Here is a 57671-nt window from a genome sequence, read left to right as displayed (position 1 = left end):
TATCATCAGTCAATACCCACAGTGAAAACATGGCATAGAAGATGCATAGTGACGGCGCGATAGCGCGTATGCGCCAATTGATTAACTGGAGCAAGACCGATGAAAAAAGTCGTCACGGTTTGCCCGTATTGCGCATCAGGTTGCAAAATCAACCTGGTGGTCGATAACGGCAAAATCGTTCGGGCGGAGGCGGCACAGGGGAAAACCAACCAGGGAACCCTGTGTCTGAAAGGCTATTATGGCTGGGACTTCATTAACGATACCCAGATCCTTACCCCGCGCCTGAAAACCCCGATGATCCGTCGCCAGCGCGGCGGCAAACTGGAATCCGTCTCCTGGGATGAGGCGCTCGATTACGTCGCCACTCGCCTCAGCGCCATTAAAGAGAAGTATGGCCCGGACGCGATTCAGACTACCGGTTCGTCCCGCGGGACGGGTAACGAAACCAACTATGTGATGCAAAAATTCGCGCGCGCCGTTATTGGTACCAATAACGTCGACTGCTGCGCTCGCGTCTGACACGGCCCATCGGTTGCAGGTCTGCACCAATCGGTCGGTAACGGCGCTATGAGTAATGCCATCACCGAGATCGACAACACCGATCTCGTGTTTATCTTCGGGTATAACCCGGCAGATTCACACCCTATTGTGGCGAATCATGTGATTAACGCCAAACGTAATGGGGCGAAAATCATCGTCTGCGATCCGCGTAAAATCGAAACCGCGCGCATCGCCGATATGCACATTGCGCTGAAGAACGGCTCGAATATCGCGCTGCTCAACGCTATCGGGCACGTGATCATCGAAGAGGATCTCTACGATAAATCCTTCGTCGCCAGCCGTTCCGAAGGCTTCGAAGAGTATCGCAAAATCGTCGAAGGCTATACGCCGGAGTCGGTGGAAGAGATTACCGGCGTGAGTGCCCAGGAGATCCGCGCCTGCGCCCGCATGTACGCCAGCGCGAAATCCGCCGCCATCCTGTGGGGCATGGGCGTCACCCAGTTCTACCAGGGCGTGGAGACCGTACGTTCGCTGACCAGCCTGGCGATCCTCACCGGCAACCTCGGCAAGCCGAGCGTCGGCGTCAACCCGGTGCGCGGCCAGAACAACGTTCAGGGCGCCTGCGACATGGGCGCGCTGCCGGATACCTATCCGGGCTATCAGTACGTTAAATTCCCGGAAAACCGCGAGAAGTTCGCCAAAGCCTGGGGCGTCGACAGCCTGCCGGCGCACACCGGCTACCGCATCAGCGAGCTGCCGCACCGCGCGGCGCATGGCGAAGTGCGGGCGGCATACATCATGGGGGAAGATCCGCTCCAGACCGACGCCGAGCTGTCCGCCGTGCGTAAGGCTTTCGACGATCTGGAACTGGTTATCGTCCAGGATATTTTCATGACCAAAACCGCCTCAGCGGCCGACGTTATCCTGCCCTCCACCTCGTGGGGCGAGCACGAAGGCGTTTATACCGCAGCGGACCGCGGCTTCCAGCGCTTCTTTAAAGCGGTAGAGCCGAAGTGGGACCTGAAAACCGACTGGCAGATCATCAGCGAAATCGCCACCCGGATGGGCTACAAGATGCACTACAACAACACTCAGGAAATCTGGGACGAGTTGCGTCATCTGTGCCCGGATTTCTACGGCGCCACCTACGAGAAAATGGGCGAGCTGGGCTACGTCATGTGGCCGTGCCGCGATGAGTCCGACGCCGACCAGGGGACCTCTTATCTGTTTAAAGAGAAGTTCGATACCCCGAACGGTCTGGCGCAGTTCTTCACCTGCGACTGGGTCGCGCCGATTGACAAACTCACCGACGAATACCCGATGGTGCTGTCGACGGTGCGCGAAGTCGGCCACTACTCGTGCCGTTCGATGACCGGCAACTGTGCGGCGCTGGCCGCGCTGGCGGATGAACCGGGCTATGCGCAGATCAATACCGCCGATGCCGAACGTCTGGGCATTGAGGATGAGGCGCTGGTGTGGGTGAACTCGCGTAAGGGCCGTATTATCACCCGCGCGCAGGTCAGCGATCGTCCAAATAAAGGGGCGGTCTATATGACCTACCAGTGGTGGATTGGCGCCTGTAACGAGCTGGTTTCCGAGAACCTGAGCCCGATAACCAAAACGCCGGAGTATAAGTACTGCGCCGTCAACGTTGAGCCGATTGCCGACCAGCGGGCCGCCGAGCAGTACGTGATTGACGAGTACAATAAGCTTAAAACCCGCCTGCGCGAAAGCGCGATGGGCTAATCAGGCCGCCTCCCCGGAGGCGGTGCTTCGCACCTGTCCGGGCTACACAATCCGTAGCCCGGGCAAGGCGCGTCAGCGCCGCCCCCGGGGAAACAGACGGCACGATTATTCGGATAAACCATGAGTATCCCCCACTCGTTCCCGTCGTTTTCTTCTCCTTCACCTGCCTTTATACTGCTCGCTATGTCCTCTACCGATAATAAAAAATGAAATACCTCTATTTACTGCTGGTGATGGCAAGCGTCGCCGCAGGCGCCATGGAACCCGGCAGCCAGTACAAACCGCTGGCCGAAGCGGGCGACCCGCGCGCGCAGTACTACCTGGCCGACACTTACGTCAGCTTCGGCGATTTTCCGCAGGCTGAATACTGGGCGCAGAAAGCGGCAGACAAGGGCGACGGCGATGCGCTGGCGCTGCTGGCTCAGCTCAAAATCCGCAATCCGCAGCAGGCCGACTACCGCCAGGCGAAAGCGCTGGCGGAAAAGTCGGTGCAGACCGGCAGCAGGGCGGGAGAAATTGTCCTCGCCCGGGTGCTGGTGAACCAGCAGGCCGGTACGCCGAACTATCCGCACGCCATCTCCCTGCTACAGCATGCCGCCCAGGATCCGGAAAGCGATTCAGCCGTCGACGCCCAGATGCTGCTGGGGCTGATCTACGCCAGCGGCGTTCATCCCCCGGAAGATGACGTAAAGGCGACGCAGTATTTTAAAGAGAGCTCTGCCCTCTCCCGCACCGGCTACGCTGAATACTGGGCCGGGATGCTTTTCCAGCAGGGGGAAAAAGGCTTTATCGAACCCAACAAGCAGAAAGCGCTGCACTGGCTCAACGTCAGCTGTCAGGAGGGGTTTGATACCGGCTGTGAAGAGTTCGACAGGATCAGTAAAAGATAAGAAAAAGCCCGGTGCGATGTCACCGGGCTTGCTGTTTTATTGCGCCGTTTTATCAAATTTTCCCAGCACTTCACGCTCGTACGCCAGCGCTTTTTTGCGGTCAAACTTGTGTTCCCATTTGGCGATAACCAGCACCGCCAGCGCGTTGCCCACCACGTTCAGCGCGGTACGCGCCATATCGAGGATACGGTCAACGCCGGCGATAAACGCCAGACCTTCCAGCGGAATGCCCACGCTGCCCAGCGTCGCCAGCAGCACCACGAAGGAGACGCCCGGTACGCCGGCAATCCCTTTCGACGTCACCATCAGCGTCAGCACAAGGGTAATTTCCTGCCAGATGGAGAGGTCGATACCGTACAGCTGGGCAATAAAGATCGCCGCAATGCTCTGATACAGCGTTGAGCCATCGAGGTTAAAGGAGTAGCCGGTCGGCACCACGAAGCTGGTGATTGACGCCGGCGCGCCATAGGCTTCCATCTTCTCAATAATCCGCGGCAGCACGCTCTCGGAGCTGGCGGTAGAGTAGGCCAGAATCAGCTCATCCTTCAGAATGCGGATCAGGGTCCAGATGCTCAGTCCGCACACCCGCGCCACGATGCCTAATACCACCAGCGCAAAGAACAGAATGGCGAAATAAACCAGAATCACCAGCTTCGCCAGCGGCCACAGCGAGGCGAAGCCGAAGGTCGCCACGGTCACCGAAATCAGCGCGAACACGCCCACCGGCGCATAGCGCATGACCATGTGCGTCACTTTGAACATGGTTTCAGAGATAGAGCGGAACACCGTTACCAGCGGTTCGCGGTGGGTGGCGGGCAGCGAGGAGAGGCCCAGACCAAACAGCACCGAGAAGAAGATGATCGGCAGCATGTCGCCTTTCGCCATCGAGGCCACGATATTGGTCGGGACCAGCGAGAGGATCGTGCCCATCAGGCCATGCGCGTGGCTCTGCACTTCCGCCGTGGTGTTTTGATATTTCGAAATATCCACCGCCGCCAGCTGCGACATATCGATTCCGCTCCCCGGCTGGAAGACGTTAGCCAGGGTAATCCCCAGCACGATCGCCACCGTGGTGATCACTTCAAAATAGATAATGGTCTTCGCGCCGATACGGCCCAGCTGCTTCGCATCGCCCACGCCCGCAATACCGACCACCAGGGTCGAGATGACGATCGGTACGACGATCATTTTAATCAGATGGATAAAGATATCGCCTGCCGGGGTCAGCAGGTTTGAGATTAACCAGTCACGGCTTTCGGCATGGTAATGCAGGTAACTGCCCAGAAGTATGCCCAGCACCAGAGCCAGCAAAATTTGCCAGGCCAGGCTGACTTTTGTTTTTTTCTTCACTACAGACTTCCTCGATGAAAAGCGCCATTCCGGGAGGTAATGGCACCCACTGAAAGGGGTATGAATTGTGTTGCGTTGCTTTATAGGGTTATTTAACGCGCAATATCAGTATCATTTGCACGGCATGCTGCGCAAGTCTTTAAGAACAGCGGTTTACTCTGGTTTTATGCATAAACCCGCTAATATCCCCACCTTATGTTGCATAAGTATTTGTTATAAAAAATATTTAATATATTCATTTTCTATAAATTCAATTCAGAAATTATTTCATATCAAAGTTTCATTTGATTGCTTTTCATTCAATTTAATTATTGCGTGATCTGCCCCCCAAATAGCAAACAAAGCCGCCAAAGCCCCTACTATTAACGTTTATTTGACATATATTTAACAACCTACAGGAGAAAAAAAGCCATGAGCCAAATACATACACACTCTATTCCCGCTAATATTGCGGAACGTTGCCTGATTAACCCGGAACAGTACCAGGCGCAGTATCAGCAGTCCGTCACCGAACCTGACGCCTTCTGGGGCGAGCAGGGCAAAATCCTTGACTGGATAAAACCCTATACGCGCGTGAAAAACACCTCGTTCGCGCCGGGCAATATTTCCATTAAGTGGTATGAAGACGGTACGCTGAACCTCGCCGCTAACTGCCTCGATCGCCATCTGGCGGAGCGCGGCGACCAGACGGCCATCATCTGGGAAGGCGACGATGCCAGCCAGAGCAAAAACATCACTTATCGCGAGCTTCATCGCGATGTCTGCCGCTTTGCCAACGTTCTGCTCGATCTGGGCATTAAAAAGGGCGATGTCGTGGCTATCTATATGCCGATGGTGCCGGAAGCGGCGGTGGCCATGCTGGCCTGCGCGCGCATCGGCGCTATCCATTCGGTCATTTTCGGCGGCTTCTCGCCGGAGGCGGTCGCCGGCCGTATCATCGATTCCAACTCTCGCCTGGTGATCACCTCGGATGAAGGGCTGCGCGCCGGTCGCGCGATCCCGCTGAAGAAGAACGTCGACGACGCGCTAAAAAATCCGCACGTGAAGAGCATCGAAAACGTGGTGGTGTTCAAACGTACCGGCGGCAAAATCGACTGGCAGGAAGGCCGCGATCTGTGGTGGAGCGATCTGATCGAGAAAGCCAGCGCGGAACACCAGCCCGAAGAGATGAACGCCGAAGATCCGCTGTTTATCCTTTATACCTCCGGTTCGACCGGTAAGCCAAAAGGCGTGCTGCACACCACCGGCGGCTACCTGGTCTATGCGGCGTCAACCTTTAAATACGTGTTCGACTATCATCCGGGCGACATCTACTGGTGCACCGCCGACGTCGGTTGGGTCACCGGCCATAGCTACCTGCTCTACGGCCCGCTGGCCTGCGGCGCGACGACGCTGATGTTCGAAGGGGTACCGAACTGGCCGACCCCGGCGCGTATGTGCCAGGTGGTCGATAAGCATCAGGTCAACATTCTTTATACCGCCCCTACGGCGATCCGCGCGCTGATGGCGGAGGGCGATAAGGCCATCGAAGGCACCGACCGCTCTTCCCTGCGCATTCTCGGCTCCGTCGGCGAACCGATTAACCCGGAAGCCTGGGAGTGGTACTGGAAGAAGATCGGCAACGAGAAGTGCCCGGTGATGGACACCTGGTGGCAGACCGAAACCGGCGGCTTTATGATCACCCCGCTGCCCGGCGCCATCGAGTTGAAGGCCGGTTCCGCCACGCGTCCCTTCTTCGGCGTCCAGCCGGTGCTGGTGGATAACGAAGGCACGCTGCTTGAAGGCGCGACCGAGGGGAACCTGGCGATCGCCGATTCCTGGCCGGGCCAGGCGCGCACGCTGTTTGGCGACCACGAACGCTTCGAACAAACCTACTTCTCCACCTTTAAAAATATGTACTTCAGCGGCGACGGCGCGCGCCGTGACGAAGATGGCTACTACTGGATCACCGGCCGCGTCGATGACGTGCTGAACGTTTCCGGCCACCGTCTGGGTACCGCCGAAATTGAATCGGCGCTGGTGTCGCATCCGAAAATCGCCGAAGCGGCGGTGGTCGGCATTCCGCATAACATTAAAGGCCAGGCCATCTACGCCTACGTGACCCTCAACCATGGCGAAGAGCCGACGCCGGAGCTGTACGCCGAGGTGCGCAACTGGGTACGTAAAGAGATTGGCCCGCTGGCGACGCCGGACGTGCTGCACTGGACCGATTCGTTACCGAAAACCCGTTCGGGCAAAATCATGCGCCGCATTCTGCGCAAAATTGCCGCGGGCGATACCAGTAACCTCGGCGATACCTCAACGCTTGCCGATCCTGGCGTGGTGGAAAAACTGCTCGAAGAGAAGCAGGCCATCGCTATGCCATCGTAAACCAACGATCCCCTACACCCTCTCCCCACCAGGGGAGAGGATATAATTACGACTCCCCAAGGATTTCAGGTAGCAGGAAAGCGGTAAACAGGCTGATTCCCGACAGTTAACTGCCGGGCGGATGAGTGTTGCCGACGACCGGCGCGTGAATGACGAAAGGGAACCTCTGGAGACGCTACGATGAACGAACAGATTTGTCAGCGGATAGAAAATAGTGCGCATTTTAAGGAGCTTGTTGCAGCCCGGCAAAGGTTTGCCGCCATCCTGTCACTGATTATGCTGGTGATTTATGTGGGCTTTATTCTGCTTATCGCCTTCGCCCCCGGCTGGCTGGGCACGCCGCTGCATGCGGGAACCAGCGTCACCCGGGGAATTCCGATTGGTATCGGCGTGATCGTTATCTCTTTCGTCTTAACCGGAATATACGTCTGGCGGGCAAATGGTGAATTTGATCGGATGACGAAAAGCATTCTCAGCGAGGTTAAAGCATCATGAAGAAAGTCCTGACGGCGCTCGCCGCCACGCTCCCGTTGACCGTCAATGCCGCAGATGCTCTCACCGGCGCGGTACAGCGCCAGCCGACCAACTGGCAGGCGATTATCATGTTCCTGATTTTCGTCGCCCTGACGCTCTATATCACCTGGTGGGCCTCAAAACGCGTACGTTCGCGCAGCGATTACTACACCGCGGGCGGCAATATCACCGGTTTCCAGAACGGGTTGGCGATTGCCGGCGATTTTATGTCGGCGGCCTCGTTCCTCGGCATTTCCGCGCTGGTTTACACCTCCGGCTACGATGGGCTGATCTACTCGCTCGGTTTCCTCGTCGGCTGGCCGATTATTCTGTTTCTTATCGCCGAACGCCTGCGTAACCTCGGGCGCTACACGTTTGCCGACGTAGCGTCCTATCGTCTTAAGCAGGGGCCGATCCGCACCCTCTCCGCCTGCGGTTCGCTGGTGGTGGTGGCGCTCTATTTGATAGCCCAGATGGTCGGTGCGGGTAAGCTTATCCAGCTGCTGTTCGGCCTCAACTACCACGTTGCGGTGGTGCTGGTCGGCGTGCTGATGGTGCTTTACGTCCTCTTTGGCGGCATGCTCGCCACCACCTGGGTGCAGATTATCAAAGCGGTCCTGCTGCTGTTCGGCGCCAGCTTTATGGCCTTTATGGTGATGAAGCACGTCGGCTTCAGCTTCAATAATCTGTTCACCGAAGCGATGGCGGTCCACCCGAAAGGCTCGGCGATAATGAGCCCAGGCGGACTGGTGAAAGACCCGATATCGGCGCTGTCGCTCGGCCTCGGGCTGATGTTCGGCACCGCGGGTCTGCCGCATATTCTGATGCGTTTCTTCACCGTGAGCGACGCCAAAGAAGCGCGTAAGAGCGTGTTCTACGCCACCGGCTTTATGGGCTACTTCTATATTCTGACCTTTATCATCGGCTTCGGCGCCATCATGCTGGTGGGGGCGAATCCGGCGTTCAAAGACGCGGCCGGTCAGCTTATCGGCGGTAACAATATGGCGGCGGTGCATCTGGCGGACGCGGTCGGCGGTAATCTGTTCCTCGGCTTTATCTCCGCCGTGGCCTTCGCCACTATTCTGGCGGTGGTCGCAGGATTAACGCTGGCGGGCGCGTCGGCGGTCTCTCACGACCTGTATGCGAACGTGTTCCGTAAAGGAGCGACCGAGCGTCAGGAGCTGAAGGTGTCGAAGATTACCGTGCTGATCCTCGGCGTGGTGGCGATTATGCTGGGCATCCTGTTCGAGAATCAGAACATCGCCTTTATGGTCGGCCTCGCGTTCTCCATCGCCGCCAGCTGTAACTTCCCGATTATCCTGCTGTCGATGTACTGGTCGAAGCTGACCACCCGCGGGGCGATGATTGGCGGCTGGCTGGGTCTGCTGACCGCGGTGATTCTGATGATCCTCGGCCCGACCATCTGGGTGCAGATCCTCGGTCACGAAAAGGCGATATTCCCGTATGAATATCCGGCGCTGTTCTCTATCGCCGTGGCCTTTATCGGTATCTGGTTCTTCTCCGCCACCGATAGCTCCGCGGAAGGCGCGCGCGAACGCGAGCTGTTCCGCGCCCAGTTTATCCGTTCGCAGACCGGTATCGGCATCGAGAAAGGCCAGGCGCATTAATGATTGCCCGTACCCCGGTCAGAAGGCCGGGGAAGCAACCCGCGGCATGTAGGTTAATTGTAGGTAAAGTTCAAGGTTCCGCTGGCATTCGCCTGCCCGGCCTTCACATCGGAACCGGTTTTATAATAGTTAGTCGTAAAGGAAAGTATCTCTGTACCTGAAGCCCCTCCTGGGTTGTCCGGATTGCTGAATACACCGTAACTGGCCTCTGCACCCGAATTCAAAACTGTCGTTCTGCTGGATGAAAACAATGTGAGATCAGCATTCAAGGGTAATGCCTTTCCATTAAGATTCAATTGCACGCCGACACCTGTTGCCGCATCAGGAGCCCATCCCAGGGATATCACGCTATTGTCTGGATTATCTCCCTGGGCTGGAGAGGCAGAGACCTTCATTGTGACATTCGTTCCTGGTTCGCAAGTCAGCGTCAGATTTTGTTGTGCAGAACCGACTTTTGTCGCCTTATTAAATTCAGAGGCGCTGACGTTACCCATCTGAAACACCAGACTGGTCACATCAACATTGCACCCCATCGGCACCAGCTGGATTTGCGTGGTGCCAGTGACGCGCAAACTGGAAGCTGCCATCGTGCCATCACCATCTTTGATGGATACCGTTGAGGTTGGGTTACCCAAGGTCAGAGCACTACCGCTGGCGATAGCGCCGCCAGTGGCGATCAATTGCAATTGATAGGCAGGATTATAGTTAGAGTGGTTATAATAATTAAAGAAGCTCCCCTGCCCCAATAGATAATCTGCATCCCCTATATAATGTTCGCTATAGTCAGGTTTAATTTGAGTACTGTAACCGTCCATTTGCCCCGTGACATTAAGCCACACTTTTATTCTGATACCGATCCCCGGCACTGAAGTCGTATAGATATGATCGCTGGTCTGAGAACCCACCATTGTGGATTCCCATTTAAACTGTGCGTAAATACTACCATTACAATTATTCATCGAAGTTTGTGGCCCGGTTATTTTCCCGGAGTCATAGAGAATGGTTCCGGCCGTATAGTTATCCGCGCTAAGCAATATTCTTGGCGGCAGGTTGGCAATGGTGATATCCCCGCCATTTATATAGTAATTGCAGGCCCAACTACAAACTGGAAACAGCCACAGTAGCAGCAGTAAAAAAACACGTTTCATGCTAACTCCATTTATATGTCTTTATGCGTACTATTATTTATAGGTCACGTCGAAAGTAACGGTATAAGCCACCTTCCCCGCCGTTATTTTTCCGTTAGGCGTATACATTCTGGCGATCATATTAAAAGCATGTTCAGCGCCATCAGTGAGGGCATAGGTATACGTATCGTTTGGCCCAAGGTTTTTCTGATCCACAGCGCTTAGCAGCTGTAACCCCACATTCTTTGCGCCATCAATTAGCTCACTCTCATAAATACTTGTATAGGTACTATTAAATGAATTACCGTTAAATGTTATCGTCACCGAGGTCATACCCGTTGAGCAATGTTCAAAAGCAATGGCAACAGCCGTGGCATCACTACTCGCGCCTGGTTTACCGGTCAGACGTTGAAAGGAAACCGTTCCCAGATCGATCGCGCTGGAGGGCTTTACCGACACTTCACATACGGGCTCTTCAATCTTACCGGTGATATTGAAATTAACAGTACTATTGGCATCATAAGCCCAGGCTGGCCTTACAAAGATCAATGCAAGGCCGATAGTGATAATAAATACCCCGTACGATTTCATTAATCGCCCGCCATTATTTCTCCTCATCAATTCCATTTTTAATGTATGTATCAAGGCAATCATCCTGTTATCCATCATCGGCAATCCGCTGCATAAAAAATGATATCATCGACCGATTTATTATCTGATAAATCATAGTCAACATAGCATTGGCTATTCTGGCCACCACCCCATTTCACATATAACCGGCCTTTTTCAGGTAGCCCAGCCAAATAGGCCTGTCCGGAATCGCCCACGATAGCGCTGCGTTTTTCTTTACGATCCGCGCTTTTATCATCTAATGTAATAACGGCGCCAAAAGGGACTTCTTTATTATTAAACCGCAGGGTCATCATCGCTTTATAGCCAATCCAGGTATCATATTTAACTTTTACAATCGCATTGCGCGTCGGGACCACCGTTTTGGCAATATTATCGATTTCCGCTCCCGAGACCTGCTGTTCATCAAGAGAGAGATTATTTTCATGGTAGGGTCGTACGAAGGGTACAACGGCGTATCCGGCAGAGTCGGTCATCACGTTAGTCTGTCCGCGCACCGCAATATTGCTGACGCCAGGCGCTTCAACCAGCGCAACGCTTTCGCCCAGATAGCGTGACAGCGTTATACCGCTGGAATGGGCGAGCATCCCACCGCGTAGCGAGTAATTATAGTGGGCGCTATAGCTGTCATACCCGTATCCCGCGGTGACTTCACCTTTTGAACCCTGATAGTTTAGATTGACGTTGCCGGAAGTCTTTTTATCGCTGGCATTGTAACCCTCCTGCATATTCCAGTTCAGAGAACGGTCCGCAAAAGCCGAACCGCTTAAACCCAGACTATGGGTGGTGTCGCCCATCCGGCTGCTGTTCATATTGTAGCTGGCCGAGATATCCGCACCAAAGGGTACGCTCACCGTGAGTGAAATAAGATTATCGCTGGTCTGTGAACTATCGCTATTCTGGCCTGAACTCTGGACATTTCGGCTATAGGAGTAGTTAACGAAATAGGAAATGCGGCCAAGGGAGTTGCTATAGCTCACGCCCAACGACTCCATACGTGAATTATCCCAATAAGATTCGCTGACCAGTGAGAGGGAGAGTGAACCATACCCTGCGAGAATCTGAGAAGCTGAAGCGTCAAAACGATCTTTAGTCCGCCCCGTTGAGGAACAGCACCCGCTATGCGCATTCGACCTATCAATAAAATTTTGCAGCGAATAATAGCCATGGGTTGAATAACGATACCCGGCGACGGAGAAGTTGGTTCCCGTCTGCGGAATATCTTTACTAAAGCGCACGCGATAAGATTGCCCTTCGCTGGATGACGTATGCTCCGACGTTGGCGTCTCTTTTATATCCGCCCGCGACTGGGATGCATCAAAGGAGAGCGCGCCGATCGTGCCAAGGTTAAATCCGGCACCGAGGAGAAAGTTACTGTATTTATTCTCCAGCTGCTGAAAACCGCTATACAGCGTGACGTTGCTCGATGCCCCCCAGGCAATGTTAGATTGCAGGAAATTATATTCTTTGCCGCCAGAACTCCCCGATCGCGTTTTACCGCTGCTCAGGGCGTAATCTATCTGGCCCTCGCGCTGCAAAATCGCCAGCGAAGCAAAAGGCACCACAAAGCTCTGTTCACTGCCATCGGATTCTTTCACCGTCACATTCAGATCGCCCGCGCTCCCGGTTGGGTAAAGATCGTTTATCTCAAACGCGCCAGGGGGAACAGTTGTTTTATAAATGCTGTATCCGTTCTGATAGACCGTCACGTCGGCGGTGGTACGGGCGATGCCTTTAATGACCGGTGCAAAGCCGTTCAAGCTATCCGGTAGCATCTCTTTATCTGAGTTCAGCTGTAGCCCGGTGAAGCTAATACTGTCGAACACGCTTGATGACGTATAGGTCTGGCCGAGGATCATCTGGCCTTTCAGGGCCTGGATATCACGTGAAATATAGCTGTAGACCGAGTCCCACTGGTTGCCGTCATCATTATGGTTGAGGGTACTGTAGTTCCGTAAACGCCACGGCCCGACGTTTAAACCCGGCTGCAGGCTCACAAACTGGCTGGACGTCGCTTCGCCGCCGTGCCGCGGATCGGTCTTTTGCCCCGAGAGATTATAGTTAAGTAGCCCCGCGGTAATACCCTGCTGCCACCGGCTTTCAGGGATATATCCTCGCGGATGATGCATTACCGCGACCTGAGGCACGTTAAAATCTACGCGCTGTTGCGAAAGTAATACCGTGGTTCCCCAACCAGGGATCGCTGAAAGCCTGGCACAACGGGAACCCGCGGCCGTAAGCTCGGGGTAATTTTCCGTTTTGATTGACCACGCTTTCAGCTGCGCGACGCTGATACAGGGTGCAGAAGCGTCACGATCTTCACTCTGTTGCGTGAAGCTGATTGATTCGGAAGCAATAAATTCGTCGTTAATATAAACATCAAGGTTATATTCCCCCGGCGGGACGGTTTCCTGGGAAATATAGCTCAGGTCGACGGCCGTTGTACCGGTTTCATTGACCTCCAGCAGGTGAGGATTGAAATACTCACCTGCGATAGCGGGTAACGGAATAGTGATAAAGCAGGAAATAATGGCAACGTAGCCACGTTTCAACAGGAATGTAAAATTCTGTCCAACGTTATTGAATGATGGCGGTATATTTTGGTCCCGGCATTCCATAGTCATTGATCACGCTCCATGTGATTTTCTTTTTCCCTGGTGAAGATGTGTTTGCTACCGGTATTTTTATGGTTGAAAAAGGCGCAACAAACCATGCTTCAGGAACTGACTTACCATTAACCGTAATATCAGAAAAGTTCATATATAATGGCGAGGGGTTTTTAACTTTAATATCTCTGCCTTCAGCAGACCACTGCAGTTTTTCGGCAAACTTTTCCGGTATGGCATTTTTTAATGCCGCTGGTCGAAAAATAAGTTTAATCCGCGAGTTAATGGCAAACTGCACCATGTTTTTGTCCGGCGCGCTATCCATAGCGGGAATACCTTTAATATTCAGCCAAAACATCGACTCTCGCTCTTCGGGCAGCGGTTTACCTGAGCGGAGGATTCGGACAAACCCTTGTTCGCCAGCCTTCAGGCGAAACAGCGGAGGGGTGGTAATAAAGGAATCTTTTGCTGGTGATGCCTCATCCACAACTGCGATCCAGGACTGGACAATATTTGTAACGTTATCTTTATTTTGCACAGATACCGTCGCTGCCTTTTGCGTACCATCGAATATCACTCGCGTACCGCCCACCACCACGCTGGCCTGCGCGACAGACAGGCAGGAACAAAAACAGATAAAGTAAGCTAATTTTTTCATGGTAGTGTCCAGTGAGGGAAAGCAGAAGCTTTCCCTTTTATCTAATGCTGAATTAATAATAGGTAACGTTGTAAGTTACGGTTGTCTGCACCGCTCCCTTGGTGGGAGTAGCCGTACCAGATTTAGCCAGTTTAACGGTAAAAGGAATCGTCGCGGCACCGGAGGAAATATCCACATCCGCACCTTCAGTATTGTTCTTAAGCAGGGCACCCTTATTATCAAAAATCGCCACCGCAACGCCGGTAGCGGGTGATTCCGCCGCCTGGTTTTTGAAGTAATCGCTATTCGTCGTGTCCGCTTCGCCACCAAACGTCACTCTGGCCAAGGCGTTACCGCCTTCTGTGGTCTTAGGGCATCCGGTTAAAGTGAAAGAAAAGCTCTTCGCCGCCCCGTAGGTATTCGTATCCAGATCGGCGACTGAGGAGGTCCCCATCTCAATAGACGAAACGCCATTATCGATAGTCGCTGTACAAGTGGTATCTGAGACCTTACCGGTAAAAGTAATGGTATTCGCGGCCTGAGCCAGAGTAACCAGAGAGCAGCCGGCAGATAAGGCTAATATTTTGGCAAGCGTTTTGGTACTGAAGTTCATTGGTATTCCCCTGTTTATTAAGATTAACAATCAATCCATCAATTGTTTTATGGCTTTTATTAGAGAATGAAGCCAGACATCAGCGAAGGTATAAGCTGATAAGGTGCATGGGGAGTGAATAATCTGCATTTAAGATGACTAACCTATAAATACAAGAGCTTAATTTCCACATGAATCCATTCAATAATAGAAGCTCACGTAAGTAAGATATCTAAAATAGAGAAAATACTCAACAAGCGCATATGAATTATCTCAAATGAATAATAGTTATGAACCAATCAATACAAGATATACATCATAAATAACCACATAAAATCATAACGTTAAACATAAAAACATTCACAAAAACATTATTCCTTATATTTATATTTCTCTTAAATATTAAACCCACCTCAATCAGAAACATTTAATTACAATTTAAGCAGGAAGGCAAATAAGGATATCACCTAAGACATCATCGGATTATCCTACACATACGAATATTTAATTAACCGCTCATATCGATAAGATGAAACGACTATTTATAGGAATATAAATAGTCGTGAGATATGGAAAAATTACCTTAGCGAGTATGCGTTCACTAATAAAAAATGGTTCAGAACATGACCCATCTCACCAGCGGCGCGGTCAGCACCATCACCACTCCGGATAGCATCATCACCAGGCTGGCGACCACGCCCTCCTGAGGGCCAAGCTCGTAGGATCGTGCGGTGCCGGCGCCGTGCGATGCCGCACCCAATCCGGCCCCTTTTGCCATTCCCTCGCGAATAGAAAGACGCAGAAACAGTACATCCCCTACCGCCATCCCGAATACCCCGGTGACCACGACAAACAGAGCGACTAAATCTGGCTGGCCGCCCAGCGGTTTGGCTGCCGCCAGCGCAAAGGGGGTGGTAACGGAGCGTACCGCCAGGCTGCGCTGGATCTCATCAGGCAAGGTAAATAATCGCGCCAGCCACACCGAACTGGTCACCGCGACAACCGAGGCGGTAGTGACGCCAGCCGTCAGCGACATCCAGTGGCGCTTAATAATCGCCAGGTTGTCGTATACCGGCACGGCAAAGGCGATCGTCGCCGGGCCCAGCAGCCACAGCAGCCAGTGGGTCTCCCCCATATAGCGTTGATAAGAGATATGGCCGAATACCAGCATCATGACCAACAGGATCGGGGTGAAAACCAGCGGCATCAGCGGCAGTTTATGGAAGCGGCGATAAAGCCGCTTGTTGGCAAAATAGAGTCCCAGCGTGACAAGAAGGCACAGGAGGCTCAGCTGAAAATCACTCATGTTTCATCCTGCTGACTTCATAGCGATACACTTTATCAACCACCCATGCCGTGGCGCCCAACACCATCGTAGTGCTCAAGCCAATCACCAGAAAGATACGCCAGCCATCGACCATCAGCAGCTGCGCGTAGTTGACGACCGCCACCACCGCCGGTACGAAAAACAGCAGCATCTCAGCCAGCAGCCAGCGGGCTCCGGCGCGTACCCAGTTTAAAGGAATTACCCGGCAGACGATCAGCGCCAGCATCATCAGCATGCCGACCAGATTCGCCGGAAGCGGCAGGTGCAGCCAGTTAACTAAATATTCAGCGCAGACGAACAGTCCGGCGTAGATCAGGACCTGAACCGGTACCTGAAGACGTTGCATAACGAAGGGCGTCACGCGAGCTGGCGCAAAGGCCATGAGCGGTATTCCTGAAAAAGAAGACAGGCGTGCAGTATAGAGAGCCGCCCGGCGCGGCAGAAATGAATTAAAATCATCACAGGTATAGTCTCAGGGAATAATTATGGATATCCGAACGCTGCGTTATTTTGTCGAAGTGGTTCGCCAGCAAAGCTTTACCCGCGCGGCGGAGAAACTTTTCGTCACGCAGCCCACCATCAGCAAGATGCTTAAAAACCTTGAAGATGAGCTGAACTGCACGCTGCTGATCCGCGACGGTCGCAGGCTGCTGCTGACCGATACCGGACGCGTGGTTTTCGAGCGCGGGCAGGCCATTCTTGGCGAATTTCACCAGCTGGAGTCGGAGCTGAGCGATATTAATCATCTGCACAAAGGCGTACTGCGTCTCGGGATCCCGCCGATGGTCGGCATGCTGATGGCCGAGCCGATTAGCCGCTTTCGCCAGCGCTATGCGGGTATCGAGTTGAAAATCTCCGAGTTTGGCGGATTGACCGTGCAGCAGGCGGTCAGCAACGGCGAACTGGATTTAGCCATGACGGCGCTTCCGGTTGATGAGGCCAGCGGTCTGACGACGCTATCTCTGTTCAGCCATCCGCTCTGCGTACTGACGCCGAGAACGGCACAATGGGAGGGCCTCAGCTCATTGTCGCCGCAGGCGCTCGCCGCGCATCCGCTGGTGATTTACAACGAGGATTTCGCCCTCAGCCAGCAGCTGATGCGGCTGTTTGCTCAGCATGAAGTTAAGCCGCGCATCGCCGTGCGCAGCGGGCAGTGGGATTTTCTGGCCGCCATGGTCCAGGCGGGGATTGGCATCGCGATTTTGCCGGAGCCGATTTGCCAGCGCCTCGACCCGCAGAGCTTTTGCTGGATGCCGTTGCAGAGCGATCTGCGCTGGGAGCTGGGGATGATTTGGCGGGAAGGCGTTTATCTGTCGCACAGCGCGCGAGCGTGGCTGGAGTGCAGCAAGGCGTTCTGGCTGAAGTAAGTCCCCGGGCCGCGGCGTCAACGCCTGACCCGGGGAACAGGTACGGCGTTACTGATCTTCGATAAGCAGCGCTTCCAGCAGATCGAGGTCGTGCAGCAGCTTCTGCAGCGTCTCGTTGCTGATCTGCCGGGTGGCGCGCAGGTGGTACAGCTCACCGCGTTCGGAACGCAGCGCCGCCAGGCGGAACCGGCGTTCGAGGCTCTCCTCCAGCATCGACGTTTCAACATCGTTGCGGCCATCGACGCGACGACGCAGGTTACCAATCACCCGCGAACTGACCTCGGTCAGCAGCTGATTATCAATATTCTCTTTGGTATCCGCAGCCAGACGCTCTTCCATTTTCTGAATCGCGACAATCGCCACATCCGCCGTGGCGGCCCGCGCCAGACGCTCCTCTTTGCGCTGCTGGACATGGTCGGTCGACTCGATATGGCGCAGCAGAATCGGCAGCACAATCACGCCGACGAACAGTGAGAACAGAATCACCCCGGCGGCGAGGAACACCAGCTCATAGCGCGCCGGGAAGACGTTGCCGTCCGGTAGCAGCAGAGGAATAGACAGTACACCGGCAAGGGTAATCGCCCCGCGAACGCCGGCGACGGAGGAGATCAGCAGCTCGCGCGTGGTCCAGGAGCCGAACTCCATCGGTTTCTTTTTCAGGAAACGCTGGCTCAGTTTGCGCATCGTCCACAGCCAGCCAAAACGCACCAGCATCAGGGCGGCATAAATCAGGACGATATCGGTAAACAGCATCCAGGTTTCGACGTTGGGATCCGCTTCTGCAGCCACCAGCGAGCTGGAAAGGATGTCCGGCAGCTGCAGGCCCAACAGCAGGAAGACCATGCCGTTAAACACGAACTCCAGCATCGCCCAGGTGCTGTTGGCGCGCAGGCGCATCGCCAGCGGCGCGCTGCGCATCACCCCGGAACGCGTAATGGTCATCCCCGCGGCGACCGCCGCCAGGATCCCGGAAAAGCCGATATGCTCCGCGATCAGATAAGAGGCGAACGGCAGCAGGAACAGCAGCACAATTTGCGTTGCCGGTTCATCGCCGCCCCAGCGGCTGAGGAAGCGCATCGAGCGCCCGTACAGCCAACTGACCACAAAGCCCGCGAGAATACCGCCGACCGCCACCTTGAAGAACTCCACCGTCGCGCCGCCGACGGTAAAGACCATGGTGCCCATCGCCACCGCAACGGCAAACTTCAGGGAGACCAGGCCGGAGGCATCGTTCATCAGCGCTTCGCCCTGCAAAATCCCCATTATTTTTTTCGGAATGCGCCCTTCGCCGACAATTCCCGACAGCGCCACGGCATCCGTTGGCGACAGAACCGCCGCCAGAGCAAAAGCCGGAATCAGCGGAATACCCGGCACGATCCAGTAGATGAGGTAGCCAATACCGACCACCGTTACCACCACCAGCGCCAGCGCCAGGCCGAAAATTTCTCGTCCATGCTCAATGAACTCACGGGTTGGCGTCTTCCAGCCATCGGCAAAAAGCAGCGGCGGAATGAACAGAACCAGAAAGAGTTCGGGGTCGAATTCAACGTGCAATCCGAAGGTAGGCCAGGCCAACAGCGCGCCGATGGCAATTTGGATTAAGGGGAGTGGGACCTGAAAGGGCAGTACGCGTGTAACCACCCCGGAGAGAGAGACCACGAGGGTCATGATGAGTATGGTAAAGAATATTTCCATGTGTTCCCTGTTTGCTGCGTGTCTTTTTTTTACATCTGAGGCGTCATGTCTCGGCATAATACGCTACTCAGATTAACGCAAAAGGAAACAGGATGTGGCTTAAAAATTAAACGGGCGGCCAAAGCCGCCCGTTGTTAGCAGGAAAAGTTAAATCGCCCAACCGCCGGCGTAGAAGATAACCAGCGCCGCGGCGATGATCACCGTACCCAGGTTTAGCTTACGCCATTCGCCGGACACCAGACGACCGATCACCAGCGACGCAAAGCCGATCATGATGCCGGTCACGATGTTGCAGGTCAGCACGATAAAGACCGCGGTAATCAGGCCCGCCATCGCGTCGACGAAATCGTTGAAATCGATTTTCGCCACGTTGCTCAGCATCAGCAGGCCGACGTACATCAGCGCCGGCGCGGTGGCATAAGCCGGCACCAGATACGAGAGCGGAGAGAGGAACAGGATCAGCAGGAACAGCACGCCGACGGTCACTGCCGTCAGACCGGTTTTGCCGCCCGCCGCCGTACCGGCAGCGGATTCGATATACACCGCCGCCGGCGCCGCCCCGACCAGGCCGGAGAAGACGCTGCTCAGGGAGTCGGTGGTCAGCGCTTTGCCGCCGTTAATAATCTGCCCGTCTTTATCCAGCAGGTTCGCCTGGCCGGCCACCGCGCGGATGGTTCCGGTGGCGTCAAACACCGCGGTCATCACCAGCGCAAGCACGCTTGGCAGCACCACCGGGTTCAGCGCGCCCACGATATCCAGGCTACCGATCAGCGAGTTGCCTTTATCGTCGCTCAGCGACGGCATGGCGAAGATACCGGAGAAGTGAACGTTAGGATCGAAGATCAGGCCGATAATTGAGATGCCGATAATCGTCAGCAGGATACCGCCCGGCACTTTCAGTTTTTCGAGGCCGATAATCACCGCCAGCCCGACCAGCGACATAATCACCGGGAAGCTATCAAAATTACCCAGCGCCACCGGCAGACCATCCAGCGGATTTTTGATAACCAGGCCCACGCCGTTGGCGGCAATCAGCAGCAGGAACAGACCGATACCAATCCCCGTACCGTGCGCCACGCCCTGCGGCAGGTTACGCAGGATCCAGCTACGAATGCCGGTCGCGGAGATCACGGTGAACAGGACACCCATCAGGAACACCGCGCCCAGCGCGACCGGAATGCTGATCTGTTGACCCAGTACCAGGCTAAAGGCGGTAAACGCGGTCAGCGAGATGGCGCAGCCAATCGCCAGCGGCAGGTTCGCCCACAGCCCCATCACCAGCGAGCCGACGCCGGCAACCAGACAGGTGGAAACAAATACCGCAGCCGGTGGAAAACCCGCTTTGCCGAGCATACCCGGCACCACGATGACGGAGTAAACCATCGCCAGGAAGGTGGTAAGACCGGCAACGATTTCCTGACGCACGGTGCTGCCGCGAGCAGAAATTTTAAACCAGGCGTCCAATGAACCGCCGGTACGCGCTGAAGGCGTAGACATAGAAAACTTCCCCTGAGAATTTTTATCGTTCGTCCGAATGCGTGGTGGACCATCCACTGCCAGCTAAACGCGATCTCCTTGTGCTAATCGCAGCGCCAGGGGCCGCGAAAAAGCAAACGTTTAACTCCGCGCATACAGTACGGTGTGAAGAATGACTTTGCTCCCCTCTGCCAGCAGAGGAAATGATGAGCAAAATAAAAAGGCAAACGATTATCCAGCCTTTAGACGGGCCTTTTCAACTGAAGTTTGTCGTATTTCGCTAAATTTCGCTTATGACGTTCAGGAAATAACCAGCCGATGCGCAAACGTTATCGTCCATGCGCAATCCGGTAACATTTTTGTATTGCGCTGATAGCAATTTTCCCCGGTCATCGGCTTTAGTAATAGTTTATTCGCCGGGTAAGGTGAACGGCCCCCCGCGCTCAACCGCTTTTTGCCAGGCCGGGCGCTGCTCCACGCGCTGAACCCACTGCGTCAGATGGGGTAAATTCTCCACGCCGCCGCGCGCCAGCAGCGCCATCGCGGGAAAGCTCATCTGAATATCGGCCATACTCAGCTCAGCGCCGGCAAACCAGCGCTGGCGGGAAAGGTGCGCTTCAATAAAGCGGGCATGGGTGTCCACCTGGCGGTTAAGCCAGGCCTTCTGTACCCCCTTGCCCAACGCATTACCCAGCGTGCGCATACCAAACGGCACCGGCGGTTTGCCCAGGCTGGCAAACACCAGCTTCATCAGCAGCAGGGGCATCAGCGACCCCTCGGCGTAGTGCAGCCAAAAGCGATATTGCAGCTTATCTTCCACCGACTCAGGTTTTAAGCGCCGGGCGCTATCATAGGTTTCCTGTAAATATTCCAGAATGGCGCCGGACTCCGCCAGAATGTGGCCGTTATCCTCAACCACCGGCGATTTACCCAGCGGATGAACGCTTTTTAATTCCGCCGGTGCGAGCATATCCTTGCCACGCTGATAAGAGACAACCTGATAAGGCAGCTGCAGCTCTTCCAGCGCCCATAACACGCGCTGCGATCGTGACTGATTGAGATGATGTACCGTTAACATGGGCCTCTCCCGCTGTTTGTTCAAATTAACTATAGGAACAGGCGGCGGATGCCGGGAATTTTTCGGCAAACTGAAGAGGCAAATTCAGAGAAAAGAGCCACACTTAAATTGTCGGCGCAAACCGGAACCTCCATCAAAGATTGCGCAATACTGAGGTGAGCCGACGTCGGGGGAAACCCTCCTGCGTACCAGCGGGATAGTGCGAAAGACCAAGACCGGAAAACAACTAAAGCGCCCTGTTGTGGCGCTTTAGTTTTTTAGTCATCCTCCAGCAATCGCGCGCCGGTCCCCTCTTCACCCAGCTTATCGCCCGGGTTGCGTAACGGGCAGTCGCGGCGCGACAGACAGCCGCAGCCGATACAGCCATCGAGCTGATCGCGCAGCGCGGTCAGGGTATGAATGCGCCGGTCCAGCTCCTCCCGCCACTGGGACGACAGCATCTTCCACTCTTTGGCGCTGAGGTTATGCCCTTCCGGCAGTACGCCGAACGCGTCGCCGATGGTCGCCAGCGGAATACCAATGCGTTGCGCAATCTTAATGATCGCCACCGCGCGCAGGACGTCGCGCCGGTAGCGCCGCTGATTGCCCGCGTTGCGCTGGCTGTGGATCAGCCCTTTACTTTCATAAAAGTGCAGCGCGGAGACGGCCACGCCGGTTCGTTTTGCCACTTCGCCGGGCGTCAGCAGCATTTTGATGCGGGGTGATTTCTTTTCCATAAAGCGCTTTACCTCAAGTTAACTTGAGGAATTATACTCGCCCGCAGACAAAACGACGAATCGAGAATTGAGAGAGGCCGCTTTATGTCCCATCAGGATATTATCCAAACGCTTATTGAATGGATTGATGAACATATCGATCAACCACTTAACATTGATATAGTCGCCAGAAAATCGGGATACTCGAAATGGTATCTGCAGCGGATGTTCCGCGCCGTGATGCATCAAACGCTGGGCGATTACATTCGCCAGCGCCGCCTGCTGCTCGCCGCAGAAGCGCTAAGAACCACCCAGCGCCCTATTTTTGATATCGCGATGGATCTCGGCTACGTGTCGCAGCAAACCTTTTCGCGGGTGTTCCGTCGCGAATTTGACCGAACGCCGACCGCCTATCGCCATCAAATTTCTGCCTGATAGCGCGGCTGATAGGGGCTGAGGCAGGTGCGCTCATTCGCCAGCCACAGCATGAACTCCTGCGGCGGCATCGCTTTCGCAAAGTGCCACCCCTGGCAGTACTGTACGCCGCGTTGCTGGAGCCAGGCTACCTGCTCTGCCGTTTCGACGCCTTCAGCCACGATTTTTAAATGCAGGCTGTTTGCCATCTGGATAATATGCTCGGCAATCAGGTGGCTGGTGGTATTGCTCGTCAGCATGTCGACAAAAGATTTATCAATCTTCAGAACGTCGACGTTGAGCGCATGAAGATTGTGCAGGTTGGAGTAGCCGGTGCCGAAATCATCGATGGCGATTTCATATCCCGCATCGCGGAACGCCTGGATCACCGGCGTCGTTTTCGCCACGTCGATAAACCCGCGTTCGGTCACTTCGATTTTGATTTGTTCCGCCTTGACCGCGTAGCGCTGGATCTTCTCGTTGATGTGCTCAATCAAGCGCGCGGAATGGAAATCGGAAGCGGAGAGGTTAATCGCCACGTACAGATGCGGTTGCCGCGCCAGAAACTCGCCCAGGTCGGAAAATACCTCATCGATGACATAGTCGGTGACCTGGGCGATCATCCCTTCATTTTCCGCCATCGGAATGAACTCCGCCGGACTCATCACCGGCCCATCAAAGCCAGGCCAGCGCAATAATGCTTCGGTACCGACGCAGCGGTTATTTTTAATATCGATAACCGGTTGATAGTGAAGGCACAGCTGACGACGGTTTAACGCGCGCTGCAGCATCTTCCGCGGAGAGTGGTACTGCTGACGGGTGCGCGACCACACCAGCAGGAGCAATACGCTGCAAATCAGCCCCAGCGGTAGCGTCAGGGTCACCTGATTATAAAAATTCTGATAATAGCTGACGCGCGAAGTGGACATAATGACGGCTATCGGGCGAACGGTGGAATGGGCGATGGTATAAACGCGGCCATCCTGGTGAAATAAAGACGCTTCAGCGCGAATCAGGCGATGCAGCTCATCGGGATCGGCATTCTTGCTGACGGAAAAAAACTGGTGGGTTTTGGTATCAAAAACGCCCCAGGCGAGGTCGCGGTCGCTGGTGATCAACGCGCTGTATGAGAGCGGATTAACCACCACCACATAGTTGCCGCGCTGCATATAGTTCATCGCATAGCCAGGGTAGAAAGGGGTCTCGCGGTAGTAGTAAATCGCGACATCCGGCTTTTTGGTATAGGTTGCGGCCGGAATTTGCCACCCCGTCTGGCGGCGAACCGAAGTGGAGCAGAAGAAATGGGTGCCGTTGGCGTAGATTAAATCGTCGATATAGAGCAGGCCGCGAACAATACCGAGCAAATATTGCTGATGCTGTGGTGAACATATCGCTCCCTGATACAAGCGGGCTTTATCGCGCGCTTCGTCGGCTTCACGAATCACCATCTCCGTTTTTTGCAGCGCCAGTCGAGAAAACAGCCTCAGCTGATCGGCGGTTTCCGCTTTGGCGCGAATTTGCGCAAACCACAACGCCAGCAGCACCGGCAGCAGAATGACCAGCACGATGCCAAATATTCTCAACGCCTTATGCGGCGCGCTATGATTCATTTCCGCTTTTTATCCATGCGATACGCCTTAATCAAGGTGAACAGCCCCGATGACTCTGCTTACTGTGATATGAACGGAGCATCTCAGCAACCCACGCTTTGACGTAAAAACCTCATGACGATGAATTATGAATAATACTGGCTTATAGGACCACTGGAGAAACATTCTCAACATAATGAGATTAGCTCCAGTATGTCATTCGGTTTATCCGTATAATTAGCCAGAATAAGTAATAAAATCCGCAGAACATAAACCTTATTAAAAAACCAAAACCGCCGATAATCCCTTATAATCAACCTTCACATTGCAAGAAAGCCCCACACCCCCCTTATTAACCCTGCTATTTACATGGCTAATAAGCGCAAGAAAACACCATTTTTGGCTGGTGAATAAAAGAACAAGTGTGATATAGTTCACATTAGCTGATGAAACAAAAACGTTGTTTCATTACGATCTTGTTTGCCTGAAGATAGCCAGAGCGCCGTTCCATCGTCAGTCTCATCCGGTTGTCAAAGGCTCCCAAATTTCGTTGAGGATAGGTTGATGGCTTCCATTACTACCAGTGTCGTGCTTTTGCGCTGGCCACTCGTGAGCGCAGTGCTGATGTTTCTGGCCAGCTCGTTGAACATTCAGCTACGTAAAAGCGATTATGCCGGTTTAGCGGTGATTTGTAGCTGTATGGGCCTGGCCGCAGCCTGCTGGTTCGCCACCGGTCTGTTAGGCATTACGCTGCTGGACGTGGCGAAAATCTGGGGCAATATCAAGGACGTGATGATTGAAGTCATGAGCCAGACTCCGCCAGAATGGCCGATGATGATGACCTGATGTCGGCCCGCCTTATCCGGGCGCCGATGTCGCTGACCGGACCACCAGACGGCGGTGAACCGGTTGCCCGGACAGGTGCGCAGCACCGCCACCCGCGATTTCCCCCTCTGCGACAGCCTAAACCCATCACCGATATACACCGCAGCGATGACACCATTATGGTCTGGTTATAACGCTTCCGCTGGCCGACGGACGACTACCCGGTAGCCCGCGAGGAAAGTTGTTCGGGCAGCGTTTTATTGCGCAGTGCGCCTGGTAAGAACAGGCGTTTGCCGTCGTGGCGGTAGATTGGTACGGACAAGAAGGCCGCTCCCGCAGTTTCTCCCACTGGGCTTCATCGTATCGCGTGATGTTATAAACCTTTACCGCATGATATTGCTCGTTAATTAACACGCTGGACGAGTAGAGCTTCATCGACTCTCCCGGCAGTAATAAAATGTCGGCTTCATACCAAAGAATAAACTTTAAAAACCGCAGGCTGGAAATCGAAGAAAAAGCCACGCCGGAATACGGGCAGACAAGCGTATTATGAATAGTCCATTTCATTTTTTATCCTTGCTGGCATTGCTGATAAATGACTCTATATAGTGATAGCATCCATGATAGCTAACCGCAAGGTTATCGATTAATAATGTGATATCAGACAATACTCAATACCACCCGTACTCAATAAGGCTTACCTTAAATATAGTGTTCTAATAATGAATGGTTAACCATAATAGCCAGAAGCGTTCCCCGCAGGAATATACATAAATAAGAATATACTGACAATTAATTACAGGCTACCCACAGCGGTAGCCTGCGGTACTATTTTTAGCATTTACCACAAATAACCGAGCTCTCCTTCAAATAATAAGCAGCAGGATTACCAGGTTTTACCAATATTAAACTGGAACTGCTCGGCTTTATCACCATCGTATTTTTTAAAGGGTTCGGCCCAGGAGAACACCAGCGGGCCCAGTGGCGACATCCACTGCACCGCAATCCCGGCAGACATCCGGATATGTGACGGATCGCCATAGTCCGGGATCCCGGCCGCCAGCGTCTGGCCGGTATTTTGCCAGGAGGTGCTCCATACCGTACCGGCGTCGAGGAATAGCGACGTTCGCAGGCTGTCGGCATATTTGTCATTCACAAACGGCGTCGGCACAATAAACTCGCTGTTCAGCACCGCCATCGCGTTACCGCCAACCGCATCGGATGATGAGTCCAGCGGACAGGTGCTGTAGCTGCTTTCAGAACCATTACAACGATAATAAGCCGCTTTTGGGCCAATCGTATTCGACGAAAAACCGCGAACCGACGACGATCCGCCGGCATAAAAGTTATCGTAAAACGGCACCGATTTGCCGTTCAGCCCATCGGCATAGCCCGCGCGCAGGTGCTCCATCCATACCCAGCTTTTGCTCTCGGCCAGCGGCATATATTGGGTGGTATCGAAAGTCACTTTATAATAGCTGTTATCCGAACCGGGTACGGTAACCTTGGCGGTCAGGCTGCTTTTATTTCCCGCGCGCGGGAAGAAACCGCGATCGAGGTTGTTATAGCTCCAGCCAACGCTGGCAAAATAGTCATTGGCGCTATAGGTCGCACCGCTGTCGCCGTCTTTGGTGACGACGTCAGGATAGATGCCCCGGGAGTTAAGATAGCTCCAGGTGGTGAGCTCCGGCTCCATATTGGTCAGGCGGTTATGGACATAGTCCAGGCCAAGGTTGAGAGCGTTATTCTCGCTAATCGGGAATCCCAGCGTACTGCCAACGCCGTAGCTTTGCTGGTTGTAGCTTCCGGAATCGGCATCCGAGGCGTCGTAGCTGTTGTAGAAAATTTTGCCGCCGAGGCTGACGCCATCCACGGTGAAGTAAGGGTTCGTCGCTCCCAGCTCAATATAGGACTGGTAGCTGTTGCGCGTGCCGTTGAAGCTGACGCTATTGCCGGTCCCCAGCCAGTTATCCTGAGTGACGCCGAGCTGGTAGCTCACGCCGCTGTCGGTACCAAAGCCCAGACCAACGTTAAAGGAGCCGGTATTGCGCTCCTTCACCTTATAGACCACGTCCACCTGATCCTGGCTACCGCTTACCGGAACGATCTGCTTGTCGACGGTTTCAAAAAATCCGGTACGATCCAGCCGCGTTTTTCCCTGCTCGACCTTCTCATCATTCAGCCACGCGCCTTCCATCTGGCGCATTTCGCGACGCAGCACCGCATCGCGGGAAGTATCGTTACCCTCAAAGCGAATCTGACGAACCGAATAACGGCGTCCGGCATTGACGTTAATATGCAAAACGACGTTTTTTTTCGTCTCATCAATATCCGGCGCGGTATTAACCTGCGGCCAGGCATAGCCGTATTTTCCCAGCAGCGTCTTAATGCTGTTCTCAGCCGCCGTGATTTCCGCGCCGCTGTACCATTTCCCCGCTAAAGGCTTCACCAGCGCTTCAATTTCCTGGTTATGCTGCGCCATGTCGCCGGTCACGACCGTACTGGCCACGTTATAACGATCGCCTTCGGTAAGATTGATCGTGATATACAGCGATTTTTTATCCGGGGTAATACTGACCTGACTGGAGTTAATGGTAAAACGCGCGTAGCCGCGATCGAGATAATAGCTACGGATGGTCTCAAGATCCGCCGCCATCTTTTGCTTTTGGTATTTCTTATCGCCAATCACGTTCCACCACGGAACGCTGTCGCGAAGCTGCAGCTGGTCCAGCAATGTTTCTGCGCTAAAGGCCTGGTTGCCAATAATATTAATTTGCGCAATTTTTGCCGATACCCCCTCCTGAAAGACAAAGGTTAAATCAACGCGATTACGCGGTAGCGGCGTGACGACAGCATGGACCTGAGCGCTATATTTCCCGACGCTGTAATAGAAATCCTGGAGCCCCTTTTCTATTTCCGTGAGCGCATTGCGATCCAGCGCGCTGCCTTCTTCAATACCGCTGGCGGCCAGATTCTCCTTGAGGGCATCATCCTTAACGGATTTATTCCCGGAAAAGCTGATTTTAGCGATGGTTGGCCGCTCTGTGACCTGCACCACCAGCGTGCTGCCATCGCGCAGGATCTGCACGTTCTCAAAGTTGCCGCTGGCGTACAGGGCGCGGACCGAATCACTGATATCCTCGTTAGAAACCTCTTCTCCCGTATGAACAGGCATGCTCAGTAGCGCAGCGCCAACGGTAACGCGCTGTAGCCCTTCGAAACGAATGTCATCTACCGTATAGGCGGTTGATGCGTAAAGCGTTAAAGGGGAAATCAATAGACCGGCGATGAGACTCGTTTTTTTTAGCATGGAGGTGTCGTCTAAAAGATATTTGGCAATAGCAGATACCTGCTGGGAATAATGCAGCTCATTGCGCCAGACAGATTCTGACGCCGTTTTAAATAACCTGAACGAGGCGCAGAATTGCACGCAATTATGACGAGAAAATGGAGAAAAAATGGATATATGAGAATGGTGAAAAAATTATTTTTTAATGGAACTTTCCTTCTCCCACCCAGTCAGATAAGCATTTCCTGACAACATTAAAATTCAACATCTTTTGTTTTTTAATTAAAAAAACAAAAAGCCCCCTTTCTCATTGGTTGAAAGGGGGAAAAAGATCTTGTTAGGAATGATGCTCTCTGGGATAAACCAGGAACAGCCACAAACTAACCTATAACCCCGTAGATAAAATGAAGAGATAGTGAATAAATTATGCAGCCAGATTGCCATTATAATGAAATGAGTAGATATCATGCCACGAAATGAAATTCAGCGTTCAGTGCTTAGCGAGCTGGTGCAATGGATAAAAAACAATCTTGAAAAGAGGCTCACCATGCGGGCGCTGAGCCTCTTTTCCGGCTATTCTGAATGGCATCTTTTTCGCCTGTTTCGTCACTATTTTAATATGTCGCCAATGGCCTATATTCGCCAACAGCGGATGCAATTAGCCCTTGATTTATTAAAGGTTAAACCGGCTTTTCGCATCGTTGATATTTGTATTATGGCGGGCTATGAAGATATCAGCGCCTTTAACCGTACCTTTAAAAGATACTATGCGATTACGCCTGGCCAGTTTCGCAAAATCCTGTGTATCTCCGGATAGGGGATCCCCCTCCTCCGCATTGCTGCGGTTGGGAATGGAAGGGGGAAGAGGAACACAACGTTAGAATGGAAATGGCAGGATGCCATCGTTAATCGTTTCCGGGATCAAGCAGACCCGATCAACAGGAAACAGTGTAAACTGCTAAGTTGAGTTAATTGTGTAGAAGCCGTGGAGATTTTGTCATCATTTATATCTCCGGCCTTTTTCCCCGACATAAAAAATAAAAAGCCGGAATAGTTCACTATCCCGGCGGGTGTTTGAGTAGATAATCAGAAGTGCGTATTCACGCTGACATAAAACGTCCGACCCGATTCATTATAGGTCTCCGCGCCCGCGCCATACAGATAGGCGCCGGTCGTCGAATTCCCCGTCGTCTGCGCGTTACCGGCGCGGTAGTGGCGAATATCGAACAGGTTATCCACGCCGCTGGTCAGGCTCAGGTTTTTATTCACATCCCAGGTCGCGCTGAGCCCGACGATGCTGTACGGGCTCACTTCATTCAGCTCGCTGCCGGATACCGCCTCGCCCTTATAGTTGAAGCGCTTAGGTTTTTGCCGACCATACCAGGTGAAAGTACTCTGCAGCGAAAGATCGTCGCGTACCTGCCAGCTGACGGTCGAATTAAGGGTGAACTGCGGGATCACCGACAGGCGATCGCCGGTGGTCTTGTTCTTACTCTGCAGCATCCACGTCAGGTTGTTGCTCCAGTTGACCGTTTCGCTTACCGGCAGGTTTAATGAGCCTTCCAGCCCTTCAACCAGCGCCTTCGGTACGTTTTCCCATTGATAAATATTGGTCGTGCCGTTGCTGGCCGTTCCCACCGCCGAGTAGCCCGATTCAATCTTGTTATGATAGTCGTTACGGAACCAGGTCAGCCCCGCCTGATAGCCGTTGTGCTTATACTCAAGGCCAATCTCTTTATTAACGCTGGTTTCCGCCTTCAGATCGCTGTTCCCCATCAGGTAACAGGCTGAGCTGCTGGCATAGCAGCCCTGGCCGTTGCTGTAGAGAATATAGTTCGGGTTGAGCTGATAAAGGTTTGGCGCTTTATAGGCGCGGGCGATGCCCAGCTTCAGCGTCCAGTCATCCGACAGCCCCTGCGAGAGGTTCAGCGATGGGCTCCAGTTATTGCCAACGATGCTGTGATGGTCGAAGCGCAGAGCCGGCGTCAGCATGGTGCTCTCGGTCAGCGCGATATTATCTTCGGTAAACAGCGAGAAAATCTCGGCGCTGGAATAGGGGCTACGCCCGGTTGCCGACATACCGTCAATGGAGCCATAAGAGAGCGACTGGGTGGTCGATACGCCATCTTTCATCCGCTGCTGGTTCCACTCGGTACCCAGCGTCAGATTCTGCTCGAATCCCAGGGTAAACGGAATATTCACCTCGCTGTGCAGCAGCACATCCGACAGGTCGATATCGGAGAATTCGCTGCTGGAGAAGATCCCCTCCGTTCCCCCCGCCAGCCCCTCGTTCATACGCGAGTTACGGGTGTGCTCATACTGCGCGTAAGTATTGCTGGTCACGCCGTTATCCCAGCCGCCGGTCCACGTGACGCCATAAGTCTGACGATAGAGGCGGTTGGTCTCTTTACCGTACATACTTTTCACCAGCGTGCTGGTATTGGTATTCTGGGTATCGCCTGCATACAGGTTGCCCTGGCGGCTGTAGCCGGTTTCAAACTCCAGCGCCTGCATCGGCGCAAATTCCCAGCGCAGCTTACCGTGGATATCTTTATTCACTACGCCTTCGCGTCCAGCCGGATACGATCCCGCATAGCTACCGGTTCGCGCCGCTTCGTGACCGGAATTAATATCCTGGGCATCGGCCTGCGTTTTGCTCAGATTTCCCCATAAATTAAAGCTGACCTCATCCGATAGCGGGCCGTTGAGGCTGAAGTTTGTCCGCTTCGTCGCGCCCTCTTTACGGTGCTGGGGGGCGTTCATATAGGTATTCCATGATCCATGCCATTCGCTGGTGGCCGGTTTGGTGACGATATTTACCACCCCGCCCATCGCACCATTACCGTAGCGGGCCGCCGCAGGGCCGCGAATCACGTCGATATGGTCGATCATTTCCGCCGGTACCCAGCTGGTATCCCCGCGCGTATCGCGGTCGCCGCGCCAGCCATAGCGCACGGAATTACGGCTGGTCACCGGTTTACCATCCACCAGAATCAGCGTGTTCTCCGGCCCCATGCCGCGAATATCGACCTGGCGGTTATTACCGCGCTGGCCGCTGGTGGAGTTGCCGGTGAGGTTGACGCCGGGCTGGGTACGAATCAGCTCGGAGACATCGCGCGCGGGCGGATGTTTACGGATCTCCTCAGCGGTGATGGTCGATACGCCGGGCGCTTGCAGCGTCTGCGCCGCCGCGGTGACCACCATGGTTTCGTCATCATTTGCCGTAGCCGTTTCGGATTTCTTCGTATCGTCTGGCGTGTTGCTGTCAGCGGCCTGTGCCGGCAGCATCCCTCCCCAGATGGCCATCGGGATCAGCACGGCCAGCGAGTAGTGTGAATCGTATTTCATGGAATATGCCCTGTTTTTCTTTTTAGCCGTCGGGGCACGCCTTCTTCATCCGCCAGATAAACACCGGTCATGTCTTCCATGCCTGGCGTAACATCTCTTTTTTTGGCGTAGTCAGGCCCTCCCGTTTAAATAGGGATAGCAATAAATAATGAGCGACCAAAATAGATTTATTACTCTGGCAAAAATGAAGAAATAAACGCACCGCGCTATTCTTTGATAGCATTCGCCGAACAGCAGTAATAGGAGTATTGTGCCACACAACGTTATTAGAAATGAGATTTATTATCAAGTGGATAATTATGCATCACAGCAATAATTTTAAATAACTCAATAAAAACAAAAAGATGAAATAATTATTTACGTTTACCCCTTATTTGTACTTTAAATAATCAAAATATATCCACACTAAAAAAACACAATCTGAGCATATTCTCTCCATAATTACCGATATCTATTTGTTTATTATTCCACTATAAATACTGAGCCTGTTAATTAATAAAATAGCTGATTAACCGGCCGACATTCTCGATCGCCGGGCATGCTAACGGCCAGAAATTGACTAAAATAAGGAAATCCCCCTGCGGAGCACCGCGCCATGAATACGTCGTCGTTCTATCGATACCTTGTCGGCGGACTTGCATGCCTTGCCGCCCTGCTATGCTTCACATCCGTTTACGCCGCCACAGAGAATAAACTGTCAGAACCCGAGGAGCGCGAGGCCCTGGAAGTCAACGTTGACGATATGCTGCAGCCATGGAAGGGAGATTTACCGGGTATGTTCGACCGGCGAACCATTCGCGTATTAACCACCTTCAGCAAAACCTTTTTCTTTATTAACAAAGGGACGCAGCGCGGCGCTACGCACGATATTTTTATGGAGTTTGAGCGAAGCCTCAATCAAAGCCTGATGAAGGAGAAAAAGCTCAAACATCGTCATCTTAAGGTCCGTATCATCTTTGTTCCGATTGCCCGCGACCAGCTCATCAGCGCGCTTAACGCCGGTAAGGGGGATATTATCGCCGCTAACCTGACGATTACCCCCGCTCGCCAGCAGGAGATGACCTTTACCGCGCCAATCTACTCTCACGTTCAGGAGCTGCTTCTTTCCGGCCCCGGCTCGCCCAAAGTGGAAAATCTGCAGCAGCTTTCCGGTAAAACGGTCTTTGTGCGTACCTCATCGAGCTATTACGAGAGCCTGGTCGCGCTCAACGCGCGCTTTGCCCAGCAATCACTGCCCCCCATCACTATCGAACCGGCGCCCGAAGCGCTGGAGGATGAAGATCTAATAGAGATGCTTAACGCGGGCCTGATTCCATTGACCGTCGTCGACCGCCACAAGGCTCTGTTCTGGAAACAGGTCTTCCCCAACATTCAGGTTCATCAGAACATCATTCTGCGCAACGAAGGCAATATCGGCTGGGCGGTACGCAACAATAGCCCGCAGCTGCTGGCCTTGCTTAATGAATTCATCAACAAGAATCGTCAGGGCAGCAAGCTGGGTAATACGATTCTGCTGCGCTACCTGAAGGATGCCAGATACGTTAAAAACGCGGCGGCGCAAAAAGAGCAGCGTAAATTTCTGACCATGGTGGAGATCTTCCGCAAATATGGCGATCGCTACGATGTTGACTGGCTGCTGATGGCCGCGCAGGGCTATCAGGAATCGCGGCTAAATCAGTCGGTGCGTAGCCACGTCGGCGCAATTGGCGTTATGCAGGTAATGCCGAGCACCGGCAAGGAGCTGAAGGTCGGTGATATTAAGCAGCTCGACCCCAATATTCATGCCGGGGTGAAATATATGCGCTGGATGATAGACCGCTACTATGGCGATGAACCGATGACCCAGCTTGATAAGGCGCTGTTCTCATTCGCTTCTTATAACGCGGGTCCCGCGCGCATCGCCCGGCTGCGGGCGGATACCAAAAAGCGCGGTTTTGATCCGAACGTCTGGTTTGGCAACGTGGAGTATCTGGCCGCCGAGAAGATCGGCTCCGAGACCGTAAGCTATGTCAGCAATATCTATAAGTATTACATCGCTTACCGGCTGATCGTGGATGAAATGGCGCGTAAACAGCAGGCAACGACGGCCTCCAAAAATCAGGTCGTGCCGACAGTGGGGATGCCTGCCGCACCTGCCGCACCTGCCGCACCTGCCGCACCTGCCGCACCTGCCGCACCTGCCGCACCTGCCGCACCTGCCGCACCTGCCGCACCTGCCACGCAGTGAAATAGCGCAGATGGCCTGGGTGACAAAATAGAAAAAGCCCCGAACAGGGGCTTTTTCAGAGATGACTTTACGACGCTAACGCTTCGTTAGAACGGAATATCGTCATCAAAGTCCATCGGCGGCTCATTGGAAGGGGCAGCTGGCGCCTGCTGCTGCGGACGAGACTGCGCGCCGCCGCTGAACTGGTTTCCGCCCTGCGGCTGCTGAGGCTGGCCCCAACCGCCCTGCTGCTGACCACCGCCTGCCGGGGCGCCCGCGCCCTGCTGACGACCGCCGAGCATTTGCATCGTGCCGCCAACGTTAACGACAACCTCGGTGGTGTATTTTTCCTGACCGGATTGGTCAGTCCATTTACGGGTACGCAGCTGGCCTTCAATATAGACCTGAGAACCTTTACGCAGATACTCGCCGGCCACTTCCGCCAGTTTGCCGAACAGCACAACGCGGTGCCATTCGGTCTGCTCTTTCATCTCACCGGTCGCTTTATCACGCCAGGATTCGGAAGTAGCCAGCGTAATGTTGGCAACTGCGCCACCACTCGGCATGTAGCGTACTTCCGGGTCCTGGCCCAGATTACCGACGAGAATCACCTTGTTTACGCCTCTGCTGGCCATGTTTGTGTCTCCTGAATGCGTTTCTTAATAGTGTAAACGCGCGAGTGTACCATTTCCAGGTACTATGTTGATAGCTGGGAAGTAGGTTCCAGATAACTCTCGCGGTGCGACATTTTTACACATCCCACCGGAAAATGCATTCCAATACTGTATATTCAAACAGGTTAAATTGTGTCATAATTAGCCGTTTCTGCCGTTTGTCCTTCTAACAAACCAGGCAATCCGCGTATCTACCGGGAAAGGTGAATGGATAAGATCGAAGTTCGGGGCGCCCGCACCCACAATCTCAAAAATATCAACCTCGTCATCCCGCGCGACAAACTCATTGTCGTCACCGGGCTTTCGGGTTCAGGCAAATCCTCACTGGCTTTCGACACGTTGTATGCCGAAGGGCAGCGTCGCTACGTTGAGTCGCTCTCCGCCTACGCGCGGCAGTTCCTGTCGCTGATGGAGAAGCCCGACGTCGACCATATTGAAGGGCTGTCGCCGGCGATTTCCATTGAACAGAAATCAACGTCCCACAACCCCCGTTCAACGGTAGGCACCATTACCGAAATTCACGACTACCTGCGTCTGCTGTACGCGCGCGTCGGCGAGCCGCGCTGCCCGGATCACGACGTTCCGCTGGCGGCGCAAACCGTGAGCCAGATGGTCGATAACGTGCTCTCCCAGCCAGAAGGCCAGCGCCTGATGCTGCTGGCGCCGATCATTAAAGAGCGCAAAGGCGAGCATAACAAAACGCTGGAAAATCTCGCCGGGCAGGGCTACATCCGCGCGAGGATCGACGGCGAGGTCTGCGATCTCTCCGATCCGCCGAAGCTGGAGCTGCAGAAGAAACACACCATTGAAGTGGTGATTGACCGCTTCAAGGTGCGCGACGATCTCAGCACGCGCCTGGCCGAGTCTTTTGAAACCGCGCTGGAGCTGTCGGGCGGTACCGCCATCGTCGCCAATATGGACGATCCGAAAGCCGAAGAACTGCTATTTTCCGCCAACTTCGCCTGCCCGATTTGCGGCTACAGCATGCGCGAACTGGAACCGCGCCTGTTCTCCTTCAACAACCCGGCTGGCGCTTGCCCGACCTGCGATGGTCTCGGCGTCCAGCAGTATTTCGATCCGGAACGCGTCATTCAGAACCCAGAGCTGTCGCTGGCTGGCGGGGCGATTCGCGGCTGGGATCGGCGCAATTTTTACTACTTTCAGATGCTGAAGTCGCTGGCGGAACATTATGAATTCGATGTGGAGGCGCCCTGGGGCACGCTGAATAGCAGCGTACAAAAAGTGGTTCTGTACGGCTCAGGCAAAGAGAATATTGAATTCAAATATATGAACGATCGCGGCGATACCTCGGTGCGCCGCCATCCGTTCGAAGGCGTGCTGCATAATATGGAGCGCCGTTATAAAGAGACGGAATCCAGCGCAGTACGTGAAGAGTTAGCGAAATTCATCAGCAACCGTCCCTGCACCAGCTGTGAAGGGACCCGCCTGAAGCGCGAAGCGCGGCACGTGTTTGTGGAGAATACCCCGCTGCCGACCATCTCGGATATGAGCATCGGCCACGCGATGGACTTCTTCAACAACCTGAAGCTCTCCGGCCAGCGTGCGCAAATTGCTGAAAAAGTACTGAAAGAGATTGGCGATCGCCTGAAATTCCTCGTCAACGTCGGTCTGAACTACCTGACGCTCTCCCGTTCGGCGGAAACCCTTTCCGGCGGCGAAGCGCAGCGTATCCGCCTCGCCAGCCAGATCGGCGCAGGCCTGGTCGGCGTCATGTACGTACTGGATGAGCCCTCTATCGGCCTGCACCAGCGCGATAACGAACGCCTGCTGGGCACGCTGATCCACCTGCGAAACCTCGGCAACACCGTGATTGTCGTTGAGCACGATGAAGACGCCATTCGCGCCGCCGACCACGTTATCGATATCGGTCCGGGGGCTGGGGTACACGGCGGTCAGGTCGTGGCTGAAGGCAAGCTGGAAGATATTATGGCGGTGCCGGAATCGCTGACCGGCCAGTTCATGAGCGGCAAGCGTAAAATCGAAGTGCCGAAACAGCGCGTACCCGCCAATCCGGAGAAAGTGCTGAAGCTGTCCGGCGCGCGCGGCAACAACCTGAAAGACGTGACGCTGACGCTGCCGGTGGGCCTCTTCACCTGTATCACCGGCGTTTCCGGGTCGGGTAAATCCACGCTGATCAACGACACGCTGTTCCCGATTGCCCAGCGTCAGCTCAACGGTGCCACCATCGCGGAACCGGCACCTTACCGCGACGTGCAGGGGCTGGAACATTTCGACAAAGTGATCGATATCGACCAGAGCCCCATCGGCCGTACGCCGCGTTCTAACCCCGCAACCTACACCGGCGTCTTTACGCCGGTCCGTGAACTGTTTGCCGGCGTACCTGAATCACGTTCGCGTGGCTACACGCCCGGCCGATTCAGTTTTAACGTGCGCGGCGGTCGCTGTGAAGCCTGCCAGGGCGATGGCGTGATCAAAGTCGAGATGCACTTCCTGCCGGATATCTACGTACCGTGCGACCAGTGCAAAGGCAAACGCTATAACCGCGAAACGCTGGAGATTAAGTACAAAGGCAAAACGATTCATGAAGTGCTGGATATGACCATTGAAGAAGCGCGTGAGTTCTTCGATGCGGTTCCGGCGCTGGCGCGTAAGCTGCAAACGCTGATGGACGTCGGTCTGACCTATATTCGCCTTGGTCAGTCGGCTACCACGCTTTCCGGCGGCGAGGCCCAGCGCGTCAAGCTGGCGCGCGAGCTGTCCAAACGCGGTACAGGGCAAACGCTGTATATCCTTGATGAGCCGACCACCGGTCTGCACTTTGCCGATATTCAGCAGTTGCTGGAGGTTCTGCACCAGCTGCGCGACCAGGGGAATACCATCGTGGTGATTGAGCACAACCTGGATGTCATCAAGACGGCTGACTGGATCGTTGACCTTGGGCCGGAAGGCGGAAGCGGCGGCGGAGAGATTCTCGTTTCCGGTACGCCGGAAACGGTCGCCGAGTGCGAGGCCTCCTATACGGCTCGCTTCCTCAAGCCCATGCTGAAGTAATCTCATCTGCCTCTTCCCGTCCCGGGAAGAGGCCTCATTTCCTCTCATTTTCTCCCGCTGATATTTTGTGATTTGCGGCCGGACGGCATCTGTCATCAGATAGCACCACCGCCATAAATTGCAGGATGCATCATGTACTTAAAGCACGGACTTTATCGATTTACGCTCGTCGCGGCGTTATTCGCGCTGACCGCCTGCAGCTGGATAGACGGCTACAGCAGCACGGCTCATCAGCAGTTGCTGATGCTGGAACAGCTTCATCTGCAGTTCATCAGCGACGCGGCGGCAGCGCCACTCGACCAACGCTTGCTCAGTTACGAGGATCGCCAGATTCGCCCGCTATTCAGCCTGGCGTTAAGCGATAGCGACGCGCTACGGCAGAGTAATCTTCACGTGCTGGAGAAAAATTATCAGCGGCTGTACCGGCGCGTCGTCCCCCAGGAGAGAGCGCTGACGCCTTTCGAGGCCGGAATTCTGGCGCAACAGACGGAAAAACTTTACCAGCAGGCCATCAACGGCGAACAACAGCGTTCAGGGAAATAAGCATGTCCACCATAGAAGAGTTAAGCGCCCAGCTGGCCGGCGCCGGCGTGAATACGGCAGAGTGGTTGCAGCTTATGCACGCGATTGTAAATGATGAAGACAGCGACATTCGCGACGCCGGGATGCTCATGCTTCAGGCGTTACAGGAGAAAGCGCGCGGCTGGTTAAGTCAGGACGACCTCATTCTGCTCCTGCAAGGGCAGCGCGATATTGCCAGCATTCGCGCCAACAACGAACAGATCGCCATGCAGGCGCATCTGCAGTCCACGCTGCTTCGTCTGTTTGATGTGACCCTGCTGGCGCTGCTGGGCAGAATTTAGCGCTATGGCAACAGCTTACGCTTAGCCTCGGAAAGCGAATCAAGCGCCTGCTGGTAGGAAGCATCCACCAGATAATAAATTTGTGAATCAGGCAGGGAGCCGTCAAGAAACACCGTACTCCAGTGGGCTTTATTGAGATGTTTGCTGGGGCGAACATCGCGATGCTGCTGCCTCAACAGTTCCGCAAGCTCAGGGCTGGTCTTTAACGATACCGCTGGCCGGTTGTCCTCAACCTCTTTTACCATCGCAAACAGGACGTCCGCCGCTTTGATCTGCGTCGCTTTCCAGTCGCTATGTACGCTTTGTTCGGCGCCCGGCTTTGCCATGCAGTACTGCAATAAATCCGAAATTGTCATTTTTATTCCCCCATTAGCGTCGCGATGATATGGCGCGATCCGCCATGAATACGATGCTCCCCGAGCCAGATCCCCTGCCAGGTCCCCAGCCTGACGCTGCCATCCCGTACGGGCAGCATCAGCGATACGCCCAGCATCGACGACTTAATGTGCGAGGGCATGTCATCAGGACCTTCATAATCGTGTTCATACGGCGCGTTATCCGGTACGGCGTGCAGAAAATGCTGCTCCATATCGAAGCGAACGGTCGGATCGCAGTTTTCGTTTAGCGTCAGGGAAGCAGATGTATGCTGGAGCAGCAAATGCAGCAGGCCAGTTTTCACCCGCGATATTTCGCGGATTTGCCCGAGAATTTCATCAGTGACCAGATGGAAGCCCCGTGCTTTCGGGCCTAACGTCAGGGTTTGCTGATGCCACATAAACCACTCCTTTTACTAATGAACCTTCCTAAGTGTGCAGCAATAAGCGAAAAGGTAAAACCTTTGGCACGCTATTTTGCACAAAAAAACGGCAGCGTGCCGGCTGCCGTTTTAGCGATTGATGATTAAGCCGGCGGGCAGCTTAATATTCTGAATTCACAATGACCTCTTCACCCTGAGCGCCCGCCATCGGCAGCGGCTTATAGGAAGAGTTTGAGGCCCGCAAGATACGGATCCCGCGCGCGCCCACCTCGCGGGCAGCGGAGATATCGTTATCTGAATCGCCGTAGAAAACTTTGATCCCTTTCTCCTGCAGCCACTGCGTTTTGGTGTTCTGGCCAGGTTTATCGCCGGCAAAAATAACCGGGTTCATATTCGCCGCCGGGATGAGAAAATCATCCTGCAGGGTTTTTGATACCGTTTCGGTTTTGGTCTGGCTACGGCCGGTAACGAAATAGATGCTATCGCCGCGCTTTACGTGCATCGCAATCAGCTGGCGCGCCACCTCTTTCGGCATGCTGAATTCATCCCAGCCGTTGTTCATTTTTTCCCAGAACTCCGGATTTTTCAGGTAATCATCGCTGCCGGGGGAATAGGTTTTCTGCCCGCGCCAGAAGCCCGGGCTGGAGAACAGGACGGTATCATCAATATCAAAACCGACGGCCATCGGCTGGCGTCCCAGCAGGCTATTTTCAATCTGGGCGACGGAAACCCAATGGATCGGCGCCTGTTCGGCGAGTTTCGCCATATTGGTGCCCGTCCACAGCGGCTGCGGTGTGGAGGCGCGAGCAACGACGGAGCTATTTAGCGTGAACAGTAAGCAGACGGCCCCAAAGGCCAGGGTGATCTTGCGCATATTTTTCCCTAAATAATCGAATCGTTATAATTTTCAATAATGTGTACGCTTATTAATGCACCCAGACCTTACCCCCCGCGAAGGCGGATAGGAAGGTTTTTCTGCTCTGATGTCATATAAAAAGAGAATGATCACACTTCGGGAAGCGAATTGCCCGCGTCATGATTTGGCGCGGGCAAAAGGTCAGGAAGAACTTATATTACCGCAGCAAACGCCTGCGCTACGCGGCGCACGTTTCCTGCATTCAGCCCCGCGACGCACATGCGGCCGCTGGCAATCAGGTAGACGCCAAACTCATCGCGCAGGCGGTCAACCTGGGCCGCGCTGAAACCGGTATAGCTAAACATGCCGCGCTGCTTGAGCAGATAGTCAAAATCACCGCCCGGAACCGTCTCTTTCAGCACATCAACCAGCTCCTGACGCATGGCCAGAATACGGGTGCGCATTCCTTCCACTTCCGCCAGCCATGAGGCTTTCAGCGCGCTGTCGCCCAACACCGCCGCAACCACCTGCGCGCCAAAGTTCGGCGGGCTGGAGTAGTTGCGACGCACGGTCGCTTTTAATTGCCCCAGTACGCGCCCCGCGGTTTCAGTATCTTCACAGACGATCGACAGCCCGCCAACGCGCTCACCGTACAGGGAGAAGATTTTCGAGAACGAGTTGCTGACCAGCATGGGCATCCCGGCGTTCGCTATGGCGCGGATAGCGTAGGCATCCTCTTCCATGCCGGCGCCAAAGCCCTGATAGGCGATGTCGAGGAAAGGAATCAAATTACGCGCTTTCAGCACCTCAACTACTTGATCCCACTGAGCGTTGGTAAGATCGGCTCCCGTTGGGTTATGGCAGCAGGGATGCAGCAGCACGATGTCGCGTTCCGGTAGCGTATTGAGTTTTTCAAGGAAAGCCGCGAAACGCACGCCATTGGTTTTATCATCAAACCAAGGGTAAGTACTTACTTCGAATCCAGCCCCTTCAAATATAGCGATGTGGTTTTCCCACGTCGGGTCGCTGACCCATACGCGCGAGCCTGGGAAGTAGCGTTTCAGGAAGTCTGCGCCGACTTTCAGCGCTCCGGAGCCGCCCAGCGTCTGAATAGAGGCTACGCGATGCTGCGCCAGTACCGGATGATCGGCCCCGAACAGCAGCGACGCAATCGCGTGGCGATAGGTGTTCAGCCCTTCCATCGGTAAATAGATTGAGGCGCCGTGCGGCTGGGCGCTAAGACGTGCTTCCGCTTCGGCAACCGCCTTCAGCTGCGGAATGATGCCGTCTTCGTTGTAATAAAGACCGATGCTGAGATTTACTTTGTCACTACGCGGATCGTCTTTAAAACGCTCCATCAGGGAGAGAATGGGGTCGCCAGCGTAGGCGTCAACTTTCTGAAACACGCGATGTTTCTCCAGGTTTACATGGGCTCGTTATAACACAATAAACTGGATGTGAAAGAAGGTCGAGGGGATGTTGGCGGATAAAACAGAACGGGCTGGATTTGACGCAACAACGTGAACGCCCATCCCGGATGGCGGCTTAAACCGCCTTATCCGGGCTACCGGCCCGTAGCCCCGATGAGGCGTCAGCCGCCACCGGGGGAAAGCGCGCTGGCTGACATTAATCCACGTACTTCATGGATACCCGTGAAGTCAGGCGCGTAATAAGTTCGTAAGCACTTACTTTTGTAATTTCGGCAATCCGCTCGACGGGGAGGCCTTCGCCCCACAGCACGACCGCGTCGCCAGCGTGGTCCTGTGCTTCAGGCCCGAGATCGACGCAAATCATATCCATCGCTACGCGTCCGACAATCGGCACTTCCCGGCCGTTAACCAGTACCGGCGTGCCGGACGGCGCGGCGCGCGGATAGCCGTCACCGTAGCCCATCGCCACAACGCCTAAACGCGTATCACGCTCGCTGATCCAGGTTCCGCCGTAGCCCACCGGCTCGCCGGCTTTATGCTCGCGGACCGCGATCAGGCTGGAGGTCAGAGACATCACCGGCTGGCAGCCAAAATCCGCGCCGGTGGATCCACCGTCGAGCGGCGATACGCCGTAGAGAATAATCCCCGGACGCGCCCAGTCGAAGTGCGACTGCGGCCATAGCAATATACCGCCGGATGCAGCGATTGAGCGCAGCCCCGGCTTCCCTTCCGTGAAGGTGGTAAAGATATCCAGCTGACGTTCGGTCGCGCCGCACTCAGGCTCATCCGCACGGGCAAAATGGCTCACGATATTGACCGGCTGGCGGACGTTTTTACACTGGCTCAGGCGCTGATAAAAGGCTTCGGCCTGTTCGGGCAGAACGCCTAATCGATGCATCCCGGTGTCCAGCTTCATCCATACGGTTACCGGCTCGGGTAAATCCGCTTCCTCCAGCGCAGCCAGCTGCTCCGGGCTGTGTACCGCCGTATGCAGGCGCTGGGCGGAGATCACCGGCAGGTCGGCGGCCTCAAAGAATCCCTCCAGCAGCAGGATCGGCTGGGGGATACCGCCCGCGCGCAGGCGCAGGGCTTCTTCAAGACGGGCGACGCCAAAAGCATCGGCGTCCGGGAGCGTTCGCGCGGTCTCAAGAAGACCGTGTCCGTAGGCGTTCGCTTTCACCACCGCAACCAGTTTGCTGGCGGGCGCCAGTTCACGCAGACGTTGCAGGTTGTGTCGCAGAGCGCGGCGGTTAATGATTACAGTTGCCGCTTGCATTTGAATTCCTTAATAAAAGAATCTCCTAAATCCTTCGTGTTGCAGGAAGGCGACAAGCCTGAGAATCCCCGGGAGCTTAGTAAACTAAGTGACCGGGGTGAACAGGCGTAGTCAACGCACCTGCGGCATGAAGGATGACGGAGATTTATTCGTCGTCGTATTGTGGCCCAGCATAATTATCAAAACGCGACCACTGACCGTTAAACGTCAGGCGCACCGTCCCGATAGGGCCGTTACGCTGTTTACCAATAATAATTTCAGCGATGCCTTTTAAGTCACTGTTTTCGTGATAAACCTCATCACGGTAGATAAACATGATTAAGTCGGCGTCCTGCTCGATGGAGCCGGACTCACGCAGGTCGGAGTTGACCGGGCGCTTATCCGCGCGCTGTTCCAGCGAGCGGTTAAGCTGCGACAGCGCCACCACCGGCACCTGCAGCTCCTTCGCCAGCGCCTTGAGCGAGCGGGAAATTTCGGCGATTTCCAGCGTACGGTTATCGGAGAGCGACGGCACGCGCATCAGCTGCAGGTAGTCGATCATAATAAGACCGATGCCGCCGTGCTCGCGGGCGATACGCCGCGCGCGGGAGCGCACTTCGGTTGGCGTCAGGCCGGAGGAGTCATCAATATAGATATTACGTTTTTCCAGCAGAATTCCCATGGTGCCGGAAATGCGCGCCCAGTCTTCATCATCCAGCTGGCCGGTACGAATGCGGGTCTGGTCAACGCGCGACAGCGAGGCCAGAGAACGCATCATAATCTGCTCCGAAGGCATCTCGAGACTGAAGATGAGTACCGGCTTATCCTGCAGCATCGCCGCGTTTTCCACGAGGTTCATCGCAAAAGTCGTCTTACCCATTGACGGACGCGCGGCGACGATAATCAGGTCCGACGGCTGAAGACCGGCGGTTTTTTTATTGAGATCGTCATAGCCGGTGTTAACCCCGGTCACGCCGTCATGCGGCTGCTGGAAGAGCTGTTCAATACGCGCCACGGTAGCGTCGAGCACGTCGGCGATATTCTTCGGCCCCTCGTCTTTATTCGCGCGGCTTTCGGCAATTTTAAACACCCGGGATTCGGCGAGGTCGAGCAGATCTTCGCTGGTGCGGCCCTGGGGATCGAAACCGGCCTCGGCGATTTCATTCGCCACGGAGATCATTTCGCGTACTACCGCACGTTCGCGGACGATATCGGCATAAGCGCTGATGTTCGCCGCACTTGGCGTATTTTTCGATAATTCCGCCAGGTAGGCGAAGCCGCCGACGCTGTCCAGCTGCCCCTGACGCTCCAGCGATTCGGCGAGCGTAATCAGGTCAATCGGGCTGCCCGATTCCTGCAGGCGCGCCATTTCGGTGAAAATATGGCGATGCGGACGGGTATAAAAATCTTCCGAAACAACCCGCTCGGCAACGTCGTCCCAGCGTTCGTTATCCAGCATTAAACCGCCCAACACCGACTGTTCCGCTTCAATCGAGTGCGGCGGGACCTTCAACCCATCGAGCTGATAATCACGCTCGCGGGGTTCAGTCTGTGGTTTGTTGAAGGGTTTATTTCCTGCCATAGTGAATGGAGTTACCGAGATAGTGAATGGGTCGAAAGATTACCACATTTCTGGAGGAAGCATGGCAACACGAATTGAATTTCACCAGCACGGAGGGCCTGATGTTCTGCAAGCGCTGGAGTTCACGCCGAAAGATCCCGCAGAGCACGAAATTCAGGTAGAGAATAAGGCCATCGGCATTAACTACATTGATACCTATATCCGCAGCGGCCTCTACCCGCCCCCGTCATTGCCGAGCGGTCTGGGTACCGAAGCCGCTGGCGTAGTAAGCAAAGTCGGCAGCGGGGTGAAACATATCAAAGCCGGCGATCGGGTGGTCTACGCGCAATCGGCGCTGGGAGCCTATAGCACCGTCCACAACGTGCCCGCGGATAAGGCCGCCATCTTGCCGGACGCGATCTCTTTCGAGCAGGCGGCGGCCTCATTCCTGAAAGGGCTCACGGTCTATTACCTGCTGCGGAAAACCTACGAGATCAAAGCGGGCGAGCCGTTCTTGTTTCATGCGGCGGCCGGCGGCGTCGGGCTCATCGCCTGTCAGTGGGCCAAAGCGCTGGGCGCGAAGCTGATCGGTACCGTCGGCAGCGCGCAAAAAGCTGAACGCGCCAAACAGGCCGGCGCCTGGCAGATCATTAACTATCGCGAAGAGAATATCGTCGAGCGCCTGAAAGAGATCACCGACGGTAAGAAAGTCCACGTGGTTTACGATTCCGTCGGGAAAGATACCTGGGAAGCCTCCCTTGACTGCCTGCAGCGTCGGGGGCTGATGGTGAGCTTCGGCAACTCCTCCGGCCCGGTGACCGGTGTCAATCTCGGGATCCTCAACCAAAAAGGTTCGCTGTACGTCACCCGCCCTTCTCTGCAGGGCTATATCACCACGCGTGAAGAGCTGACGGAAGCCAGCAACGAACTGTTTTCGCTGATCGCCAGCGGCGTGATAAAAGTGGATGTCGCGGAGAGCCAAAAATATGCGTTAACCGACGCCAGACGCGCGCATGAGGTGCTGGAAAGCCGGGCGACGCAGGGTTCAAGTTTGCTCTTGCCATAGTAATGGCTTTTCCCTAAATAATTCGGGCTACAGGAAGATGGTAAGTGAATGAATCCCCAGGAGCTTACAACAGTAAGTGACCGGGGTGAATGCAAGCAACCAACGCCCCTGTAGCCTGAAGTATGACGGGAAAAGAAGAAAAGTTTAGGGCTTCCACATGGGAAGCCCTTACTTTTTTTGTTCGGCTGTATGTAGGGTACAGCACGATGAATTCGTTAACCCGCTAATAGTGACAGATTTAATAAGCAAAGCCTACGCTGTTTTATGCAAAAATCTTCAGGTTGTGACATACCGCTCAATACCTTAGTAGCGCCAGCGGTTATTAGCGCGATAACGGTTGTCGGTTGGTGATTTTATCGCCCGAATCACCCAAACCACAACAACGGCCAGCAGCAGCCACGGCAGCAGTTTAATCATTAACGCAAACAGACCGCCGACAAACATCAGCGCGGTCGCGACAACAATCGCGGCAATAATACCCAGCAGTGAAATGCCGGTGACCAATAACATGACAAAAAAGCCAATAACGAATAAGAGTTCCAGCATCGTCTTTCCCCTAAAGAAATTTTATCTACCTTAGCGGATATTACAAAAATCGTGCCAAATATAACATATTGAATAATAACAAAAACGCCCGGCACGATACGTACAGGGCGTGGTGAATTTGACCAGGTTTTAGTGAAAAACTAACGCTTGTCGGCAACCAGTTTCAGCGCCTGTTCCAGCACGTTGATGTCCGCCCCGGCTTTATGCGCATTTTCGCTCAGATAGCGACGCCACTGGCGCGCCCCGGGGATCCCCTGAAACAGCCCGAGCATATGGCGCGTTACGTGCCCCAGATAAGTACCGTTGCTAAGCTCGCGTTCGATATAGGGATACATCGCCCGGACCACGGAAACCGGGTCAGCATCGATGCCTTCCACGCCGAAAATTTCCCGATCCACCGACGCCAGTATGCCTGGATTCTGATAGGCTTCACGGCCCACCATCACGCCGTCCATATGCGCAAGATGTTGTTTTGCTTCTTCCAGCGACTTAATGCCGCCGTTAATCGCCATGGTCAGATGCGGAAAATCACGCTTCAGCTGGTAAACGCGCGGATAGTCAAGCGGCGGGATCTCGCGGTTCTCTTTGGGGCTTAGCCCCGAAAGCCACGCTTTGCGCGCGTGGATGATAAACATCTCGCACTCGCCTTTCACGGATACCGTTTCGATAAAATCACACAGAAACCCGTAGCTGTCCTGGTCGTCAATGCCGATACGGGTTTTCACCGTGACCGGGATCGACACGACGTCGCGCATGGCTTTAATACAGTCTGCCACCAGCTGCGCGTTCCCCATCAGGCAGGCGCCAAACATACCGTTCTGCACGCGATCGGACGGGCAGCCAACGTTCAGGTTAATTTCATCGTAGCCGCGCGCCTGCGCCAGCTTCGCGCAGTGCGCCAGCGCAGCCGGATCGCTGCCGCCGAGCTGCAGGGCGACCGGATGCTCTTCTTCGCTGTAGGCCAGATAGTCGCCCTTGCCGTGAATAATCGCACCGGTGGTCACCATTTCGGTATACAGCAGCGTGTGGCGCGACAGCTGACGCAGAAAATAACGGCAGTGTCTGTCGGTCCAGTCGAGCATCGGCGCGATGGAAAAACGGTGAGCGGCGAAAGCAGTAGGCGTTGAGTCTGACATCATGGCGAATAAATAAGCATCCGGGTAAAAAGGGGCGCTACTATAGCACAAAGATAAACCACTGAGGCATAGCGTCAGCGCTCACCTTTTTTATCCCGCAATAAACGCTATATTTTCCGCGGCTTGCCGTCGTGAGGGCCAAAAAACTGCGGCGGATGGTCAACCCAGCGATCCTGACGCGTGGCGGCATAGCCGGGGTTAAGCGGGTAGTAGATGCGATTAAATTTCTTGTTTGCCTCGCCAACGACTAACAGGCGAACCTCCTGCTCGGTGTTATTGAGGAAGGTGTGGCAAATGCCGGTTCCGGCAGGAAAGCCGACGCTATCCCCCGGCTCCAGCTTCCAGAGGTAGCCGTTAATCCACACTTCCGGATAGCCTTCCAGCACGTAGATAAACTCTTCTTCGTCGCTCTCCGCATGCGGATAAGAGGTTCGGCGTCCGGGCGGTAGACGCTCATGGTGGATCCCCAGGCGATTCAGCCGCAGGCCCCGCGCCAGCGGCGCGCCGATGGAGAAAAGCTCAGTACTGTCGGGGTAGGTGGAATCATCCACGCCTTCCAGTTCACGCCAGTGTCGAATGCAGTCAGGTCGTTTCATCGTTTTCTCCCGAAAATGAGATGCATCAGGTATAGCATAAGGTGGCAAGGTTGAGCGACCCCAGGAGCGCGGCTGGGACGAACTGGCGCAGCCAGCGCGCAGGTAACGTGAAGTGTGACGGGTATAGTCCGCCGGGTCTCGGCGTTTTACCGGTATCGTGATAAAGTAACAGTTTCAGATTCACGCAACCAGAGGACGCTCATGGATAAGACCACTTCGCAACAAATGTTAGCGCATGCTGAAAAGCTGTGCGCGCAGCGTGGCGTGCGCCTGACCCCGCAGCGCCTTGAAGTATTGCGTTTGATGAGCCTGCAGCAAGGGGCAATCAGCGCCTACGACCTGCTCGATCTCCTTCGTGAAAAAGAGCCTCAGGCGAAACCGCCGACGGTGTACCGGGCGCTGGAGTTTTTACTCGAGCAAGGGTTCGTGCATAAGGTGGAATCCACCAATAGCTACGTGCTGTGTCACCTTTTCGATCAGCCGACCCACAGCTCGGCGATGTTTATCTGCGACCGCTGCGGCGGCGTCAAAGAAGAGTGTGCGGAAGGCGTCGAAGATATTATGCATACGCTGGCGGCAAGAATGGGATTCGCCCTGCGCCACAACGTCATTGAGGCTCACGGCCTGTGCGCCGCCTGCGTCGAGGTTGAATCCTGCAGTACGCCGGGCCACTGCCACCACGACCATACCATCCAGATCAAAAAGAAAGCCCGCTGAGGCGTTAGCCGCAGCGGGAATCAAGGGTGTAGGCAATAACGGTGGGTTAAAACACGGCGTTTTCGCTACCAGCGATAGTCGTTTTTGGTTTCCCAGTCGGTCACTTCTTTCTCTGCCTGGTCTTTGGCGTAACCGTAACGTTCCTGAATTCTGCCCACCAGCTGGTCGCGTTTGCCTTCAATGACGGTCATGTCATCGTCGGTCAGCTTGCCCCATTTTTCTTTCGCTTTACCTTTGAACTGTTTCCAGTTACCGCCGATTTCGTCTTTATTCATCATGCATTCCTCATCGTTCGGTTATCGTTCGGTGAATGAACAGCCCGCTGTGTGCCGGACATGACTTAACTATAGATGAGTATTCTGAGTAAGATTTATTATTCGGAATCTTTAACCATCATATGCACCAAATGCATTACGAAAACCAGGTTCCGCGCTGCCAGTGGCGCCGCCAGATAACCGCCAGAGAAACGCCGCGCAGAGCGAGAAAGGCCGTCAGCGCCAGCCACAGTCCGTGGTTGCCGAGCGTCGGTACCGTCAGCAGCGTCAGGGCAAACCCCGCCGCCGCTACCGCCATGCTGTTGCGCATCTCCGCCCCCCGCGTCGCGCCGATAAACATGCCGTCCAGCAGATAGCACCAGACGCCAATGACCGGCAGTATCATCTGCCAGACCAGGTAGCGGTCAGCCAGCTGCTGCAGCGAAGGCAGCGAGGTCAGCAAAGCGATAATCTGCTCACCGGCAAGGCCGTAAATCAGCGCAAACGCCAGCGCCACCATCCCTGACTGGCGGCAGGCCGCGTGCCAGACGGCAAGCAGCTGGCTGTCGTCGCACGCGCCGTAGGCCTGCCCGGAGTGCGCCTCAACGGCGTAGGCAAAACCGTCCAGCGCATAGGCGGTAAAGGTCAGCATCGTCATGAGGACCGCATTGACCGCGACGATATCGGCACCGAGGCGGGCGCCAAATACCGTCACCGCCCCGAAGCAGAGCTGTAGCAGCAGCGAGCGCAGCATGATGTCGCGATTCAGCGCCAGCAGGCGGCGTATATCGCCGCGCCAGGCGTTTTTCAGCATCGACACGGAAACGCCGCGCAGCGCCAGCACGCGTCTCGCCATCAGCAGGCCAATAAAGAAAGTGACGTATTCTGCGGTGACCGTCGCCAGCGCCGCCCCCTGCACGTTCATATGCAGGCCCATCACCAGCCATAAATCGAGCACAATATTGAGGACGTTGCCGACTACCAGCAGGATCACCGGCGCTCTGGCGTACTGCACGCCCAGCAGCCAGCCCAGCAGGACCAGATTCGCCAGCGATGCCGGCGCGCTTAGCCAGCGGAGCTCCAGGAAGCGTCTGGCCTGTTCGAGCACGGCTTCGCTACCGCCGACGATATGCAGCGCCAGGTCGATTAACGGCATCCGTAAGAGCACAATCGCCGCCCCGGCGGCCAGCGCCAGACCCAGCGGCTGCACCAGCGCACGCGCCAGCCGCTGCGGATCTTTTGCGCCAAACGCCTGCGCCGTCAGTCCGGTGGTACTCATTCGCAGGAACAACAGCAGCATAAAGAGGAAGCTGGTCGCCGTTGCGCCAACCGCCACGCCCCCCAGATAAACCGGGCTGTCGAGATGGCCAATAACGGCGGTATCCACCAGCCCCAGCAGCGGAACGGTGATATTGGAGAAGATCATGGGCAGCGCTAAGCGCCACAGGGCTTTGTCGGCGGCGTTAAAAAGCATGGAGAAAGAGCCCAAATGAGGAAAAACGGCGCAGCATCATGCATCAGGTGATGATGCCGCGAGGTGAAGAGATTACTGCCAGTTGCCGTTGCGGATAACGCCAACGGCCAGGCCTTCAATAGTGAAGCTTTGCTCGCGAAGGTCCACCACGATCGGCGAGAATTCGCTGTTTTCCGGCAGCAGTTCAACGACGTTACCCTGCTTTTTCAGTCGCTTCACGGTAACTTCTTCGTCGATGCGCGCCACAACCACCTGGCCATTGCGCACATCCTGCGTTTTATGGACGGCCAGCAGGTCGCCATCAAGAATACCGATGTCTTTCATCGACATACCGCTAACGCGCAGCAGAAAATCGGCATTCGGCTTAAACATAGCCGGATCGACCTGATAGTGACCTTCAATGTGCTGCTGGGCCAGCAGCGGCTCACCCGCCGCGACGCGGCCAATAAGCGGCAGACCCGTTTCTTCTTCCGTCAGCAGACGAATACCGCGGGAGGCGCCGGAAACGATCTCGATTGCGCCTTTACGCGCCAGCGCTTTCAGGTGTTCTTCCGCCGCGTTTGGGGAACGGAACCCCAAGCGCTGAGCAATCTCCGCACGCGTCGGCGGCATGCCCGTCTGGCTGATATGATCCCGAATGAGATCAAACACCTCTTGCTGCCTGGTCGTTAACGCTTTCATTCCGCCCCCTGGGTGTATATACAGTTATGCTGTGAGTATATACAGCTAACGGTGATTTTGGAACCACATTTCACACAAAAATCAGGAGTTTCTTTCCGTTTTGCGAGCCGCTACGCCAGGCGTTAGCGGTAGTTTGCCCATAAAAGCGTTCCCCACGCGATCAGCGCGATGATAATCGCCAGCAATACCGCCGCCGATCCCATGTCTTTCGCTCGCCCCGACAGCTCGTGATGTTCAGGGCCAATACGGTCAACAACCGCCTCAATCGCGCTATTGATAATTTCAACTATCATCACTAGCAGGACCGAGCTAATCAACAGCACCCGGGTGATGGCATCGACGTCTAACCAGCAGGCGATCGCCACGGCAACAACGGCCGCGATGCCTTCCTGACGAAAGGCGGCCTCGTTGACCCACGCCGCCCGGAATCCTTTCCAGGAATACCCTGCCGCTTTAATAATTCGGGTTAACCCAGTGGTATTATTGGCCATCAAACAAACCTTTTTATGTAAATGACGTCAATGAGTGTACGCGTTTGCCGCGTTACAACGGAAATTTTGCGCACTTTCTGTTATTCTTGCGGCGCATTTGCATGATTAACCAGAGGCTTCACATCGTCTATGTCTGGCTGGCAACGAATTTACTATAAATTACTGAATTTACCATTAAGGGCGCTGGTAAAAAGCAAGTCGATTCCGGCACAACCTGCTCAGGAATTAGGCCTGGATACCTCGCGTCCCATTATGTATGTTCTGCCCTACAATTCGAAGGCGGACCTGCTGACGCTGCGCGCGCAATGTCTGGAACATGAGTTACCGGACCCGCTGGAGCCGCTCGAGATCGACGGCGGCCTGCTTCCGCGCTACGTATTTATCCACGGCGGACCGCGCGTGTTTACCTATTACACGCCGAAAGAAGAGTCTATCAAGCTCTTTCACGACTATCTGGATTTGCACCGCAACCATCCCGATCTTGACGTGCAGATGGTGCCGGTTTCGGTGATGTTCGGTCGCGCGCCGGGGCGTGAAAAAGGCGAGGTGAACCCGCCGCTGCGCATGCTCAACGGCATTCAGAAATTCTTCGCCGTTCTGTGGCTGGGCCGCGACAGCTTTGTCCGTTTCTCGCCTTCGGTCTCGCTGCGTAAGATGGCGGACGAACACGGTACCGATAAAACCATCGCCCAGAAGCTGGCCCGCGTGGCGCGCATGCACTTCGCCCGTCAGCGTCTGGCGGCGGTCGGCCCGCGCCTGCCCGCGCGCCAGGATCTGTTTAATAAACTGCTGGCCTCGAAAGCCATTGCCCGTGCGGTAGAAGACGAAGCGCGCAGCAAGAAAATTTCTCATGAAAAGGCGCAGCAAAACGCTATCGCCCTGATGGAAGAGATCGCCGCAAACTTCTCCTATGAGATGATTCGCCTGACCGACCGCGTGCTGGGCTTTACCTGGAACCGGCTGTATCAGGGCATTAACGTGCATAACGCCGAGCGCGTGCGCCAGCTGGCGCATGAAGGCCACGAGATCGTTTATGTCCCGTGCCACCGCAGCCATATGGACTATCTGCTGCTCTCTTACGTCATTTATCATCAGGGCCTGGTGCCGCCGCATATCGCCGCCGGTATCAACCTGAACTTCTGGCCCGCCGGTCCGATCTTCCGTCGCGGCGGCGCGTTCTTTATTCGCCGCACGTTCAAGGGCAATAAGCTTTACTCAACCGTATTCCGCGAATATCTGGGCGAGCTGTTCAGCCGCGGCTATTCGGTGGAGTATTTCGTTGAAGGCGGGCGTTCGCGTACCGGACGCCTGCTGGATCCGAAAACCGGCACCCTGTCGATGACCATTCAGGCGATGCTGCGCGGCGGTAATCGCCCCATCACCCTGGTGCCGATTTACATCGGCTACGAGCACGTGATGGAGGTTGGTACCTACGCCAAAGAGCTACGCGGTGCGACGAAAGAGAAAGAGAGCCTGCCGCAGATGCTGCGCGGCTTGAGCAAGCTGCGAAATCTCGGCCAGGGCTACGTTAACTTCGGCGAACCCCTGCCGCTGATGGCCTATCTGAACCAGCATGTGCCGGACTGGCGCGAGTCTATCGACCCTATCGAAGCGGTTCGCCCTTCCTGGCTGACCCCGACGGTGAATAATATCGCCTCGGATCTGATGGTGCGCATCAATAATGCCGGCGCGGCTAACGCCATGAACCTGTGCTGTACCGCGCTGCTGGCATCGCGTCAGCGTTCACTGACCCGCGAGCAGCTCACCGAGCAGCTGGAGTGCTATCTCGCCCTGCTGCGCAACGTGCCATATTCAGCGGATGCGACCACGCCTGCGGCTTCGGCCAGCGAGCTGATTGACCACGCGCTGCAGATGAACAAGTTCGAAGTCGAGAAAGATACCATTGGCGATATCATCATTCTGCCGCGCGAGCAGGCCGTGCTGATGACCTACTACCGCAACAACATCGCCCATATGCTGGTGATGCCGTCGCTGTTAGCCGCCATCGTCACTCAGCATCGTCGTATTACCCGCGCCGAAATCCTGCGTCACGTCGAGATGTTCTATCCGTTCCTGAAGGCCGAGCTGTTCCTGCGCTGGGAAAAATCGGAGCTGGCGGGCGTCGTCGATGCGCTGATCGCTGAGATGCAGCGTCAGGGCCTCATCGCCCTGAACGACGATGAGGTGAGCGTCAATCCGTCTCATGCCCGTTCTCTGCAGCTGCTGGCCGCAGGCGCGCGCGAAACGCTGCAGCGCTACGCCATTACCTTCTGGCTGCTGAGCGCCAACCCGTCAATCAACCGCAGTTCGCTGGAGAAAGAGAGCCGCACCGTGGCGCAGCGCCTGTCCGTTCTGCACGGCATCAACGCGCCGGAGTTCTTCGATAAGGCGGTGTTCAGCACGCTGGTGTTGACCCTGCGTGACGAAGGCTATATCAGCGATACCGGGGACGCCGAGCCGGAAGAGACGTTGAAGATCTACCGCATGCTGGCGGATCTGATTACTTCGGATGTGCGATTAACGATTGAAAGCGTTACCCAGGATGAAGCGTAACGCTTAAAGAGATGTCCCGGCCTGCGCCGGGCTACCGGACCCTGCGGTTTTGTAGCCCGGCTAAGGCGTTTACGCCGCAAGCCGGGAAACCCACAGCGCTACTGCATATATCCCATCGCCAGGCCGAGAAATAGCACCAGCCCCACGTAGTTATTGTTCATAAACGCCTTAAAGCAGGCATCGCGTTCGCGTTTAAATATCAGCTTCTGCTGCCAGGCAAACAGCGCCGCGGCGATAAACAACGACCAGTAATACTCCCAACCCAGCCCGCTCAGCCAGCCTACCGCGGCCATCAGACCCAGTACCGCCACCTGTAAAATACCGATGATTAAGCGATCGTTGTCGCCAAAGAGAATCGCCGTCGATTTGATACCGATTTTGACGTCATCATCACGATCGACCATCGCATACTGGGTATCGTAGGCCACCGCCCACAGGATATTGGCGAGGAACATCAGCCAGCAGCTCAGCGGCAGCGATTCGCTGACCGCCGAAAAGGCCATCGGGATCGACCAGCCGAACGCCGCGCCCAGCACGACCTGAGGCAGGTGGGTATAGCGCTTCATAAACGGATATACCCATGCCAGCGCCAGCGCCGCTACCGACAGCAGAATGGTCATGGTGTTCAGGGTCAACACCAGCAGAAACGAAAGCAGCACCAGCACGACAAACAGCGTCCGCGCCTCCTTTTCGCTAACGTCGCCGCTCGGCAACGGGCGGTGGGCCGTCCGTTTGACGTGGCCGTCAAACTTGCGATCGGCATAGTCGTTGACCACGCAGCCTGCGGCGCGCATCAGCCAGACGCCGGCGACAAAAACGGCGAGGATCCATAGCGGCGGTATCCCCGGCGTCGCCACCCACAGCGCCCACAGCGTCGGCCACAGCAGCAGCAGCGCGCCAATCGGTTTGTCAGTACGCATCAGGCGGTGAAACGCCAGCAGCTTGTTCTGCGTCAGACTCCACTCCATTTCATTTTCCTCTTAATACAACGGCGATGCAGGCAAAAACAGTTCCGTCAGCAGCAGCGGTTTGCCGCTCAACCGGAGGCGGGAACGACGCCCCCACAGCTCTGCATGACGACCAATTTCAATAAAATCACGGGTTAGCGTCGATGACGTGAAGAGATAGCGGCCCAACGGCGTTTGCCCCAGCTGTTGCAGCGCCAGTTCGGGGCCGCTCAGCGTTGATTCGGGCACTATCGTGCGCCCGGCCAGCCAGGGTTCACCGTTGGCGCAAAGAATGATTTCCCGCAGCCAGTAGCGGGGTTCGCTCGGTAACAGGGGCGCCTCACCGGCCAGCGCGTCGCGTCCAACAAAACCTTCGTTAACCATGATGACGCTGACTTTCTTCCCCTGCTGCTCAAAGCGTTTGGTCATTGAGTCTTCCAGCAATAGCCAGTCGCGCAGATGCGCATCCAGCGGGGGCATAGCGGCAAAATAATGCAGCGCACGCAGTTGCGTAAGCGCAGGATGTGGCATGCCTGAATCTCCGGTACATAACGTAAAGGTATTGTATCGCAGAATGGGGCATCGGGGGCGGGCAAACGTCAATATACGATCATCCGCGCAACAGCCGTGCAACAGAGGCTGCGGCGCGCTAAAAAAAAGTGCGCCCTGACGGACGCACCTAAAGGCTGTGCCTAAACATCAGCATTGCGGGGAGACGGTCACCCCTTGCCTTTTACACTGCTGATAAAGGTGGAACGAGCAGATTTCGAGCCAAGACGTTCAGCTTCGTTCATCAATTTCAGGGCTTTATCGATATCGCCTTTCGCAACCGCCTGCTTAATGCCGTTGTTGAAATAGGTTTCGGTGTCATCAAGCATCGGTTCGCTTTTCGCCGCCGGAGCCGGGGCCGGCGCGACAACCGGCGCGGCGGTATTGCCGACGGTCACCGGGCCATTGCCGGAAGAGCCAAACAGCGGACCAACCAGCACGCTGGAGCCGCTATTGGTTTTGACTTTTAGCTTCAGCACGCCATCGGTGGTGTGGCGGGCAATCGGGTCTGGAATATCCGGCACGGCATTGCCCGCGCCTTTAGCGTAAGCTTTCGCCGGATCCAGCAGAGTCGTGGTTTGTTGTAAATCTTTTTCCGTCGTAAAGACCAGCACGTAAAGCTTCTGCTGCCCCAGCGCCGGGGTCAGGCGCATGACGCCTTCAAGCCGATCCGCGGTCATTACGCCGGGCTGCTGATAGGTAAAATAGCTGCTGGGGAAGAACGCGGATGGCGTCATATTCTGATCGAGAATCAGCACGTTCGGCGCAAAAATCTGTTTTTGCTTATTCACTTCGCTCGTGAGCGTCAGGGTCAGTTCGCCAATATTCGCCGGAACGCTCCAGGCCGCAACCGGGCCGGAGATACCGGCAACATCCAGGCGCTGGCCGCCCGTGAGTAAATCAACGGTCTGCGTTTTAGATTGATCGACTGGCGTCCAGACGAGCTGCTGCAGGGCAGCACCGGGGATGGCGGGCGCTGCGCTGGTGTTTTGCGGGACAAAGTTGACGTCGGCAAGGCTCATTCCCGGCGCGCATGCCAACATTCCTGCGGATAAACACAGGGCGACGAGAGTTTTCTTCATTTTCATTGTTCTCACCTCGGATAGCGTAGGTTTAGCGGTGGCCAGGCAATAGCGCGCTAATCCTGAAGAATCAGGAGGGGCAGAGCCCCTCCGTGTCACTACATGATTACGGCGGTGTTACCACCAAACTTCCATCTGCGCACCGAAGGTCACTTCGCTATCGTTACCGCGGCTGGAGGTGTAAACCCCGTTACCGCTGCCGTCTTTAGTCTGCAGACCGGAGGTGTTGCTGTAGCCCCAGTTCTCATCCCATTTTGCGTAGGTCGCGAAAATACGGATTGCCGGGCGAGACCAGACGCTGTTACCCGCCTGCCATTGCTGAGCCAGGGTAATTTTGTACTGGTTGTTGTTTTCGCTGGTGCGCTGGGATTTCACGTTGTCGTAACCGACTTCCAGCTGGGTGCTCATGATCGGCGTCCATTTGTACATCGGACGAACACCGACGGTGTACCAGGTAGAACCGTTGTTGCTGTCCAGATCCACGTCCTGGTACATCGCAACGTACATCAGGCCCCAGTCATCGTTGAAGTCCATCGCGCCGTGATCCAGAACGCGGATCATGCTGCCGTTGTTATCGATGCTGGTTCCCTGGGAGTGACCGCTGTTCCAGGAGGTCATCGAGTCGGTCGCATACTGAACAACAAACTTGTTGAAGCCGCCCCAGATAGACTGAGTATGTTCACCGGTGAACATCCAGCCGTCTTTTGATGCGCCATCAACCAGACGGTAATCGTCCTGCGGGTTAGCGCGGCCATAATCCACGCCTAACTCCAGTACGCCGCCCGGGTTGATTTCCATACCGGCCAGACGCACGTCAAAGACGTCGTTTGCGGTTTTAGCAGCAAATTTCTTGGTGTCATCGCTGGAGAAAGTGTAAGAACCGCCGCTTTCTGAGTTACGCGTGGCTGCCAGAGAGAGTTTACCGAAGCCAAGGTCAACGTTTTCCAGACCCGCACCCGGGCCGGAGATATCCCAGTAGTAGAAGTCGATCATGTGAACGTCATGACGCTGGTAGAAGCGCTTACCGGCCCACAGGGTAGAACCCGGCAACCAGTCAATCAGGTTTTTACCCTGGATGTTAGCTTCACGAAACGCCGGAGAGGTACTTTCCCAGTCATCTTCCTGATTTACGGAATAAGCGACGTTAGTATCGAAATAAAAACTCTTATCACCTTCTTTCCACAACTCCTGGCCCAGCTTCAGTTCCGCATAGGTTTCACATTCGTTGCCAAGACGGTATTTGCTTTGAGC

Annotated in this window: 51 protein-coding genes (1 of these 51 only partly in view); 17 read left to right on the top strand and 34 right to left on the bottom strand. The window is 55.0% G+C overall.

Going from position 1 to position 57671, the window contains the following annotated elements; all coding sequences use genetic code 11:
• The first annotated feature begins 99 nt into the window (after positions 1–99).
• Together fdhF and BJF97_RS01860 are read left to right on the top strand one after the other, a co-directional pair.
• On the top strand, positions 100–2247 hold the full coding sequence (gene fdhF, locus BJF97_RS01865) for a formate dehydrogenase subunit alpha (protein WP_077598876.1): 2148 nt from the start codon (positions 100–102) through the stop codon (positions 2245–2247).
• A 206-nt stretch (positions 2248–2453) separates the two neighbouring features.
• Positions 2454–3137 carry a tetratricopeptide repeat protein gene (locus tag BJF97_RS01860; protein ID WP_014837150.1) on the top strand — a complete coding sequence of 228 codons (684 nt, stop codon included), beginning with the start codon at positions 2454–2456 and terminating at the stop codon, positions 3135–3137.
• A gap of 36 nt (positions 3138–3173) precedes the next feature.
• On the opposite strand, the gene gltP is transcribed toward BJF97_RS01860, so the two are convergent.
• Positions 3174–4487, bottom strand: a complete 1314-nt coding sequence (gene gltP, locus BJF97_RS01855; RefSeq protein WP_004109428.1) for a glutamate/aspartate:proton symporter GltP — start codon at positions 4485–4487, stop codon at positions 3174–3176.
• A 411-nt stretch (positions 4488–4898) separates the two neighbouring features.
• Between gltP and acs the strand changes: the two genes are divergently transcribed.
• The 3 genes from acs (at position 4899) to actP (ending at position 8998) form a co-directional block, all read left to right on the top strand.
• Positions 4899–6857 carry an acetate--CoA ligase gene (gene acs, locus BJF97_RS01850; protein WP_032695086.1) on the top strand — a complete coding sequence of 653 codons (1959 nt, stop codon included), beginning with the start codon at positions 4899–4901 and terminating at the stop codon, positions 6855–6857.
• 180 nt (positions 6858–7037) lie between these two features.
• Positions 7038–7352, top strand: coding sequence for a DUF485 domain-containing protein (locus tag BJF97_RS01845; RefSeq protein ID WP_014227566.1), 315 nt, complete (start codon positions 7038–7040; stop codon positions 7350–7352).
• A complete protein-coding gene (gene actP / locus BJF97_RS01840) occupies positions 7349–8998 on the top strand; it encodes a cation/acetate symporter ActP (RefSeq protein ID WP_032695085.1) in 1650 nt (549 codons plus the stop codon). Before BJF97_RS01845 ends, actP begins: the two co-directional genes overlap by 4 nt.
• A gap of 53 nt (positions 8999–9051) precedes the next feature.
• Here the strand turns inward: actP and BJF97_RS01835 are convergent, their stop codons facing one another.
• The 7 genes from BJF97_RS01835 to BJF97_RS01805 all read right to left on the bottom strand — a co-directional run bounded on the left by BJF97_RS01835 (position 9052) and on the right by BJF97_RS01805 (position 16299).
• Entirely contained in the window at positions 9052–10146 is a 1095-nt protein-coding gene (locus BJF97_RS01835; RefSeq protein ID WP_032695084.1) for a type 1 fimbrial protein, read from the bottom strand.
• Between the two features lie 33 nt (positions 10147–10179).
• Entirely contained in the window at positions 10180–10716 is a 537-nt protein-coding gene (locus BJF97_RS01830) for a fimbrial protein (protein ID WP_223226775.1), read from the bottom strand.
• Positions 10717–10790: 74 nt separating this feature from the next.
• Positions 10791–13379 carry a fimbria/pilus outer membrane usher protein gene (locus BJF97_RS01825; RefSeq protein WP_032695082.1) on the bottom strand — a complete coding sequence of 863 codons (2589 nt, stop codon included), beginning with the start codon at positions 13377–13379 and terminating at the stop codon, positions 10791–10793.
• Positions 13333–14019: a fimbrial assembly chaperone gene (locus tag BJF97_RS01820; protein WP_032695081.1), complete on the bottom strand. Its 687-nt coding sequence runs from the start codon at positions 14017–14019 to the stop codon at positions 13333–13335. Before BJF97_RS01820 ends, BJF97_RS01825 begins: the two co-directional genes overlap by 47 nt.
• A 52-nt stretch (positions 14020–14071) precedes the next feature.
• Positions 14072–14611 (bottom strand): fimbrial protein, encoded by a 540-nt coding sequence (locus BJF97_RS01815; protein ID WP_014837143.1) that lies wholly within the window; start codon positions 14609–14611, stop codon positions 14072–14074.
• 595 nt (positions 14612–15206) lie between these two features.
• Entirely contained in the window at positions 15207–15896 is a 690-nt protein-coding gene (locus BJF97_RS01810) for an LrgB family protein (protein ID WP_014837142.1), read from the bottom strand.
• Positions 15889–16299, bottom strand: a complete 411-nt coding sequence (locus BJF97_RS01805; RefSeq protein ID WP_004097823.1) for a CidA/LrgA family protein — start codon at positions 16297–16299, stop codon at positions 15889–15891. Before BJF97_RS01805 ends, BJF97_RS01810 begins: the two co-directional genes overlap by 8 nt.
• A gap of 103 nt (positions 16300–16402) precedes the next feature.
• On the opposite strand from BJF97_RS01805, the gene BJF97_RS01800 reads away from it, so the two are divergent.
• A complete protein-coding gene (locus BJF97_RS01800) occupies positions 16403–17284 on the top strand; it encodes a LysR family transcriptional regulator (RefSeq protein ID WP_014227557.1) in 882 nt (293 codons plus the stop codon).
• 48 nt (positions 17285–17332) lie between these two features.
• Here BJF97_RS01800 and BJF97_RS01795 read toward each other — a convergent pair whose 3' ends face one another.
• From BJF97_RS01795 to soxR, 4 genes are all read right to left on the bottom strand, one after another.
• Complete coding sequence (locus BJF97_RS01795) at positions 17333–18979, bottom strand: Na+/H+ antiporter (RefSeq protein ID WP_032695080.1); 1647 nt, start codon at positions 18977–18979, stop codon at positions 17333–17335.
• Between the two features lie 147 nt (positions 18980–19126).
• On the bottom strand, positions 19127–20476 hold the full coding sequence (locus BJF97_RS01790) for an NCS2 family permease (protein WP_014227555.1): 1350 nt from the start codon (positions 20474–20476) through the stop codon (positions 19127–19129).
• A gap of 388 nt (positions 20477–20864) precedes the next feature.
• Entirely contained in the window at positions 20865–21533 is a 669-nt protein-coding gene (locus BJF97_RS01785; protein ID WP_014227554.1) for a glutathione S-transferase family protein, read from the bottom strand.
• Between the two features lie 257 nt (positions 21534–21790).
• Positions 21791–22249 carry a redox-sensitive transcriptional activator SoxR gene (soxR, locus tag BJF97_RS01780; protein ID WP_004097815.1) on the bottom strand — a complete coding sequence of 153 codons (459 nt, stop codon included), beginning with the start codon at positions 22247–22249 and terminating at the stop codon, positions 21791–21793.
• Positions 22250–22333: 84 nt separating this feature from the next.
• On the opposite strand from soxR, the gene soxS reads away from it, so the two are divergent.
• Positions 22334–22663: a superoxide response transcriptional regulator SoxS gene (soxS, locus tag BJF97_RS01775; RefSeq protein ID WP_004097813.1), complete on the top strand. Its 330-nt coding sequence runs from the start codon at positions 22334–22336 to the stop codon at positions 22661–22663.
• Here soxS and BJF97_RS01770 read toward each other — a convergent pair.
• Positions 22648–24252, bottom strand: coding sequence for an EAL domain-containing protein (locus BJF97_RS01770; RefSeq protein ID WP_032695079.1), 1605 nt, complete (start codon positions 24250–24252; stop codon positions 22648–22650). The genes soxS and BJF97_RS01770 overlap by 16 nt on opposite strands.
• A 543-nt stretch (positions 24253–24795) precedes the next feature.
• Between BJF97_RS01770 and BJF97_RS01765 the strand changes: the two genes are divergently transcribed.
• The gene (locus BJF97_RS01765; protein ID WP_004097808.1) at positions 24796–25077 is read left to right on the top strand and encodes a YjcB family protein; all 282 of its coding nucleotides are present in this window, start codon (positions 24796–24798) and stop codon (positions 25075–25077) included.
• Between the two features lie 156 nt (positions 25078–25233).
• Here the strand turns inward: BJF97_RS01765 and iraM are convergent, their stop codons facing one another.
• Both iraM and bamA read right to left on the bottom strand, forming a co-directional pair.
• Positions 25234–25623 carry an anti-adapter protein IraM gene (iraM, locus tag BJF97_RS32070; protein ID WP_071993418.1) on the bottom strand — a complete coding sequence of 130 codons (390 nt, stop codon included), beginning with the start codon at positions 25621–25623 and terminating at the stop codon, positions 25234–25236.
• A gap of 319 nt (positions 25624–25942) precedes the next feature.
• Positions 25943–28366 carry an outer membrane protein assembly factor BamA gene (bamA, locus tag BJF97_RS01755; protein ID WP_070082757.1) on the bottom strand — a complete coding sequence of 808 codons (2424 nt, stop codon included), beginning with the start codon at positions 28364–28366 and terminating at the stop codon, positions 25943–25945.
• Between the two features lie 445 nt (positions 28367–28811).
• On the opposite strand from bamA, the gene BJF97_RS01750 reads away from it, so the two are divergent.
• The gene (locus BJF97_RS01750; protein ID WP_014227551.1) at positions 28812–29162 is read left to right on the top strand and encodes a helix-turn-helix transcriptional regulator; all 351 of its coding nucleotides are present in this window, start codon (positions 28812–28814) and stop codon (positions 29160–29162) included.
• A 269-nt stretch (positions 29163–29431) separates the two neighbouring features.
• On the opposite strand, the gene BJF97_RS01745 is transcribed toward BJF97_RS01750, so the two are convergent.
• Entirely contained in the window at positions 29432–31693 is a 2262-nt protein-coding gene (locus tag BJF97_RS01745) for a TonB-dependent siderophore receptor (RefSeq protein ID WP_014837139.1), read from the bottom strand.
• Between the two features lie 595 nt (positions 31694–32288).
• Between BJF97_RS01745 and BJF97_RS01740 the strand changes: the two genes are divergently transcribed.
• Positions 32289–33920 (top strand): lytic transglycosylase F, encoded by a 1632-nt coding sequence (locus BJF97_RS01740; protein ID WP_070082756.1) that lies wholly within the window; start codon positions 32289–32291, stop codon positions 33918–33920.
• A gap of 86 nt (positions 33921–34006) precedes the next feature.
• On the opposite strand, the gene ssb1 is transcribed toward BJF97_RS01740, so the two are convergent.
• Positions 34007–34534 carry a single-stranded DNA-binding protein SSB1 gene (gene ssb1, locus BJF97_RS01735; RefSeq protein WP_004097799.1) on the bottom strand — a complete coding sequence of 176 codons (528 nt, stop codon included), beginning with the start codon at positions 34532–34534 and terminating at the stop codon, positions 34007–34009.
• 246 nt (positions 34535–34780) lie between these two features.
• Here ssb1 and uvrA point away from each other — a divergent pair, with 246 nt between their 5' ends.
• The 3 genes from uvrA (at position 34781) to BJF97_RS01720 (ending at position 38469) form a co-directional block, all read left to right on the top strand.
• The gene (uvrA, locus tag BJF97_RS01730; protein WP_004097797.1) at positions 34781–37606 is read left to right on the top strand and encodes an excinuclease ABC subunit UvrA; all 2826 of its coding nucleotides are present in this window, start codon (positions 34781–34783) and stop codon (positions 37604–37606) included.
• 132 nt (positions 37607–37738) lie between these two features.
• The gene (locus tag BJF97_RS01725; RefSeq protein WP_032695077.1) at positions 37739–38149 is read left to right on the top strand and encodes a hypothetical protein; all 411 of its coding nucleotides are present in this window, start codon (positions 37739–37741) and stop codon (positions 38147–38149) included.
• Positions 38150–38151: 2 nt separating this feature from the next.
• Positions 38152–38469 (top strand): hypothetical protein, encoded by a 318-nt coding sequence (locus BJF97_RS01720; RefSeq protein WP_032695075.1) that lies wholly within the window; start codon positions 38152–38154, stop codon positions 38467–38469.
• A gap of 2 nt (positions 38470–38471) precedes the next feature.
• Here BJF97_RS01720 and BJF97_RS01715 read toward each other — a convergent pair whose 3' ends face one another.
• Together BJF97_RS01715 and BJF97_RS01710 are read right to left on the bottom strand one after the other, a co-directional pair.
• On the bottom strand, positions 38472–38825 hold the full coding sequence (locus tag BJF97_RS01715) for an MmcQ/YjbR family DNA-binding protein (RefSeq protein ID WP_004097793.1): 354 nt from the start codon (positions 38823–38825) through the stop codon (positions 38472–38474).
• A gap of 2 nt (positions 38826–38827) precedes the next feature.
• A complete protein-coding gene (locus BJF97_RS01710) occupies positions 38828–39244 on the bottom strand; it encodes a secondary thiamine-phosphate synthase enzyme YjbQ (RefSeq protein ID WP_004097792.1) in 417 nt (138 codons plus the stop codon).
• Between BJF97_RS01710 and BJF97_RS34635 the strand changes: the two genes are divergently transcribed.
• On the top strand, positions 39236–39373 hold the full coding sequence (locus BJF97_RS34635) for a hypothetical protein (protein WP_157214916.1): 138 nt from the start codon (positions 39236–39238) through the stop codon (positions 39371–39373). The genes BJF97_RS01710 and BJF97_RS34635 overlap by 9 nt on opposite strands.
• A 13-nt stretch (positions 39374–39386) precedes the next feature.
• Here BJF97_RS34635 and aphA read toward each other — a convergent pair whose 3' ends face one another.
• From aphA to dnaB, 4 genes are all read right to left on the bottom strand, one after another.
• Positions 39387–40100 (bottom strand): acid phosphatase AphA, encoded by a 714-nt coding sequence (gene aphA / locus BJF97_RS01705; protein WP_004097791.1) that lies wholly within the window; start codon positions 40098–40100, stop codon positions 39387–39389.
• Between the two features lie 194 nt (positions 40101–40294).
• On the bottom strand, positions 40295–41488 hold the full coding sequence (gene tyrB, locus BJF97_RS01700) for an aromatic amino acid transaminase (protein ID WP_014227546.1): 1194 nt from the start codon (positions 41486–41488) through the stop codon (positions 40295–40297).
• A gap of 220 nt (positions 41489–41708) precedes the next feature.
• Complete coding sequence (gene alr, locus BJF97_RS01695; RefSeq protein WP_014227545.1) at positions 41709–42788, bottom strand: alanine racemase; 1080 nt, start codon at positions 42786–42788, stop codon at positions 41709–41711.
• 145 nt (positions 42789–42933) lie between these two features.
• Entirely contained in the window at positions 42934–44349 is a 1416-nt protein-coding gene (gene dnaB, locus BJF97_RS01690; RefSeq protein WP_004097788.1) for a replicative DNA helicase, read from the bottom strand.
• Between the two features lie 61 nt (positions 44350–44410).
• On the opposite strand from dnaB, the gene BJF97_RS01685 reads away from it, so the two are divergent.
• Entirely contained in the window at positions 44411–45394 is a 984-nt protein-coding gene (locus tag BJF97_RS01685; RefSeq protein ID WP_014227544.1) for a quinone oxidoreductase, read from the top strand.
• 303 nt (positions 45395–45697) lie between these two features.
• Here BJF97_RS01685 and pspG read toward each other — a convergent pair whose 3' ends face one another.
• The 3 genes from pspG to BJF97_RS01670 form a co-directional block, all read right to left on the bottom strand.
• Positions 45698–45940 (bottom strand): envelope stress response protein PspG, encoded by a 243-nt coding sequence (gene pspG, locus BJF97_RS01680; protein WP_014227543.1) that lies wholly within the window; start codon positions 45938–45940, stop codon positions 45698–45700.
• 140 nt (positions 45941–46080) lie between these two features.
• On the bottom strand, positions 46081–47076 hold the full coding sequence (dusA, locus tag BJF97_RS01675; protein WP_032695095.1) for a tRNA dihydrouridine(20/20a) synthase DusA: 996 nt from the start codon (positions 47074–47076) through the stop codon (positions 46081–46083).
• A gap of 107 nt (positions 47077–47183) precedes the next feature.
• Positions 47184–47672 carry a cupin domain-containing protein gene (locus BJF97_RS01670; RefSeq protein ID WP_014227541.1) on the bottom strand — a complete coding sequence of 163 codons (489 nt, stop codon included), beginning with the start codon at positions 47670–47672 and terminating at the stop codon, positions 47184–47186.
• 201 nt (positions 47673–47873) lie between these two features.
• On the opposite strand from BJF97_RS01670, the gene zur reads away from it, so the two are divergent.
• The gene (gene zur, locus BJF97_RS01665; RefSeq protein ID WP_004097781.1) at positions 47874–48389 is read left to right on the top strand and encodes a zinc uptake transcriptional repressor Zur; all 516 of its coding nucleotides are present in this window, start codon (positions 47874–47876) and stop codon (positions 48387–48389) included.
• Positions 48390–48454: 65 nt separating this feature from the next.
• Here the strand turns inward: zur and BJF97_RS01660 are convergent, their stop codons facing one another.
• The 4 genes from BJF97_RS01660 to BJF97_RS01645 all read right to left on the bottom strand — a co-directional run bounded on the left by BJF97_RS01660 (position 48455) and on the right by BJF97_RS01645 (position 51289).
• The gene (locus tag BJF97_RS01660; protein WP_004137568.1) at positions 48455–48664 is read right to left on the bottom strand and encodes a CsbD family protein; all 210 of its coding nucleotides are present in this window, start codon (positions 48662–48664) and stop codon (positions 48455–48457) included.
• 136 nt (positions 48665–48800) lie between these two features.
• On the bottom strand, positions 48801–50117 hold the full coding sequence (dinF, locus tag BJF97_RS01655; RefSeq protein ID WP_032695073.1) for an MATE family efflux transporter DinF: 1317 nt from the start codon (positions 50115–50117) through the stop codon (positions 48801–48803).
• A gap of 72 nt (positions 50118–50189) precedes the next feature.
• The gene (gene lexA / locus BJF97_RS01650; RefSeq protein ID WP_004097774.1) at positions 50190–50798 is read right to left on the bottom strand and encodes a transcriptional repressor LexA; all 609 of its coding nucleotides are present in this window, start codon (positions 50796–50798) and stop codon (positions 50190–50192) included.
• 122 nt (positions 50799–50920) lie between these two features.
• Positions 50921–51289, bottom strand: coding sequence for a diacylglycerol kinase (locus BJF97_RS01645; RefSeq protein ID WP_014227539.1), 369 nt, complete (start codon positions 51287–51289; stop codon positions 50921–50923).
• 129 nt (positions 51290–51418) lie between these two features.
• Between BJF97_RS01645 and plsB the strand changes: the two genes are divergently transcribed.
• Entirely contained in the window at positions 51419–53842 is a 2424-nt protein-coding gene (gene plsB / locus BJF97_RS01640; RefSeq protein ID WP_032695071.1) for a glycerol-3-phosphate 1-O-acyltransferase PlsB, read from the top strand.
• A 98-nt stretch (positions 53843–53940) separates the two neighbouring features.
• Here the strand turns inward: plsB and ubiA are convergent, their stop codons facing one another.
• From ubiA to BJF97_RS01620, 4 genes are all read right to left on the bottom strand, one after another.
• Positions 53941–54810, bottom strand: a complete 870-nt coding sequence (gene ubiA / locus BJF97_RS01635; protein ID WP_014227538.1) for a 4-hydroxybenzoate octaprenyltransferase — start codon at positions 54808–54810, stop codon at positions 53941–53943.
• Between the two features lie 12 nt (positions 54811–54822).
• Positions 54823–55320 (bottom strand): chorismate lyase, encoded by a 498-nt coding sequence (gene ubiC, locus BJF97_RS01630; protein ID WP_014227537.1) that lies wholly within the window; start codon positions 55318–55320, stop codon positions 54823–54825.
• A gap of 188 nt (positions 55321–55508) precedes the next feature.
• Complete coding sequence (malM, locus tag BJF97_RS01625; RefSeq protein ID WP_014837132.1) at positions 55509–56426, bottom strand: maltose operon protein MalM; 918 nt, start codon at positions 56424–56426, stop codon at positions 55509–55511.
• 111 nt (positions 56427–56537) lie between these two features.
• On the bottom strand, positions 56538–57671 hold the 3' portion of the coding sequence (locus BJF97_RS01620) for a maltoporin (protein ID WP_014227535.1). The gene runs 156 nt beyond the window's last position; 1134 of the gene's 1290 nt are visible here — the last part of the coding sequence; its start codon lies off the right edge, out of view — the gene reads right to left on this strand; the stop codon is at positions 56538–56540.

Source organism: Klebsiella sp. LTGPAF-6F, from assembly GCF_001753185.1.
In the GTDB taxonomy this organism is placed as follows: domain Bacteria; phylum Pseudomonadota; class Gammaproteobacteria; order Enterobacterales; family Enterobacteriaceae; genus Klebsiella; species Klebsiella michiganensis.
Note: the sequence above shows the minus strand (reverse complement) of the source record. Positions and strands in the feature narration are given on the sequence as shown.

Bases quoted from the DNA above. Each gene is read 5' to 3' on its own strand.
- BJF97_RS01860 (WP_014837150.1), top strand. From the start codon at position 2,454: ATGAAATACCTCTATTTACTGCTGGTGATGGCAAGCGTCGCCGCAGGC.
- acs (WP_032695086.1), top strand. From the start codon at position 4,899: ATGAGCCAAATACATACACACTCTATTCCCGCTAATATTGCGGAACGT.
- BJF97_RS01845 (WP_014227566.1), top strand. From the start codon at position 7,038: ATGAACGAACAGATTTGTCAGCGGATAGAAAATAGTGCGCATTTTAAG.
- actP (WP_032695085.1), top strand. From the start codon at position 7,349: ATGAAGAAAGTCCTGACGGCGCTCGCCGCCACGCTCCCGTTGACCGTC.
- BJF97_RS01835 (WP_032695084.1), bottom strand. From the start codon at position 10,146: ATGAAACGTGTTTTTTTACTGCTGCTACTGTGGCTGTTTCCAGTTTGT.
- BJF97_RS01830 (WP_223226775.1), bottom strand. From the start codon at position 10,716: ATGAAATCGTACGGGGTATTTATTATCACTATCGGCCTTGCATTGATC.
- BJF97_RS01825 (WP_032695082.1), bottom strand. From the start codon at position 13,379: ATGACTATGGAATGCCGGGACCAAAATATACCGCCATCATTCAATAAC.
- BJF97_RS01820 (WP_032695081.1), bottom strand. From the start codon at position 14,019: ATGAAAAAATTAGCTTACTTTATCTGTTTTTGTTCCTGCCTGTCTGTC.
- BJF97_RS01815 (WP_014837143.1), bottom strand. From the start codon at position 14,611: ATGAACTTCAGTACCAAAACGCTTGCCAAAATATTAGCCTTATCTGCC.
- BJF97_RS01810 (WP_014837142.1), bottom strand. From the start codon at position 15,896: ATGAGTGATTTTCAGCTGAGCCTCCTGTGCCTTCTTGTCACGCTGGGA.
- BJF97_RS01805 (WP_004097823.1), bottom strand. From the start codon at position 16,299: ATGGCCTTTGCGCCAGCTCGCGTGACGCCCTTCGTTATGCAACGTCTT.
- BJF97_RS01800 (WP_014227557.1), top strand. From the start codon at position 16,403: ATGGATATCCGAACGCTGCGTTATTTTGTCGAAGTGGTTCGCCAGCAA.
- BJF97_RS01795 (WP_032695080.1), bottom strand. From the start codon at position 18,979: ATGGAAATATTCTTTACCATACTCATCATGACCCTCGTGGTCTCTCTC.
- BJF97_RS01790 (WP_014227555.1), bottom strand. From the start codon at position 20,476: ATGTCTACGCCTTCAGCGCGTACCGGCGGTTCATTGGACGCCTGGTTT.
- BJF97_RS01785 (WP_014227554.1), bottom strand. From the start codon at position 21,533: ATGTTAACGGTACATCATCTCAATCAGTCACGATCGCAGCGCGTGTTA.
- soxR (WP_004097815.1), bottom strand. From the start codon at position 22,249: ATGGAAAAGAAATCACCCCGCATCAAAATGCTGCTGACGCCCGGCGAA.
- soxS (WP_004097813.1), top strand. From the start codon at position 22,334: ATGTCCCATCAGGATATTATCCAAACGCTTATTGAATGGATTGATGAA.
- BJF97_RS01770 (WP_032695079.1), bottom strand. From the start codon at position 24,252: ATGAATCATAGCGCGCCGCATAAGGCGTTGAGAATATTTGGCATCGTG.
- BJF97_RS01765 (WP_004097808.1), top strand. From the start codon at position 24,796: ATGGCTTCCATTACTACCAGTGTCGTGCTTTTGCGCTGGCCACTCGTG.
- iraM (WP_071993418.1), bottom strand. From the start codon at position 25,623: ATGAAATGGACTATTCATAATACGCTTGTCTGCCCGTATTCCGGCGTG.
- bamA (WP_070082757.1), bottom strand. From the start codon at position 28,366: ATGCTAAAAAAAACGAGTCTCATCGCCGGTCTATTGATTTCCCCTTTA.
- BJF97_RS01750 (WP_014227551.1), top strand. From the start codon at position 28,812: ATGCCACGAAATGAAATTCAGCGTTCAGTGCTTAGCGAGCTGGTGCAA.
- BJF97_RS01745 (WP_014837139.1), bottom strand. From the start codon at position 31,693: ATGAAATACGATTCACACTACTCGCTGGCCGTGCTGATCCCGATGGCC.
- BJF97_RS01740 (WP_070082756.1), top strand. From the start codon at position 32,289: ATGAATACGTCGTCGTTCTATCGATACCTTGTCGGCGGACTTGCATGC.
- ssb1 (WP_004097799.1), bottom strand. From the start codon at position 34,534: ATGGCCAGCAGAGGCGTAAACAAGGTGATTCTCGTCGGTAATCTGGGC.
- uvrA (WP_004097797.1), top strand. From the start codon at position 34,781: ATGGATAAGATCGAAGTTCGGGGCGCCCGCACCCACAATCTCAAAAAT.
- BJF97_RS01725 (WP_032695077.1), top strand. From the start codon at position 37,739: ATGTACTTAAAGCACGGACTTTATCGATTTACGCTCGTCGCGGCGTTA.
- BJF97_RS01720 (WP_032695075.1), top strand. From the start codon at position 38,152: ATGTCCACCATAGAAGAGTTAAGCGCCCAGCTGGCCGGCGCCGGCGTG.
- BJF97_RS01715 (WP_004097793.1), bottom strand. From the start codon at position 38,825: ATGACAATTTCGGATTTATTGCAGTACTGCATGGCAAAGCCGGGCGCC.
- BJF97_RS34635 (WP_157214916.1), top strand. From the start codon at position 39,236: ATGCCACATAAACCACTCCTTTTACTAATGAACCTTCCTAAGTGTGCA.
- BJF97_RS01710 (WP_004097792.1), bottom strand. From the start codon at position 39,244: ATGTGGCATCAGCAAACCCTGACGTTAGGCCCGAAAGCACGGGGCTTC.
- aphA (WP_004097791.1), bottom strand. From the start codon at position 40,100: ATGCGCAAGATCACCCTGGCCTTTGGGGCCGTCTGCTTACTGTTCACG.
- alr (WP_014227545.1), bottom strand. From the start codon at position 42,788: ATGCAAGCGGCAACTGTAATCATTAACCGCCGCGCTCTGCGACACAAC.
- dnaB (WP_004097788.1), bottom strand. From the start codon at position 44,349: ATGGCAGGAAATAAACCCTTCAACAAACCACAGACTGAACCCCGCGAG.
- BJF97_RS01685 (WP_014227544.1), top strand. From the start codon at position 44,411: ATGGCAACACGAATTGAATTTCACCAGCACGGAGGGCCTGATGTTCTG.
- pspG (WP_014227543.1), bottom strand. From the start codon at position 45,940: ATGCTGGAACTCTTATTCGTTATTGGCTTTTTTGTCATGTTATTGGTC.
- dusA (WP_032695095.1), bottom strand. From the start codon at position 47,076: ATGTCAGACTCAACGCCTACTGCTTTCGCCGCTCACCGTTTTTCCATC.
- BJF97_RS01670 (WP_014227541.1), bottom strand. From the start codon at position 47,672: ATGAAACGACCTGACTGCATTCGACACTGGCGTGAACTGGAAGGCGTG.
- zur (WP_004097781.1), top strand. From the start codon at position 47,874: ATGGATAAGACCACTTCGCAACAAATGTTAGCGCATGCTGAAAAGCTG.
- BJF97_RS01660 (WP_004137568.1), bottom strand. From the start codon at position 48,664: ATGAATAAAGACGAAATCGGCGGTAACTGGAAACAGTTCAAAGGTAAA.
- dinF (WP_032695073.1), bottom strand. From the start codon at position 50,117: ATGCTTTTTAACGCCGCCGACAAAGCCCTGTGGCGCTTAGCGCTGCCC.
- lexA (WP_004097774.1), bottom strand. From the start codon at position 50,798: ATGAAAGCGTTAACGACCAGGCAGCAAGAGGTGTTTGATCTCATTCGG.
- BJF97_RS01645 (WP_014227539.1), bottom strand. From the start codon at position 51,289: ATGGCCAATAATACCACTGGGTTAACCCGAATTATTAAAGCGGCAGGG.
- plsB (WP_032695071.1), top strand. From the start codon at position 51,419: ATGTCTGGCTGGCAACGAATTTACTATAAATTACTGAATTTACCATTA.
- ubiA (WP_014227538.1), bottom strand. From the start codon at position 54,810: ATGGAGTGGAGTCTGACGCAGAACAAGCTGCTGGCGTTTCACCGCCTG.
- ubiC (WP_014227537.1), bottom strand. From the start codon at position 55,320: ATGCCACATCCTGCGCTTACGCAACTGCGTGCGCTGCATTATTTTGCC.
- malM (WP_014837132.1), bottom strand. From the start codon at position 56,426: ATGAAAATGAAGAAAACTCTCGTCGCCCTGTGTTTATCCGCAGGAATG.